The organism is Comamonas sp. MYb396 (assembly GCF_037479555.1).
In the GTDB taxonomy this organism is placed as follows: Bacteria; Pseudomonadota; Gammaproteobacteria; order Burkholderiales; family Burkholderiaceae_C; genus Comamonas.
The window spans coordinates 730,013-786,733 of sequence record NZ_JBBGYU010000001.1 but is presented as its reverse complement, the minus strand read 5'-3'; the positions used below and the strand labels follow the sequence as shown (position 1 = coordinate 786,733).

Below are 56,721 nucleotides of genomic sequence, written 5' to 3'. Positions count from 1 at the left end.
ATACCACTGGGCGTTGTCGCTGCCGCTCAGCTGCAGCTTTGGCGGCTGCGGAAAATTCTGCTGGCCCGCCAGCAGCTGGCCTTGCGCATCCATCACGCTCAGGTAGACATGGTCGCGCGCGGGCGACATGAACAGGCTGAGTGCCGAAGGCGGCACGCTGGCGCGCACATCGCCGTCTTCCCAGATCAGGCGGTCAGCCAGGATCTTGGCCGAGGACAGCAGGTCATGGTCCTGCACATAGTCGGCCGCATCTTCGGCATGCTCATGGGCAAACCAGCCGCACAGGCCCACCAGCACCGCCAGCGGCAGCAGCAGCCACAGGGCCAGGCGTGCGCGCAGGCTGTGCAGCATTCAGTCCCCGCCGGCCAGTTTTTGCTTGAGCAGGTAGCCCACGCCGCGCAAGGTCATGATGGTGGTGTCGCTGGCCTGCAGCTTCTTGCGCAGGCGGTGCACATACAGGTCCACCGCGTCGGCGCTGGCCTCTTCGTCCATGCCGTAGATCACATCCATCAACCGCTGCTTGGGCAGCGCGCTGCCGTTTTGCAGCATCAGCGCTTCGAGCACGCTGCGCTCGCGCGGGGGCAGGGCCAGCTCTTCGCCCGCCACGCTGAACAGGCGCGTGCGCAAGTCCAGCTGCAGGTTGCCGCAGCGCACCTGGTTCTCGCGCCCGGGCATCTGGCGCCGCGCAATGGCCTGCATGCGCGCCAGCAACTCGCGCACTTCCACCGGTTTGACCAGGTAGTCATCGGCGCCAATCTCCAGGCACAGCACCTTTTGGTCGAGCGAATCGCTGGCAGTCAGCACAATCACCGGCAGGCTGTCCCCCCGCTCACGCAGGCGGCGCAGCAAGGCTTTGCCGCTGAGCTGGGGCAGGTTCAGGTCCAGCAGCAGCAGGTCATAGTGCGATTGGCTCAGCAGCTGGTCGGCCGCATCGCCACGGTCCACATGGTCCACCACAAAAGCATGCTGGCGCAGCAGCTCGGCCAGGGACTGGGCCAGTTCCAGGTTGTCTTCGACCAGAAGGATCTTCATCGGAGGAGGTGGGGCGCCGGGCGCCCGCAAATAGATCAGGGATAACCACTAAAAATGCTGCAGTGCAGCGAAAGCGCACTGAAAGGGTGCGGTTTCTAGACTCTGTTCCTATCCGGTGCATTATGCGGTCGCCCAGCTCGGGGAGCCACCACTGCAGATGCCAGGACCACAACTTCAAGGAGACACTGCATGACCCCATTCCACGCTACCCGCCGCCATGCCCTGGCAGCCATCGCCGCTGCTGCTGTCTGCTGCATGGCCAGCACGGCTGCCCAGGCCGCAGACGACACCGTCACCATCATGGTAGGCGGCATCAACAAGATCATCTACCTGCCCGCCAAGCTGGCCGAGTCGCTGGGTTACTTCAAGGAAGAGGGCCTGAAGGTCGAGCTGCAGTCGCAGCCCGCCGGCGTGGATGCGGAAAACCAGCTGATCGCCGGTGCCGTGCAAGGCGTGGTGGGTTTTTACGACCACACCATCGACCTGCAGGCCAAGGGCAAGGAGATCCAGGCCATTGCGGTGTTCTGCAAGGTGCCCGGTGAGGTGGAACTGGTGTCCACCAAGGCGGCTGCAGGCGGCTTCAAATCGATGGCCGATGCCAAGGGCAAGACCCTGGGCGTGACCGGCCTGGGCTCGTCCACCGAGTTCCTCACCCGCTACCTGGTCGACAAGGAAGGCGTGGCCAGCAAGGACTACTCGCTGCTGCCCGTGGGCGCTGGCAACTCCTTCATCGCCGGCATGAAGCAGGACCGCATCCAGGCGGGCATGACCACCGAGCCGACCGTGTCGCAAATGCTCAAGACCGGGGACGCCAAGGTGCTCGTCGATATGCGCAGCGAAGAGGGCACCCAGGCGGCATTGGGTGGCCTCTACCCCGCTGCCAGCCTGTATGTGCGCAACGAATGGGCCGCCAGCCACAAGGACCAGGCGGCAAAGCTGGCCCGCGCCTTTGGCAAGACCATGCAGTACATCAGCAGCCACAGTGCCGAAGAGATTGCCGAGAAGATGCCCAAGGACTACTACGGCAATGACAAGGAGCTGTATGTGGCGGCGCTGAAGGCCTCGCTGCCGATGTACACCAAGGACGGCAAGATGCCCGAAGGCGGCCCAGAGACCGTGCTCAAGGTTTTGTCGGCCTACAAGCCCAATGTGAAGAGCGCGCACATTGACCTGGCCAAGACCTATTCCAACGCCTACCTGAGCGCCAAGTAAAAAGCGGCGCAAGCCGCCCAGCAGCGCGGCCAGGCCGTGCTGCCGCTTGCGCGCCATCCACACCCACAGGGGAGACCACCATGTCCTATGCCACCCAGGCGGTTGCCAGCCAGCAGCCGTCCAGCACCGTGCAGCCCAAAAATGCCGCTGCCTCTGCAACCCAGGCCGATGCGGCCATTGAATTCGACAAGGTGTCGCTGCGCTTTATTGCGCCAGATGGCACAGCCACATTGGCGCTGCGTAATTTTTCGATGTCGGTGGCCAGGGGCGAATTCATCGCCATCGTCGGCCCCACCGGCAGCGGCAAATCCACCACCTTGAACCTGATCACCAGCTTGCTGCAGCCGACGGTGGGCGAGGTGCGCGTGATGGGCAAGAAGGTCGAGCAGATTGATCCGCGCATCGGCTTTGTGTTCCAGGCCGATGCCGTCTTCCCCTGGAAATCGGTGCGTGACAACGTGGCCGCCGGCCCGATCTTTCGCGGCACGCCGCGTGCGCAGGCGCTCAAGCTGGCCGACGAGTGGATCCACCGCGTGGGCCTGGCCAGCTTTGGCAACCACTACCCGCACCAGCTCTCGGGCGGCATGCGCAAGCGCGTGGCGCTGGCGCAGACCTTTATCAACCAGCCAGAAATCCTGCTGATGGACGAGCCCTTCTCGGCGCTGGACATGCAGACCCGCACGCTGATGCAGGATGAGCTGCTGCGCCTGTGGTCGGCGTCCGGCGGCTCGGTGGTGTTTGTGACCCATGACCTGGAGGAAGCCATTGCGCTGGCCGACCGCGTGTTTGTGCTGACGGCCCGCCCCGCCACCTTGAAGCGCGTCTACGAGATCGACCTGCCACGCCCCCGCGTGATGAGCGAGGTGCGCTACGACCCGCAGTTCATCGACCTGTCCAAGCGCATCTGGGATGACCTGCGCGAAGAAGTCCATATCCAGTAAAAACAAGGCAAGGAACACACCATGTCTGAACTCACCCTGAACCCCAACGCCGCGCGCAGCCCGGCACCCGTGTCGGCTGCGGCAGACCACACCCCCGCTGCCGTGAGCGACGTCGCGCTCGCGCAGGAATCCATTGCCGCGCAGGCCGCCATCAAGCGCCGCAAGGCCGTCATCATCGGGCTGCGCCTCTTGGTGCTGGTGCTGGTGCTCGGCGGCTGGGAAGTCTCGGCCTGCATGCAGTGGATCGACCCCTTCTTCTACTCGATGCCCTCGATGATCTGGAACCAGATTGTGGAGTGGATGCGCGACGGCACATCACAAGGCCCGCTGTGGCAGCAGGTGCTGGTCACCCTGGAAGAAACGGTGATCGGCTTTCTGATCGGCTCCATCGCTGGCGTCATCTGCGGCATTGTGCTGGGCCGCAACAAGCTGCTGTCCGATGTGTTCTCCATCTACATCCAGATCGCCAACTCCATCCCCCGCGTGGTGCTGGGCTCGGTGTTCGTGATTGCGCTGGGCCTGGGCATGGCCTCCAAGGTGGCGCTTGCTGTCGTGATGGTCTTCTTTGTGGTGTTTGCCAACGCCTTCCAGGGCGTGCGTGAAGCCGACAAGTACATGATCGCCAATGCCCAGATCCTGGGTGCATCGCCGCGCCAGGTCACCCTGTCGGTGGTGATTCCATCGGCTATGTCCTGGATTCTGGCCAGCCTGCATGTGAGCTTTGGTTTTGCACTGGTCGGCGCCGTGGTGGGCGAGTTCCTCGGCGCCAAGGAAGGTATCGGCCTGTTGATCTCCACCGCGCAGGGCGCATTCAACGCCAGTGGCGTGTTCGCCGCGATGATCGTGCTGGCCGTGGTGGCCCTGGGCGCCGACTTCTTGCTGACCCGCCTGGAAAAACGCCTGCTCAAATGGCGCCCCGCCGCCTTCTGATGTTCTGACCTTTGATCCATACGCAAGCGAGCCCTGTGCCCGCTTGCCTGTCTCCTCGCCGGTGGACCAAGCGCTCTCTCGCTTACCGGCCTTCAGCCAGCTCCGCCAACCGAGCTGGCTTTTTTTGTGTATCAACCAGGTTTGGATAATTGACAATTTGGTTAAAAAATCTACTTTGCATGCGTCGTTCAAGAAGGTGTCTATCTCGTACAAAAGGTTGATTGTTATTGTTTTTATTGAAAAAAATGAATTGATATAGGTCAATTTTTGCCATAACTGTGCTGGGTCCGCTGTTAACATATTGGTTCCTAGTGCAACTGCATGTATCAGTATGTTCCCCACTTTTCGTTTGGCTTCTGCAGTACTTCTCAGCCTCGGCACGCTCCACGCAGCCCATGCCGCTCAACAGTGTTTTGTCAGTGGCAGCGGTGGCGCTACCACCTATGGCGCCGTCACCGCTACCGTGAGCGGAACCTGCCAAGACAACACGATCACTCAAGGGCCTTTTGAGCCAGGTACAGCCCAACTCACAGGCGGCGCACAGTCGTGCACCTACACCTTTGACAAACCGTTGCAGACCAGTACGGTAAGCATCAAGGCCCACGGAATCCGGACCCTGGGTTCGTCGCTGCGTGTGCGCCTCAACGGTGATCTGTACCAATCCGTTGCTGCAGACATTGGCGAGCCGCTGGCGGGCAGTAGCGCAATCAACCCGTTGGTGATCAAGGACACCGGATACACCGGAACGGCATCCCCCTTCTCGTCCGGTACTTTGACGCTGACCAACAATCCCCCGGCCACCGTCAACAGCATCACCGTGGCGATGAGCGGGGGCTGGCCGGGCTGGGTCCAGGTCTGTGCCGACGATGGTGCAGTGACCACACCGGTCGCTCCCACGGTATCGGTGCCCGTGCCCACGCTGTCCGAATGGAACCTGGTCCTGACCTCGGGCCTGCTCGCTGGTGTGGGCTTCTTTGCCTTTATGCGCAAAAAGCGCACTGGCCGCTCAGCCGCCTAAGCCTTTTCGCTGCCAGGACGAGGCCCGCGCATGCGGGCCTTTTTTGCGGCTGGGCGCAGCATGCAGTCTTTGCGGGAGATGGGCAGCTCGCTGCGCTTGCAACCCACTGCTTTATGCCTGCACCCCATGCCTCAAACCTGCGCCATGCCCCCATCGACAAACAGCTCGGTGCCGGCGATGAACTTGGCCTGCGGTGATGACAGGAACAGCACCGCATCCGCGATTTCATCGACTTCGCCGACGCGGCCGATCGGCACCTGGCTGGCCATATAGTCCAGCAGGCCTTGTTGCTGCGCGGCATCGTTGCCGGCCAGCTCGACCAGGCCAGGGGTGCGGATGGGGCCGGGGCTGACGACATTGACGCGGATGCCGCGCTCCTTCAGATCCAGGGTCCAGCTGCGGGCGAGATTGCGCACGGCGGCCTTGGAGGCGCTGTAGATGCTGAAGGCGGCGGTGCCGGTGGAGCCGACGACCGAGCCGGTCAGCACGACGGAGGCGCCATCGCGCAGCAGCGGCAAAGCCTTTTGCACGGTAAACACGAGGCCCTTCACATTCGTGCCAAAGGTGGCGTCGAAATGCTCCTCGGTGATGGCGCCCAGGGGTAGCATCGAGCCACCGCCGGCATTGGCGTACAGCACATCGATTTGCGCATGGCTTTGTTGCACGGCGTCGTAGAGGCGGTCAATGTCGGCCAGTTGGGACATGTCGGCCCGCACACCGGTAGCACGGGGGCCAATCGCCTGGACGGCCTTGTCCAGCTCTTGCTGGCGGCGGCCGGTGACAAACACATAGGCGCCTTCGCTGGCAAATTTCTTGGCGGTGGCCAGGCCAATACCGCTGGTGCCACCGGTGACTACGACGACCTTGTTGTCAAACTTGCGTTCCATTTTTCCTACTCCTTGAGGTGTGCGCCGAACCGTTCGTCGCAGTGGAGTAATGATGCAGGTGGAACAAAGTTTTGAGTAGACGGTCAAAATGGATATCATTGTTCCAATATTGAGACAAAAACCGGAAGCGAGGCCCATGCGAGATATCAACGACTACGCGCTGTTTGCCGAGGTGGTGCTGCACAGCGGCTTTGCCGCAGCGGGCCGTGTGCTGGGCATGCCCAAGTCCACCTTGAGCCGGCGCATTGCGGCGCTGGAGGCGCGGCTGGGTGTGCGCTTGATCGAGCGCTCCACCCGGCGCTATCGGGTGACCGAGGTCGGCCAGGCTTTTTACGAGCGCTGCCGCACCATCGTGCTCGATGTGCAGCAGGCCGATGCCGTCGTGTCCGATGCGCTGGGCGAACCCCATGGTGTCGTGCGCTGCAGCTGCCCCTTGGGGCTGATGGAAATCCTCTCTCCCACCCTGACCGATTTTTTGCAGACCTATCCCAAGGCGCAGCTGCAGATGGTGGCCGCGGACCGGCCCGTCAACCTGATCGACGAGCGCATCGATGTGGCCATCCGCGTGCGCACCAGCTTGACGACCGATGCCGCCCTGGTGATGCGCACGCTGGGCCATTCAAGCCGCATTCTGGTGGCTGCGCCCAGCCTGGCCAGGCAGTGCAAAAAGGGCGATCTGCAGCTGCTGGGCGAGCTGCCGACCCTGGCCAGCACCGAGCAGACTGGCCCCATCAGCTGGGAGTTTTGGAATGGCGATGGACAGCCCAGTGCCATCAGCCACACGCCCCGCATGACCTGTGCCGATTTTGGCGCGCTGCGCTCAGCGGCCTTGGCTGGCCTGGGCATTGCGCTGTTGCCCGAGCACTTTTGCAGCAAGGAGCTCGAGCGCGGCAGCCTCGTCCATGTGTTTCCGCAATGGCGCACGGAGACCGGCATTGTGCATATCGTGTTCACCACCAGGCGCGGCTTGCCGCCGGTGGTACGGGCATTTATCGAGCATCTGGCGGGGCGCTTCAAAGGCGAGCTGGCCGGTACCGCAACGGCCAACTAGCGGCGCTGCTGCAGCCCAGCCTTTCAGCGCTTTTGTGCAGAAGGCGCAAACTCCCCCAGCCGCGCACGCAGCTGCTCAGCCAGATGCTCGACCAGGGTTGCCACCCGCGCCGTGCCATGGTGCTTGCTCGGGTAGACCAGGGACAGCGGGCGGGGCGCGGGTGCGTGGCCGGGCAGGATGCGTACCAGCTCGCCGCGCGCAATCGCATCGAGCACCTGGTAGTGCAAAAAGCGGCCAAAGCCCTGGCCGGCGATGCATCCGGCGATATTGCCGCCGACGGTGTTGCAGCGCATGCGGCCCTTTACCTTGACGCGCTCGGGCCGGCCCTTGCTGACAAACTCCCAGAGGTTGGCATCGCCCACCCCGCCAAACTCGATGCAGGGCAGCGCAGCCAGGTCTTGCGGCTGCTGGGGCATGCCGCAGGCGGCGACCAGGGCAGGGCTGGCGGCGATCACCTGGTGGATGTCCACAACATGGCGCGCCACCAGGCTGGAATCGGGCAGCGGCGCAATGCGCACGGCCAGGTCCAGACCTTCTTCGACCAGATTGACCACGCGGTCGAGCAGCAAGAGCTGCACCTCCACCTGCGGGTAGCGCTGCAGGTAGCTGGCCACCAGCGGGGCCACATGCAGCTCGCCAAATTTGACGGACGCCGTCAGGCTGATGCTGCCCGAGGGCTCGGCCTGCGCCCGGCTCATCGCCTGTTCTGAATCGGCAACTGCAGCGCGGATGGCCAGCGCATGCTCGCGGTAGGCCCGGCCCTCATCGGTGATGGCCAGGCGCCGGGTGTTGCGGTTGAAAAGGCGCACGCCCAGGTGCTTCTCCAGCGCAGCCAGGGTGCGCACCACACTGGGCAGGGACAGCTCCAGCGCCTCGGCAGCGCGGGTCAGGCTGCCATGCTCGGCAATGGCCAGAAAGACATCAATGGCGTGGAGGCGGTCCATGGTGGGGGTAATTGCTGCAAAAAGTGGAAGAATCAAATCAATTCTCTGGTATTTATCACGTTTGAGTAAATAGATAAATTTACTTCCGAGACGGCAACTCCAGTTTTGTCACTACGCCGTCCTCGAAAGGTCTATTTATGAAAACCGTCATCGTTGTTTTTTCCGATCCCCAATCCGGCACGCAAGAAGCGCTGGGCCGTGTCGTGAACGCGCTGTTCCTGGCCTATGAGCTCAAGGAAAAGAACCGGGACTTTGACCTGGTGTTCCAAGGCACGGGCGTGCGCTGGCCTGCCGAGCTGGTCAAGCCAGAACACCCCGGCCATGCGCTGTATGAAGCGGTGCTGGACCACATCGTTGCCTGCGGCGGCTGCGCCGATGTGTTTGGTGCGGGCGCAGGCCTGGCACCCACTGGCATTGCGCTGGTGCGCGACAAGACCATCCCTGGCACCACCGGCGTGCTGGATCTGTCGCGCCACCTGGATGCAGGCCACACCTTGGTGACCTTTTAAGCCGCCTGGCTGACAGCTGTTGAGACCCTGTCGCCACCAAGGAGCCACTATGGACGACCACATCTTTCACACTGGCGAACGCCTGGTGCAGGAGCGCACGGGCGAGCGCGGCACCGCGCTCATCAACAGCCGCAGCATCAGCCCCGGCATTCCGGCGGCCGCACGCAACTTTGTCGGCCAGCAGCGCTGGTGCGTGCTGGGTGCGGCCGATGCGGAAGGCGCCATATGGGCTTGCCTGCTGAGTGGCGAGCCCGGCTTTGTGCAGGCCAGCGATGACCTGCGCAGCCTGCACGTGGCCAGCCGCGACCCGCAGGGCGTGCTGGCGAGCATGGCCCCCATCGCAGATCTGCAGCCCGCGCAATCCATCGCCGTGCTGCTGATCGAACTGCAGACCCGCAGGCGCCTGCGCATCAATGGCCGTGTCAGCCAGGTAACAGCGCAGGCATCGGCACAGGCGCTGGAGGTGGCGGTAGGCCAGGCCTTTCCGGTCTGCCCCCGCTATATCCAAAAGCGCGAACTGCTGCCGCTGGAGGCCGCACCTGCTGCCGACAACAGCAGCGGCACGGATGCCAGCTCAGGCACGCTGCTGGACGAGGCCACATCCGCCTGGATTGCCGGCGCCGACACCTTGTTCATTGCCAGCCTGGGCCCCAGCGAGGATGCTGATGTATCGCACCGGGGTGGCCGGCCTGGCTTTGTGCAACAACAGGGCCAGGTGCTGCGCATCCCTGATTTCAACGGCAACAGCATGTTCAACACCTTGGGCAATCTGGAGCTGGAGTCGCGCTGTGGCCTGGTCTTTCCGGACTTTGAAGGCGCGCGCCAGTTGCAGCTGACCGGCCATGCGCGTGCCCATTTTGGTGTCGAGGCCGACATCGACCAGACGGGAGGAACCGGGCGCTGGATCGAGTTCCGGGTGGACAGCTGGCGCAGCACGCCGTTGAACCTGCCCCAGCACTGGCGCCTGCTGGAAGCCTCGCCCTACAACCCTTGAGACTGTTATGGAACCCCTGACAAGCCTGGACCTGGTGGTCGCTGACAAGCAAGCCATCGCCGCCGACATTGTGCGCCTGGTGCTGCGCCACCCCGAAGGCCAGCTGCTGCCCGGTGCAGAACCCGGCGCCCACATCGCCCTGGACCTGGACGGCCGCGTGCGGCGCTACTCCTTGCTGCACACCGGCCCGGCACTGGACCACTACAGCATCGCCGTACTGCGCACCGCGCAGAGCCAGGGCGGATCGCATTTCATCCACGACCAGCTGGCCGTGGGGGACAGGCTGCGCGTGCTGGAGATGGCCCATGAATTCGCACTGCAGCCCGATGCACCGTACACGCTCTTGATCGGCGGCGGCATCGGCATCACGCCGTTGCTGAGCATGGCCGAGCATCTGCAGCAAGCAGGGCAAAGCTTTGCCTTGCACCAGATCGTGCACGACCTCGCCCGGCAGTGGCCGTTGGACCCAAGCCTGTCTGGTCAGACCCATATCGGCCGCAGCAGCCTGGACCTGCCCGGCTTGCTGGCCGCGCAAGTGCCCGGCAGCCAGGTCTATGTCTGCGGTCCTGCAGGTCTGGTGGCCGCCGTGCGCGCCGCTGCCGCACAGCTGGGCTGGGCGCCCGGGCGCATCCACAGCGAGAGCTTTGGCGCGGCTGCCGATGCCAACGATGGCCCTCTGCGGGTCACGCTGGTGCAGTCGGGCCAGCGCATCGATGTGGCGCCCGGCCAATCGCTGCTCGATGCCTTGCTGGCCGCAGGTGCCTGGACGGGCTATGAGTGCCGGCGCGGTGTCTGCGGCGCCTGTTTGACCGAAGTAGTCAGCGGCACCCCCATCCACCGCGACAGCATCGCGCCTGCATTGCGCGGTAATGCGATGTGTACCTGTGTGTCCTGGGCGGAGGGGCCGGAGTTGGCGTTGAATCTTTAACCGCCCACAGCGCAGCCAGGTGCAGTGCTGACAAGCTAGCCGGCCGAGGCTGCGTGGGTCTTCCTGGATGGGCGTTGCGCATGCAGCCAGGCGACTGCCTCGTCCAGCAAGGGGTGGTGGCGCTCCGCATTCCAGGCGGCCGCAGCGGTGACCACCATGGTTTTCTCGCGCAGCGGGCGGACGACCACATTCTCGGGCGCCAGGCGCCGCATGGAAGCAGGCACCAGGGCCACGCCCTGGCCGCAGCTCACATAGGCGATCTGTGAAGACACCGAGCGCACCTCATGCATCACGCGCGGTGCAAAGCCCTGGGCGCGGCACACCCCCACCAGCATGTCGAAATACACCGGGCTGACCTGGCGCGACGACATCACCATGGGCTCGTGGCTCAGCGACTTGAGGCGGACCTGGGATTGGCCCGCAAGGGGGTGGTCCTTGCGCAAGGCGACGGCCAGCCGGTCCTCCATCATCGGCAAGGTGGCAATGCCCTGGCCCACATCGCCCTCCAAGCGTACAAAAGCCAGGTCCAGATCGCCGGCTTGCAGCGCGGGTATGGCATCGGCGCTGTCGATCTCGCGCACAAAGACCGTCACATGGGGGTGCTGGCTGCGCATGTAGTCCTGCAATGGCGGTACCGTGTCCAGCATGGCGGAGGTGATGGCGCCGACATGCAGCACGCCGGATTGCCCGGCTGCAACCTCGCGCACCACGCGCTCGAGCTGCTCCACCTGCAGTGCGAACTGCCGCACTGCTGGCAGGATGGCCGCGCCCGCAGGACTGAGCTTGGTGCCACGCCTGGAGCGCTCGAACAGCTGCAACTTGAGCGAGTGCTCGAGCACCTTGATCTGCTCGGTTAACGGCGGCTGCGACATGGACAGGCGTGCAGCAGCCCGCCCAAAGTTCTGCTCCTCGGCCACGGCCAGGAACATCCACAGCTGGCGAATCAGGCGAAAGTCGATGTGGCTCATGGTGCTCTCCTTCGAGTGATATTTCTATTCTGATATTCGTATCAGAGAGATATTTGATAAGTATTTCACATATCAGATCGCGGACCGGATGATGCCAGCACTTCCCTGGAATGCACGCGATGACCCACTCAAATCTCCACCTTGAACGCCTCAGGGCGCTGGACACCAATACGGTCTCCGACGCGCTCGATTTTCTTGGCCTGCCCGGGGCCACGGTCGGCCTGCTGCCGCTGTGGAACTGCCCCAAGCTGGTTGGGCTTGCCAGCACCATACAGCTGGGCCGTAAGGGCGATGCCAAGCCTGCCGTGCACCTGATCTCTCCCGTCATCGATGCCGTGGTCTCGGATGACCGCGTGCTCGTGGTTGCCGGCGGGGTGGAGGGCATCTCCTGCTGGGGCGACATCCTGGCCAATGCCGCAGTTGCCAGGCAGGTGCGCGGCACCGTCATCGATGGTCTGAGCCGCGATATCGATGGCAGTGCAGACATTGGCTATCCCGTTTATGGCCGTGGACTGACCATGGTCAGCGCCCGCAACCGCGTGGTGCAGTTGCATGCGGCCCAGCCCGTGCAGATGGCTGGCGTCACCGTGCAGCAGGACGACTATGTGATTGCCGATCGCTGCGGCACGGTCTTCATACCAGCGGGCCGTATCGACGAAGTGCTGGACCTGGGCGAGCGCATTGCCCATCGCCAGGACGGCATGGTGGCCGCCGTGCGCGCGGGGCGCTCCGTGGCCGAGGTCATGCATGACCGGCAGTTTGAAGCGATTGCCGCGCAGCCGCAGTGATCACCGGGCGATGGCCCTTTTCTTTATCGAGCGATACACACCATGACCCATCCCCAAAAAATGAGCCCGGAAGACCAGGCACTGGTTGCCCTGTTTGAAGGACTGGATACGCCCGGCGTGTCCGATGCCATGGACAAGCTGGGCCTGCACGGCCAGGCACTGGGCATCATGCCCCTGGCGAACTACAGCAAAACGGTGGTCGGTCCGGCCTTTACCGTCAAATACGTGCCGGCCAGCAACCCGCCCGGCACGGTGGGTGATTTCATCGATGACGTCGCTCCAGGCGATGTGGTGGTGATCGACAACGATGGCCGCAGCGACTGCACGGTCTGGGGCGACATCATGACCCAGTACGCCGGCCTGCGCGGTATTGCGGCAACGGTGATCGATGGCGTGTGCCGCGATGTGGGCAAGGCGCTGGGCGATAACTACCCGATTTTCAGCGTGGGCCGCTTTATGCGCACCGGCAAGGACCGGGTCCAGGTCGAGTCGCTGAACACCACGGTGGCTGTCGGTACGGTGCGAGTCGCATCGCGCGACATCGTGGTGGCCGATGCCAATGGCGTGGTCATTGTGCCGCGCCACCGCGCCCGCGATGTGGCAGCAACGGCCCGCAAGATCGAGGAGAGCGAATCGCGCATCCGCGAGCAGATCGCACAAGGTACCTCCTTGGGCGAGGCGCGTGCTGCGCTGGGCTACCACCAACTGCAAACCAAGGACTGAGCATGACAACGTTTTACGGAGCCGAGCAGCTTGCCCAGGCCTGCAAGCTGGGAACCTCCACCTTGTTCGAGGCCTCTGGCCTGGCCACCAGTGCCGTCGATGCGGCCATCCGTCCGGTATGGGCGGGCGCATCAGTCGCCGGGCCTGCGTATCCGCTGGAATGCTCACCCGGCGACAACCTGTCCATCCATATTGCGATGGAGCGGGCGCCGCGTGGCAGCATCCTGGTGATCTCCACCGGTGGCTTTGTCGCTGGGTATTGGGGGGAGGTATTGACCGTGGCCGCAGAGGCCGCCGGTATTGCCGGCCTGGTCATTGATGGGGGCGTGCGCGATATTGCGGCCCTTACCGCACGGCGCTTTGCGGTGTTTTCGCGCGGCATCTCGATGCGTGGCACCATCAAGGCCAGTGCGCCGTCGGTGGGGCAGCCCATCAGCTTTACCGGCACGCCGGTGGCCGCTGGCGACCTGGTCGTGGCCGATGACGATGGTGTGCTGGTGATACCGGCTGCACAGGCCGAGCGCAGCCTGGCCCAGGGGCAGCTGCGTGCCGACAAGGAAGCCCGGATGATGCAGGCGTTGCAAAACGGCCAATCGACCTTGGAGCTGATGGGCCTCACCAGCTGGAGGACGCAGCAATGAATGCGCCTGCCCATGGTTTGAATCGCTTCCTGGCCCAGGCTAAACCATCGGCCACCTACCGGGTCATGGACCGCGTGGCAACGCGCCGGGCCGCCGGTGCGCAGGTCATATCCCTGTGCGCCGGTGAACCCGACTTCGACACGCCGGCCCATGTTTGCGAGGCCGGCATCGCCGCCATCCGCGCCGGCCACACCCGCTACACGCAGGTGGCTGGCCTGCGCGATCTGCGCGAAGCGGTGGCTGCCAAGTTCAAGCAAGAAAACGGGCTGGCCGTGGACTGGCGGCGCAACACCTTGGTATGCAGCGGTGGCAAGCAGGTGATCTTCAATGCGCTGGCTGCCAGCTTGAACGAGGGCGACGAGGTCATCGTGCCCGCACCCTACTGGGTCAGCTACCCCGAGATCGTGCAGCTCTGTGGCGGCAAAGCGGTAGCCGTGCCATGCACGGCGCAGACCGGTTTCAAGCTCAGCCCCGATGCGCTCGCGGCCGCCATCACCAGTCGCACCCGCTGCCTGATCCTGAACTCGCCCTCCAACCCCACCGGTGCGGTCTACAGCCGTGCTGAACTGCAGGCTTTGGCAGAGGTGCTGCTGGACCACCCGCAAGTGCTGGTGCTGGCCGACGATATCTACGAGCACCTGGTGTTTGACGGCATCGCCTTTCACACCATCGCCCAGGTGGAGCCCCGTTTGCGCGATCGGGTGCTGACGATGAACGGTGTATCCAAGGCCTATGCGATGACGGGTTGGCGCATCGGCTTTTGCACAGGCCCGGCCTGGCTGATCGAGGCCATGGAAAAGCTGCAAGGCCAGCAGACCTCTGGCGCTTGCAGCATTTCCCAGCATGCCGCGTTGGCCGCATTGACGGGGCCGCAGGACTTTGTGGTCAGCGCGCGGGCGGTGTTCCAAAGGCGCAGGGACTTGGTGGTGGAGATGCTGAGCCAGGCGCCGGGCCTGCAGTGCGATGTCCCACAGGGCGCCTTCTATGCCTTTGCATCCTGCGAGGAACTGATTGGCAAAACCACCCGGGCGGGCACGCTGCTGCGCAGCGATGAAGATGTTGTCAACGCGCTGCTGGATGAGGCCGGCGTGGCGACCGTGCATGGCAGTGCTTTTGGCATGGGGCCCTATATCCGTGTGGCCTATGCGCTCGATGATGCGGCCTTGCGGCAGGCGGGCGAGGCCATTGCCCAGTTTTGCCGGTCGCTCAGCAAGTAAGCCCCGGCGGCTAGCAGTTCGGAGCGCAGGCGGGCGGTCTTCAGGATCCGCGTCCATTCCACTGAACCAGGGTTATGCAGAGGATGTTTCACAGCGCTGCATAGGTGATGGTGCGTAGGTATTCAGCAAGCTTACGAGCGGGATTAATGCAGGCTAGGCCTAAAAATGGGGCGTTGATTCGGAGTGATATATAGCCGGTGCCGTTGCGAGGGCTGTCACTTTCTTTGGGGAATTTATAAACTGCTCATCTATACTGATTTGATAATCAAATAGGAGAGAGAGTGCGCCTTCCCATCCGTATCCAAGCCTTACGCACGGCCGTGCTTGCAGCAAGCCTTGCTTTTTCACATGTCTCCAGCTGGGCTGCGCGAGATTTCACGCCGCAAGCGGGTACCTGGATCATCAGCGAAGAGCTCGATGGCAAACCAGGGCGCGGCCTTGCCATTGATGTGCAGGGCAATACCTTTTTCATGCAGGTATTTGGCTATGAAAAAAATGGTGATGCCACTTTCTACATGGCCACTGGCCAGATGGATGGCAATACCATCACTGCGCCGCTGAACCGATACAGCGGTGGGCGCAGTTTTGGCAGTGCCGCAAGGGATGCCGTGGAGGATGGATCGCCCGGCAATGTCACTGTCAGCTTTGCCAATGGCCTGCAAGGCACGGTGCAGTTTCCCGGCGAGGAGGAGGTCGCCATACAGCGCTTTCATATGCAAAGTGCTGAATTTGAAGACCGCTATTGGGTCAAGGAACGGTCCCGCAAATTCATTGTTTCGGCGGTAGACGCCGAACGCCAGATGGCGTTTTTTGCGAATATATCCCTGAGTGCTTCTGCCACCCCGGGTCGTGGAATGCTGATGACCTTGAGCGACATACCCGGTGATTTGCGGCAGCGAATGGATTGCGAGCGGCTGGACGGTCGGGATGTGTATACCTGCAAACCCATGGATGGTGGAATCCCCACGGAGCAGGCAAATATACAGTCGCTGCGGCTGCATATTGCGGGCATCGATGTCTACGGCACGGTTGATATTCTGAGCAATGGTGCCATTCAACAACTGCCGCTTCAGGGCATCACGGTGGCTGGTGGCGGAGAGGTGTCCATCACTGGCTGTGGCTCCTTTATCGACGCATATGTTGGCTATCCGCGCAACTGCAACCCCATTACCAGCCCCAGCAGCGGAACCTGGGTGGTGGAGGAGGAACTGCTTGGTAAACCGGGGCGGGGTTTTGCCATTGATGTGCAAAACGGCATGGTGCTGGCCCAGGTATTCAATTACCTGCCAGATGGTGCACCGACGTTCCACATGGGAAGCGGTCTGTACCAAGGCATCAATGCCAGTATTCCACTCAACCGATACGCTGGTGGCCGCGCTTTGGGCGGACCGGCAGCGAGCGGACACCTGGTGGATTCAGCAGGTGAGCTGTCGATCCGCTTTTCCGAGAATGCGGTACGACAAGGCTACGATGACAACCGTTTGGTGGGTATTGCCTCCATTCCCGGTGAGGCGCCCAAGCGCATTGTGCGTATGTCGCTGGAGCCGGATGCTGCCAGCTTGCAAGGCCTGCTGGGCCAGTGGTGGATCGGCTTCTACGGTCAAAGCCTTCCGGCATTCAAGCTCGTGAAACTGACGACCTTGGAGGGTGACTCCCTGACCAGCGAAGACGGACAGGTCGTGTGCAACCGTATCGACGCCGAGTTTCCGTCGCTGAGGTGCCTGTGGACTCGCGATGGGGGGCTGATGACCGGCTATCTGAGTAGCGAACCCAACAATCGCTTTGGTGGACAACTCCAGGTCAGGGATCGCCACGGCCATGGAATGGGCTTGGGGAATGTTCCCTTGGATTGACACAAGCCTGCGCTGGCATTTGGCAAGCGCTGGCCTCTGCTTTGCCGTTTAAAAAGACAAGTTAGCGGCTAGCAGTTCAAATCATTGAAGCGCTTGCGCGCCTTGTACAGATCGACCTCGGCCTGGGCCAGGTCGCTGGCCGCTGCTGCTTGCACCGCTTGCTTGAGCCCGGGCAGGCGGTTGTCCAGCCGTGCGCATTCCAGCTTGTCGGCGGCGCTGAGCTTGAAGCGGCGCTGGTGCACCCGGTACTCATCGGCGTTCATCCCTGTCAGGGGCTGGATGGCTTCTGCGAAGGCAGCATTGTGTTCGGCACGCTGCACGTCCTGGCCTTTGCGGCTCTTGCCCGTCATCTTGTCCATGCCCTGGGTAGGCGTGGCGTCGATTTCCTGGGCCCCTACACAAGGCGCATCCGAGTAGCTCACGCGCCCGGCCGTCTCGCAGCGGTAGACTGGCTTTTGCGCAAAGGCAGGCGCGGCGCAGCAGACGAGGGCTAGCAACAGCAGCCACCGCGTTGATTGGCAACGGCTTGCATGGCGAGAGGTGGACAACAAGCGCATGGACAGACCTTCAAGCTTCCGTCACGCCGCCGCAAGCGTGCCACGGCAACCCGGGAAGGTCGAGCAGCCCCAAAAGGACTTGCCGGCATGGGCACCCTGGCGCGCGGTGCGCAGTTCCATTGCGGCGCTGCAGCGTGGGCAGCTGGGTTGGGCAGGGGCAGGGTTGGCTGCAACGGGGGCGGCAGCCGAGGCCGTCGCAACGTTGGTGCGCGCGGTTGCTGCAGCCGAGGTGCCGCTGGCTTGCGTAGCCTTGGGGCCATTCACCAGCGATTGCCGCGCACGCTGCACCATTGCAAACAGCTGGTGGCCATCGACCAGGCTGATATTGCGACCCCGTGCAAATTCCTGGGCGTCGCTGCTGAAGCGGCCGGAAGTGACCACAAAGCCGCCCGTCGCGCCCCTGGCGGCCATCACGCCATAGAGTTCGCGCACGATCGCAACACCGACTCTCTGGGCCTTCCACTGCTTGCATTGCACGAGGAATTTTTCGCTGCCCTTGAGCAGCACCAGATCCACGCCGCCGTCGGGCCCGTTGCCGCCCAGCTCAATGATGCGAAAGCCCTGCAGGCGGTAGGCCTCGCCCACCAGCAGCTCAAACTCGCGCCAGCTGATGTCGCCCAGCGCGGCCACATCTTGCGCCTGCGCCACCGTGCTGACCAGGGCCTTGCGCTGCTTTCTGCGCCAGGCCGACATGGCCGCGGCTATCAAGCACATCAAGGGCAGCAGGTATTGGCCGATGGAGGCCAGCCCAAAGATAAGCCCCTTCTGGACGACAGCTGCCATCATGTCGGCGGGGCGGCCTGCCAGCTCTGCCGTTGGGGGCACCACGGCCCAACGGTGCAGGAAGACATAGCTCGCTCCCGCCAGTGCCACGCAAATCCACCAGGGGAGCAGCGCCAGCAGATCCAGCATGTCTTCGAACCCGCTGCTTTTCTTGCGTCTTGCCATGGTCTCCCCCTGTCCTGGTTGGCTGATGGATGCCTGTCTTTGTGCGGCTGGCTGACGGCGGCGCAGTGCTGCTGGAAGCGCGGCGCACAGACCGTTTGCTGCTTTATATTACAAAATGTATCTGCATGATCTTACGCTTTGCTGACGGGCGTATTGGGGGCATCACCAGAGCGACAGGGGCGTTGCTGGGGTGTGCATGGCTGGCCACCAAAGCCGCAGGTTCTGCAGCCACCGCTGCTTGTTTTGCAGCCCGCTGCAGCCGTTTCTTGCCACCGCGAAAATTTTTCCCACTATTTTTCGCTTCAGGTGATCACTTTTTGGATCTCGTTCGGTGTACAGGGCAATGGCGCTATGCAGTGCCGCTCTTTTCTTTCCAGATCACCAGGACGACGAACCATGACTCTCTCTTCCCATCGCCGCAGCCGGCACCGCGAACGCTTTGCGCTGGCTTTGCTGCATGGCGCGATCCGTGCCACCTTGGTTGGGGGCAGTGCCGCAGGCCTGGCGCTGGCAGCACCTTGGGCCATGGCGGCCGAGCCGGCTGCCGGCGCCAAGAGCTATGCGATTGCCGCGGGCCCGCTCTCAGATGTGCTGGCGCAGTACGCGGCCACGGCGGGGGTGCAGCTGGTGTTTGAGCAGTCCACCTTGGCGGGGCTGCGCAGCAACGGCCTGCAAGGCAGCTATGGCGAGGCGGAGGGCTTTGCCCAGTTGCTGGGCGGCAGCGGTTTTGAAGTGGTCAAGCAAGGGGGCGCGACCTATGTGCTGCGCAAGCTGCCGGCGGCCAACCCTGCGGCAGCGGGCAGCGCGGCTGGGGCATCGGACATGACGTTGAACACGGTCACCGTGACGGCCGCGGCCCAGCGCAGCGGCACCACCGAGGGCAGTGGCAGCTATGCAGCGGCGCATTCGAGCACCAGCTCCAAGCTGAACCTGAGCCAGCGCGAAACGCCGCAGACCTTGACGGTGATCACCCGCCAGCAGATGGACGACGCCGGCATGACCTCGGTCGATGATGCGCTGCGCGCAGTGAGCGGCGTGTTTGCGGTCGATGGCGGCAGCATTGGCGCCAACTACTACAGCCGGGGCTTTAGCATGCAGGCCCAGGTCGATGGCATGGCCACGCCTTCGGGCATCGACAGCGGCAACCGCTCGCCCAAGTTCGACAGCGCCTTTGTCGACCGGGTCGAGGTGCTGCAAGGCGCGGCCGGCCTGATGGCCGGTGCTGGCAGCCCGGGCGGCACGGTCAACATGGTGCTCAAGCGCCCGACCGACACCTTCCAGGCCCAGGGCGAGGTGCAACTGGGCTCCTGGAAAGAGCGGCGCCTGGTCGGCGATGTGTCCGGCCCGCTGATCGACTCGGGCGTGATCCGGGGCCGCCTGGTGGCCGTGTCGGATAACAGCGAGTCGTTTACCGACTATGTCTACCGTGACCGCTATGCGGGCTACGGCATTGTCGAGGCTGACCTGGGGCCCACGACCACCTTGAGCGCCAGCGTGCAGCTGCAAAAGGACACGAGCCGGGGCCACTTTGGCGTGCCGCTGGCGGCCGATGGCAGCGATGCCGGGCTGCCCCGCTCGTCCTTCTGGGGCGATGCCGACCACCGTTCGGTGCGCGACTACAACATCTACACCGTGGGCCTGGCCCAGCAGCTGGCCGGCGCCTGGAGCCTGAAGGCCAACTACTCCTGGCAAAAGACCAACAACGATATCGAGAACTTCAGCAGCCTCTCGGGCAACCTGAACCCGGTGACCGGCGATGGCCTCTTCATCGGCAGCCGCCAGCGCAACTACACCTCGGTGATGCACGCCAATGTGGTCGATGTCTATGCCACGGGGCCGTTTGATTTTCTGGGCCGCCGCCATGAGCTGACCCTGGGCGTCAACGGCACCAGCTACCGTGATGAGAATGCCGGCACCGGTTACTCGTCCACCACGCCAATCAATGTCTACACCTTTGACCCCGAAGGCCTGGGCCCCATCCCTGATGGCCTGCGCGCATCGACCAGCAAGACCAAGACCAGCAATATGGGTGTCTATGGCGTCGCGCGCTGGAGCCTGACCGACGCGCTCAAGCTGATCACCGGCACCCGCATCAGCAACTACGAGCGCAAGAACAGCTTGACCGGTGTCGTGGCGCCCAAGGAGAAGGGCGTGGTCACGCCCTATGCCGGGCTGGTGTATGACATCAACGCCCAGTACTCGGCCTATGCCAGCTACTCGGACATCTTCAACCCCCAGACCAACCGCAGCCAGGATGGCAATGTGCTCGACCCGGTGGTGGGCGCCAACTACGAAGTGGGTATCAAGGGCGAGCTGCTGAACAAGCGCCTCAATGTCTCGGCCGCCGTGTTCCGCCTGGCGCAGTCCAACCTGGCGGTGCTCGATTCGTCCGTGCCCAACAACCCCAGCAATGCCTGCGGCGGCGCCTGCTATACCGCAGCGGGCAAGGTCGTCAGCCAGGGCTTTGACCTGGGCGTAAACGGCCAGGTGAGCCGCGAGCTGAACCTGGCTGCGGGCTACACCTATACCAGTGCCGAGTATGTGGCCGGCCCGCAAAAGGACCAGCGCTTCCGCACTGAGCAGCCGCGCCACAGCATGCGCCTGGCCGCCAACTACCAGCTGCCGGGCACGCAGTGGTCGCTGGGTGGCAATGTGGCTGCCACCAGCAAGGCCTATAAAAACGGCGGCTCGGGCGCCAATGCCTGGACCATCGAGCAGGGCGCGCTGGTGCTGGTGGGCCTGAACGCCAAGTACCGCATCACCCCCAAGACCCAGCTGAACCTGGTCGTCAGCAACCTGACGGACCGCAGCTACCGCCACCTGTATGGCCGCGAGTACGCGCCGTTTGGCGAGCCGCGCAAGTTCAGTGCTAACCTGCGCCATGATTTCTAAGCCACCCATGCGCTTGTCCACCCTCTACCCAAGCGCCTGCGCGGCGCTGCTGGCCGGCTTGCTGGCCACGGCGCCGCAGGCGGGGGCGCAAACCTCCCCGCAGGGCGCTGCAGCCGATGCACCCGCTACGGCCACGCCCAGCACCGCAGCCACCCCGGCCAGCCCCTATGTGATGCCCGCCACCCAGGTCTGGGACATGGCATCGGACAACGGCGAGATCTACCGCATCTTTGTTTCGGCACCCGACAAGGGCGAGCCCCCCAAGGGCGGCTACCCGGTGCTCTATGTGCTCGATGGCAATGCCTACTTTGGCTCCTTCGCGCAGGCGCGCTGGGTGCAGGACTACCTGCCCGTGGGCAAGGCCATCATCGTGGGCGTCGGCTACCCGGGCGACAAGGCCTGGGATGTGCGCCGCATGGCTGATTACACGGCCCAACTGCGTGAGCCGCTGTCGCCCGAGGTGCGTCCTTTTGCCAAGTACAAGAGCGGTGCGCGCGCGCCGTTTCTGGATTTTCTGACCGGCAAGCTGCGCGGCGAGATCGCCCAGCGCTACCCCGTCAACCTGGAGCGGCAGTCGCTGTTCGGCCATTCCTTTGGCGGGCTGTTTGCGCTTTATGCGCTGTACGAGCGCCCGCAGGCCTTTGAGGCGATAGTGGCCGCCAGCCCCTCGATGGAGTGGAACGGCCAGCATATTCTGGAGGAGGAGCGCGTGTTCCGCGACAAGGTGCAGGCCGGCAAAGTCGGCGCCACCAGCCGCCTGATGGTGGTCGTGGGCGACCGCGACGCCGATGGCGATCCGGAATCGGCCCGCATGCTGGCCGAGCGGCTGGAAGCGCTCTCCGGCTGGGGCCTGCGCGTGCGGCTGCAGCGCTACCCCAATGAGGTGCATGCCAGCGTGCCAGCGCAGGCGGCGAATGACACGCTGCGCTTTGCGTTCACGCTGCGTTAGCTTGTCTTGCCTTGGTGAATTGCCATGCCTGGCGTGGCCAGGCTGGTCGTCAAGATGCGGCCATAGGTGGAATCGGTGACAAACACCTGCTTGCGCTCTGCACCCCCAAAGGCCAGGTTGGTGGTGGAGCTGCCCTTGATGCCGCATAGCACCTGCACCGGCTCGGCCAGGTGGTTCAGCACCCAGACATAGCCCAGGCCCGGGTTGGCGACCAGCACATGGCCCTGGGCATCAACGGCCAGGCCATCGGGGCCGCTGGGTCCGTACGAGGTGAAGAACTGGCTCACCTTGGCGACGCTGCCATCGGGCAGCAGGGGCACACGCCAGACGCAGTTGCCCCGCGTCACCGCCAGATACAGCACGCGGCCATCGGGTGACAGCGCCACGCCATTGGGGCTGGGCACATTGCTGAGCAGCAGATCGAGCTGGCCATTAGGCCGCAGGCGGTAGAGGCGCCCGCTCGGGTCATGCAGGCCGCTCTGGCCCTGGTCCGTAAAGTACAGGTTGCCGCCCGCATCAAAAATCAGGTCGTTCACGCCCTTGAAGCTCTCGCTGTTGCGGCGCTCCAGATAAGGCGTCACTACCCCACTGGCCACATCCAGCTGCATCAAGCCGTTCTTGTAGTCGGTGATCAAGAGCTTGCCGGGGGCCAGAAACTTCAGGCCATTGGGCTCGCCGTCATATTCTGCGACCAGGCTCCACTGGCCTTGCGCATCGATGCGAAAAATGCGGCCCCAGGGGATATCGCTGACATAGAGGTTGCCGGCCTCGTCGAACACCGGGCCTTCCAGAAACGAATCTGTTATCGTGCCACCCCTGTTGGCATCAGCCCAGGCGCTGCGCTCACGGCGGCGAAAGGACTCGGGCATGGCGCTGAAGGTGTCCAGGGTGCGGACTTCAGGGGATTGCAGCAAAAACATGGGGCGGCCTTCTTGGCATCAAAAAACGGTTGGCGGGTTAGCAGGATCTTGCCAGGGTTCAGGGAGAAGTGAATCCGTAGAGCTTAGCGGGGTTGTCCACCAGAATGCGGTCCATTACCGCATCGCTCACCGACCAGGCCTGCAGCAGGTTGACCAGGTCGGTATCGTTGACGGTGCCTGGCCGCTCGGTGGTGTGCGGCCAGTCAGAGCCCCACACCAGACGCTCGGGCGCGGCCTGCACCAGGGCGCGGCCCAGCGGCACGGTATCGGCATAGCTGGGGCCATGTACCTGGGAGCGCATATAGGCGCCAGAGAGTTTGACCCAGCAACGGCCGCCATCGAGCAAACGGCGCAGCACGCCATAGGCCTGGGCCGACGCGCCTTCTGCCGGGTCCATGCGGCCCAGATGGTCGATCACCAAAGAGACCGGCAACTGCTGCAGCACCGGCTGCAATTCAATGATCTGCGCCGGCTCGGCAAACACCTGGATATGCCAGCCAGCGCAGTCCGGGTGGCGCGCCAGCTTATGCGCCAGGGTCTGCAGCATCTCGGGCGTGGTCGTGCCCCAGGATTGGGGCGAGACAAAGTTCACGCGCAGCCCGCACACGCGCCGCGCCGCGAGGCGCGCCAGCTTGGCATCGCTCACCGCCGCATCCACCACCGCCACGCCGCGCGCGCTGTCACCCAGTTCGTCAAGCGCATCCAAGGTGCAGGCATTGTCGGTGCCATAGGTGGATGGTGTGACCACCACCGTGCGCGAGGTGCCCAGGCGCTGCTGCAGCTGCCGGTAGGCTGCCACGGGTGCATGGGGTGGCGTGCGCGGCCAGTGTGCCGACGGCGCAAAGCGCGTGTCGAAGATATGCATATGGCTGTCGCAGGCCAGCGCAGGGAGGCTGCGCGTGGGGCGGTTCAGGCCGACCGAATGCGGGACAGGGGTCGTGAGATCAGGCAAGGTCATCGCAGTGTGGGCGTTTCAGGATCGCGGGGCTGGCCGCTGCAGCAGCGGCGGCCAGCGAGAAGGGATCAGTCCAGTTTGATATTGCCCTTCTTCACCACCTCGCCCCATTTGGCATCTTCCTTTTTCAAAAAGGCGCTGAACTCTGCCGGTGTCGAGCCCACGGGCTGCGCGCCCAGGTCCGACAGGCGCTGCTGCACTTCAGGCTCCTTGAGCACCTCGGCAATCGCCTGGTGCAGTTGCTGGGAGATAGCGTCTGGCGTACCAGCGGGCAACAGTACGCCATTCCACTCGTAGGCTTCGTAGCCGGGGATGACGGTCTCGGCCACCGTGGGCACCTCCGGCAGGCGTGCCGAGCGCTGGGGCGACGAGACGGCCAGCGCACGCAGCTTGCCACCGCTCACCAGCGGGTAGGAGGCAGCCACGGTGGCAAACATAAAGTCCACCTGCCCGCCCATCACATCGGCAATCGCCGGGCCACCGCTCTTGTAGGGCACATGCACCATGTCCAGGCCCAGCTTCTGGCGGAACAGCTCGGCCGCCAGGCGCTGCACCGTGCCGCTGCCGCCCGATGCAAAGTTGATCTTGCCCGGTTCGGCCTTGGCCTTGGCGATCAGGTCGTTCACATTCTTCAGCGGCGACTCTGCCTTGACCACCAGTGCATTGGGCGCCAGCAGCACCAGCGACAGGGGCTGCAGCGCGTTGGCTGCATAGGGCATCTTGGCAAACAGGTGCGGGTTGATCGAGTAGGGCGTCGCGTCGTAGAGCATGGTGTAGCCATCGGCCTTGGCCTTGGCCACAAAGCTCGCGCCAATGGTGCCGCTGGCGCCGGCCTTGTTCTCCACGATCACGCTGGTGCCCAGCTTGCTGCCCATGCGCGTGGCCAGCACGCGGGCCACGGCATCGGCCGCGCCGCCGGGGGCGTAGGGCACGACGATGGTGATGGGGCGCTCGGGGAAGGCGGCATGCGCGATGCTGGCGGCCAGTGCGCAGGCGGCGATCAGGGATTGGATAAAGCGGGGCATGGTGTCTCCTAATGGTTCGTGTCAATAGATAGCAGATGCGTTGCCAGAATCAATCGGCTTTGAGGTCCAGGTCGCGCGCAATCTGGGTATAGGTCGTCACCTCGCGCGCGACCTGGCTGCCAAAGGCCTGGCCGCAGGTCGAGTCGGCATCGAGGCCCAGGCTGTGCAGCTTGTCCACCGTGGCGGCGCTGTTGGCAAAATCGCGGGCGGCTTTTTCCAGCTGCTGCGCAATCGCGGCGGGCAGGCCAGCGGGCGCCATCACGCCATACCAGGCATCGGCCGAGTACTTGCCGCCACCGGCCTCGGCAAAGGTGGGCACATCGGGCAGCAGCGACGAGCGCTTGGGCGAGGCAACAGCCAGCGCGGTCAGCTTGCCGCTCTTGATCTGCGGCAGCACCGAGCCCAGGGTGGCAAACGAGCTGTCGAGCTGGCCGCCCATCAGATCGGTCACCACCGGGGCCGCGCCCTTGTAGGGCACATGGTTCAGCTGCAGGCCATTGGCGCGCGCAAACATTTCGGTCGCAAAGTGGCCGGAGCTGCCCATGCCAGCGGTGCCGGCCGTGGTGCGGCCGGGTTCCTTGCGGGCGCGGGCCATGTAATCGGCCAGGCTCTTGACCGGCAGGCCTGGCTGCACCACCAGCACCGTGGGGCTGGTTGCGACCGTGCACAGCGGCTGGAAGGACTTGAGCGCATCAAACTTGACCCGGCCGCTATAGAGGCCCGGAATCATCGTGTGGTTGGTGGCGGCAAACAGCAGGGTATAGCCATCGGCCGGTGCACTGGCCACCGCTTGCGCGGCCAGGATGGTGTTGGCGCCGGGCTTGTTGTCGACGACAAAAGGCTGGCCCAGGGTTCGGCCGGCGTAATCCGCAAAGGCGCGTGCCACCACATCGGTGGGGCCGCCGGCTGCAAAGCCTACGATGAGCCGCACCGGCTTGGCGGGGTAGGCGGGGGCCTGGGCAAAGCTGGCGCTGGCCGCCAGCGCTGCTGCTGCCACCAGCGTTTGCAGCGCCAGTGCTGGCAGATTTTTCTTCTTGAACATGTGCTTGTCTCTTTCTCAATCCATGCGAATGCCGCTGGCGCGGATCACGCCGGCCCATTTGGCGGTTTCGGCCTGCACAAAGCTGGAGAATGCCTGCGCGCTGGAGCCTACGCCTTGTACACCCAGTTCGGCAAAGCGCTTCTGCATCTCGGGGCTGGCCACGATGGCGCGGGTCTCCGCCTCCAGCCGCTGCAGCACCGGCGGGGGCGTGCCTGCCGGGGCGAACAGGCCATTCCACTCGTTGACCTCAAAACCGGCCAGGCCCGATTCGGCCATCGTCGGCAACTGCTCCCAGCCTTCGCTGCGCTGGGCGGAGGTGATCGCCAGCGCGCGCAGTTTGCCGCCTTTGACAAAGGGCCCGCTGGCCGTGGTGGCGCTGAACATCACATCCACCTGGCCGCCGATCAGATCGGTCAGCGCCGGTGCGCCACCGCGATAAGGGATATGCGTCATCTCCAGCTTGGCGCCTTGCTTGTACAGCTCCGCCGCCAGATGCTGCGCGCCGCCGTTGCCGGCCGAGGCATAGCTGAGCTTGCCAGGTGCGGCCTGCGCGGCCCGGCTCAGGTCGGCCACCGTATGCAGTGCCGAGCTGGCCGGCACCACCAGCAGCAAAGGCACCTGGTTGATCAGCGAGATCGGCGCAAAATCCTTGGCCGGCTGGTAGGGCAGTCTGGCAAACAGGCTGGGGTTGACGGTAAAGGCCGTGGCATCGAGCAGCAGGGTATAGCCATCGGGCGCAGACTTGGCCACCGCCGCCGCGCCAATGGTGCCGCTGCCGCCGGGGCGGTTGTCTACGATCACTTGCTGGCCCAGCCGGCTGCCCAGCTGGGTGGCCAGCAGGCGCGCGGTGTTGTCGGCATTGCCGCCGGGCGGGTAGGGCACAACGAGCTTGATGGGCTTGTCAGGCCAGTGGCTCTGCGCCTGGGCGGGCAGCGCGCCTGCCATGCCTGCTGCCAAGGCGATGCTGCCCAGCGCTTGGGCCGCAAGCGCTATCGGCCAGCGGCGGTTAAAAACCTGCTTCATCTTTGTCTCCTGTCTTTCAGGCGTTCCTTAACGGGCCGCATGCTTGCAGCCTCTTGGTGTTTGCTGGGGCCGGGTGCATGCCCGGCCCGTTGTTAGGCAAGGGCAAGCAACGCTGGCTTGCCCGCACGCCAGCCAGCGCTTCAGGCCGTGGCTGGCGCCTTGGCCAGCACGGCCAGCAGGTTCTGGGCCGCGCCCACGCCCATGTTCACGTAGGCATCGCTGGTCACGCCGCCGATGTGGGGGCTGAGGACAAAGTGCGGCTCGCGCTGGAAGGGGTGGCCGGCGGTCATCGGCTCCACTGCAAAGCTGTCCAGGCCCGCAGCCATCACCTGGCCTGCGCGCACGGCAGCCAGCAAGGCAGCCTCGTCGATCAACCCACCGCGTGCGGTGTTGACGACGATGACGCCACGCTTGCACTGCGCCAGGCTGCTGGCATTGAGCATGCCCCGGTTCTCTTCCGTCAGCGGGCAGTGCAGCGAGATCGCATCGGCCTCGCGCCAGAGGGTGTCCAGGTCCACGCTCTGCACATAGGCCGGCAGGTTCTTGGCAAAGGGGTCAAAGCCGATGACGCGCATGCCCAGCGCATCGGCCATCTTGGCAAAGCGCAGGCCGATGGCGCCCAGCCCTACCAGGCCAATGGTGCGGCCACCCAGCTCCAGGCTCTTGTGCGTAGCCTTGTCCCAGTGGCCGGCATGCATGCGTGCATCGAGCGCCACGACGGACTTGGCGCAGGCCAGCAGCAGCGCCAAGGCCTGCTCGGCCACGGCCGCAGCATTGGCGCCCACGGCGGCCACGACCTCGATGCCACGCGCCTTGGCCGCGACTTTGTCGATGGTGTCCGTGCCGCTGCCGTGCTTGGAGATGACCTTGAGCGACGGGGCCGCATCCATCACCGCCGCGCCGACCTTGCCGTAGCGCACGATGATGGCGACCGGGTCATGCTGCTTGGCCAGCGCCACCAGGTCATCCTCGGTCGGCGTCTTGCCGGCGTAGATGACTTCGTAGCCGCCAAGCAGGTCCAGCGCTTGCTGCGCCAGATCGGCGCCAGTCACAATGATGCGGGGGTTCACAGCGATTCTCCTTCCTGGAGCACGCCGGCCGCACGCAGTGCAGCAGGCAGCCATTTCGATGCCGTATCGCCCCGGGCAATGGCGTCGATGCGAGCGGCTTCATCGGCCACTTTCTTGTCGGCCAGGGCCAGCATCGCAGGCGCCTTGGCGCGCTCGATCACGACCACGCCATCGGCGTCGCCCACGACCAGGTCACCCGGGTTGACCGTGGTGCCACCGGCCGAGATCGGGTGGTTGATGCGGCCGGGCACAAACTTGGTCGGGCCGGCGGGGTTGAAGCCGGCGCTGAACACCGGGAAGTCCAGCTCCAGGATTTCCAGCTTGTCGCGGATCGCACCGTCGACGATCACCCCTGCCAGGCCCCGCTTCTTGCAGGCGCTCAGCATCAAGGTGCCCATCAGTGCTGCCGTCTGGTCGCCCTTGCCATCGATCACCAGCACATCGCCGGGCTTGGCCAGCGCAATGGCGGCATGGATCATCAGGTTGTCGCCGGGGCGCACTTCGACGGTGAAGGCCGGGCCTGCGACCTGCATGCTTTGGTGGACGGGTGCCACCCGTGCATGCATGGTGCCGCGGCGGCCGGCCACGTCGGCCAAAATGGCGGCCTGGAAGCCGCTGGCCTTGGCTACGACGTCGGCGCTGACGCGATCGATGTCACGGATGATGTCGGGAAGTTGGCTCATGGTGTTGGTCCGTTGGGAAGGATGAAAAAGAAGGGGGCATGGCTGGCGCTCCGCGCCGCATGGGTCTTTCCGTGATGGATGGCCTGCACACCGTTGGCGGAGCCGGCGCTTTGCAGCGCGCCCAGCGGTTGAGGGCAGGGTGCTGTGCTGCCCGCCGAGAAACGGATGGGCATAGCCAAGCTGGCGCAGTGCATGGCGCGGTCTCTCAGCGGGTCGGTTGGAAAGGGCGGTGGTGCGGGCCGGTGTGCTGCGGCCTTAGTTCAGGCTGGCGCCTGAATCCTTGACGATCTTGGCCCAGCGGGGCACTTCGGCATGCATCAGCTTGCCAAAGTCTTGCGCGCTGCCGCCCAGGATATCGCCGCCTTCGGAGCGCAGCTTCTCGACCACATCGGGCTCGGCCAGCGCGGCATTGATGGCTTTGTTGAGCTTTTGCACGATCGCCTCTGGCGTGCCTGCCGGGGCCAGGATGCCAAACCAGGTAATGGCCTCAAAGCCCTTGCTGCCGGACTCGGCCATCGTCGGGGTGGAGGGCAACTCGCCCGAGCGCTGCTTGGAGGTGACCATCAGCGGCTGGAGCTTGTCATTGCGCACCTGGCCGATGAGGGACGGAATCGATCCGACAAAGAGGTCGATCTGGCCGCCGGACAGGTCGGTGATCGCTTGCGCAATGCCCTTGTAGGGGACGTGGCGCAGCTTGACGCCGGTGGCCTGCTCAACCTGGGTGACGGCCAGGTGGGCGACGGTGCCATTGCCGGCATAGCCCACGGTGACGGTATCGGGCTTGGCTTTTGCAGCCTTCAAGACTTCGGCGATCGAATGCAGCGGGGTGCCCGAGCCGCTGACCATCAGGATCGGCGACGAGGAGACCAGCGCGACCGGGGTCAGGTTCTTGAGCGGGTCGTAGGGCAGCTTTTTGTACAGCGCCGGGTTGATGGCCAGGTTGCTGGTCTGGCCCATTACCAGGGTGTAGCCATCCGGGGCGGCCTTGGCAGCGGCATCCACGCCCAGGTTGCCGCCGGCGCCGGGGCGGTTGTCCACGACGATGTTCCAGCCATTTTTCTCGGTGATCTTTTGCGCGACGGCGCGGGCAATCATGTCGGTGCCGCCGCCGGGGGGAAAGGGCACAAACAAACGGATGGGCTTGGCCGGGTAGTTGCTTTGGGCGTAGGCACCGGTGGCTGCTGCGGCGAGTACCGCCGTGCCCAGCGCCAGGCGGCACAGGCGCGCCGAGATCGAAATCGCTCGTGTCGTGATCGTCATACGTTGTCTCCGTATCGTTTTGTTGGTGTGGCCTTTTGGTCTGCTGCCAATCGGTGCGCCACTTTAAAAAAAAGTTTCAAGGGATACAATGCCGTTTCAACCAATGAAACACATTGCACGATGAGCAACCCTTCTCAGCGCCCCAAAAGCCCCCGGTCCAAGGCCAAAACCGTGCCTGTTGCTGCGCCGCCGCCGGAGCCTGAAGCAGCCCCTGCCGAGGCGCTGCCAGAAGAGGGCGCATCGTCGACCAGCAGCGTCACTGCGGTGCTGCGGGCCATGCAATTGATCGATGCGTTTGCGTTGGGAGAATCCCATTTGCCGCTGGCCGAGCTGAGCCGGCGCTGCGGCCTGCACAAGACCACGGCGCTGCGCATTGCGCGCACCTTGGCGCAGTCGGGCTACCTGGTGCAGCGGGAAGATGGCGATTGGCGCCTGGGCCCGGCAGCGGGCTGGCTGGGCGCGCGTTACCAGGCCGGTTTTGATGTACAGAATGTGCTGGAGCCGGCGCTGCGCGCGCTGACGATGGCGAGTGGCGAAAGCGCCGCCTTCTATGTGCGCGAAGGCCATGTGCGCACCTGCCTGGTGCGGGTGGAAGGCCCCCAGGCCTTGCGCCACCATGCGCGCATGGGCGAGGGGCTGCCGCTGGACAAGGGCTCGCCAGGGCGGGTGATTCTGGCGTTTTCGGGCGAGCCGGGCGACTTGTACGAAGCCATCCGCCAGCGCGGTTTTCACTGGTCGATTGGCGAGCGCGAGCAGGGCGTGGCCACCATCTCCGCGCCGGTGTTTGGCAAGCACTGGCGGCTGCTGGGCTCCGTCTGCGTGTCAGGCCCCGCCTCGCGCCTGCCGCAGCAAAAGCTGGAGGAAATGTCCAAGACCGTCATCGCTGCGGCCAACCAGCTGTCCTATGCGTTGGCGGGCAATACCGGGCCGTCTGCGACCCTGGTGCGGGCCAGCCACTGGCACCCCTGAGTCTTGCGCGAATGTGGTTGCGGCGTCCCTCGCGCTGCACGTCGAACAAGGGACTGCCGCAGCGGCTTAGCGCAGCATGCAAGGGCGCTTGTTGTCAAAGCGCCAGCCCGGCACCAGGTACTGCATGGCGATCGCGTCATCGCGGGCGCCCAGGCCGTGCTGCAGGTAGAGCTGGTGGGCGCGCTCGACAGCATCCATGTCCAGCTCGATGCCCAGGCCGCCTTGTTGCGGCAGCTCGATATAGCCGCCCTTGATCTGCAGCGGCTGCTTGGTGAGGCCCTGGCCGTCCTGCCAGATCCAGTGCGTATCGATGGCCGTGACCTTACCCGGTGCGGCAGCGCCCACATGGGTGAACATGGCGAGCGACACATCGAAATGGTTGTTCGAATGCGAGCCCCAGGTCAGGCCAAAGGCCTGGCAGAGCTGGGCCACGCGGACCGAGCCCGAGAGGGTCCAGAAGTGCGGATCGGCCAGCGGAATATCGACCGATTGCAGCGACAGCGAATGGGCCATCTGGCGCCAGTCGGTGGCGACCATATTGGTCGCCGTGGGCAGCCCGGTCGCACGGCGGAACTCGGCCATCACTTCGCGGCCGGAGAAGCCTTCTTCGGCGCCGCAAGGGTCTTCCGCATAGGCAAGGATGCCGTGCAGATCGCGGGTGATGCGCACCGCATCCTTGAGCAACCAGCCGCCATTGGGGTCCAGGGTGATGCGGGCTTTCGGAAAGCGCTCGTGCAGCGCGCGGATCGCTTCGACCTCGTCCTCACCGCGCAGCACGCCGCCCTTGAGCTTGAAATCCTCAAAGCCATAGCGCGCATAGGCCGCTTCTGCCAGGCGCACGATGGCCTGCGGGTCCATCGCTTTTTCATGGCGCAGGCGCTTCCAGTCGTCGGCCTCGTCGGGAAAGCTTTGGTAGGGCAGGTCGGTCAGCGCGCGGTCGCCCACGTAGAAGAGGTAGCCCAGCATCTGCACCGAGGTGCGCTGCACGCCTTCGCCCAGCAGCGCAGCGACTGGCACGCCCAGGTGCTGGCCCAGCAGGTCCAGCAGGGCCGATTCTGCCGCCGTCACTGCATGGATGGTGGTGCGCAGGTCAAAGGTCTGCAGCCCACGGCCTGCGCTGTCGCGGCCCGCAAAGTTGCTGCGCATCGCGTTCAGCATGGCGTTGTAGTTGCCCACCGGCTGGCCCAGGATCAGCGCACGTGCATCTTCCAAGGTGTTGCGAATGCTCTCGCCACCGGGCACCTCGCCCACCCCCGTGCGGCCTGCGCTGTCGGTCAGGATCAGCAGATTGCGGGTGAAGAACGGCGCATGGGCGCCGCTGAGGTTGAGCAGCATGCTGTCATGCCCGGCTACCGGCACCACGCGGTAGCCGGTGATGCGGGGAGTGGAAGAGGGCGACGCGGATGTGGTGGCTTGCATGGTGGGCGGGGGTACAGAAGATAAGAAAAACAGGCTGGGCAGCGGGTGGTTCTGTCCCGCCGCCAGGCCCTGGGTGATTATTGTGCGGTGATGTTGCCCGTGGTGATGACCTGCTTCCAACGCGCAAACTCCTTGCGCTGGAACTCGGTAAAGACCTCGGGGCTGTTGCCGACCACTTCCAGGCCCATGTCGGTGAACTGCTTGCTGACGGCGGGGTCATGCAGGGCTTTGGCAATGCCGTCGTAGAGCTTGGCCTTGACATCGGCCGGCAGGTTCTTGGGGGCGGCAAAGGCTTGCCAGGCATAGACGTCCATGCCATCGATGCCTGCTTCTGCCATTGTCGGCACATCGGGCAGCACGGCCGAGCGCTTGTTGCCCGTGACCGCAATGGCCTTGAGCTTGCCCGACTTGATGTGGGGGAACACGCTGTTGACGTTCTGGAAGGACATGTCCACCTGGCTGCCCAGCAAATCAGCGGTGGCCGGCGCGCCGCCCTTGTAGGGCACATGCAGGCCCTTGGTGCCCGTCTTTTGCCAGAACAGCTCGGCAGTCAGGTGGTCCGACGAGCCCGCGCCCGATGTCGCAAAGCTGACCGTATCGGGCTTGGCCTTGAGCATCGCGATGACGTCCTGCACGTTGTTGACCTTGGGGGCGAGGCTGGGGTTGACCACCAGCACATTGGCTGTCTGTACCGCCACCGTGATGTAGCTGAAATCACGCGTCGGGTCATAGGGCAGGCCCTTGATCAGATGGGGTGCCACCACGAGCGGCGCCAGCGACGAGACCAGCAAGGTATAGCCATCGGCCGGGGCGCGCGCCACCTGGGCGGCGCCAATGCTGCCGGTGGCTCCTGCCTTGTTTTCCACCACCACCGTCTGGCCCCACTGCTGGCCCAGGTTGTTGCCAATCGCACGCGCCACCGTGTCGGTCGCGCCGCCCGCGGGGAAGGGCACGATGATCGTGACCGGCTTGTCCGGCCAGGCCCAGGCACTGGGGCTGGCGGCCAAGGCCGCAGCGCTGGCGCAGACGAGGGCCGCTATCTTTTTCCATCCTGGTTTTGGGGTGGTGCTCATGTTTGTCTCCTGCTTTTAAGGCGTTGCTGAAATCTGGCTGAGCGATGCTTCGCTTCGAATAGTTAACGTTAACATTGGAATTTGTCGTATTGTTAACGTTAACTTTGGCTGAGAAATCAGTAATTACCCGATATTGCCAGTGCGGCAGGGCTGGGAGTTTTGCGGGGGTGGCTGTTTAGCCGCTGCTACGCTGGGTGATGGAAAAGCCGATATCGACACGCTGCGCATCGATGGGCTGGTCCAGGGTGCGGGCCACAATCATGTCGGCTGCGAGCTGGCCAATGCGGGTGCCATCCAGCCGCACGGTGGTGAGGGGCGGGGCGGTGTCCTTGGCAAACTCCTGGTCGCCCAGGCCGACAACGGCCAACTGCTGCGGCACCTGCAAGCCCTGGTGCTGCGCCTCGACCAAGGCACCTAACGCCAAGGTATCGGAGCTGCAGAAAACGGCGGTTACCTCGGGCCGCTGGGCCAGGATCTCGGCCAGACCGCGCCGCCCGCCACCCAGGGTGCTGGGCGCCGGCGTGTAGGCCACCGTCACCTCGGGCAGGCCGGCAGCTTGCGCCGCCTGCGCATAAGCGGCCACGCGCACCCGGGCCCGCGCATCATCGCCGCTGACCATGCCCAGCTGCCGGTGCCCCTTGGCGATGAAATGCGCCGCTACCGCCTGGCCAATCGCGCTGTGCGAAAAGCCCACCAGCATGTCGATCGCCGTGTCGGTCAGATCCCAGGTCTCCACCACCGGAATGCGCGAGGCCTGCAGCAGCGCCCGGCCTTCCTCGGATGCCGCCATGCCGATCATCACAATGCCATCGGGCCGGCGCTGGATGATGGCGCGGATCAGGTCCGCTTCCTGCGCGGCGTCATAGCCGGTGCGGCCAATCATCAGCTGGTAGCCGTGCTGGTTGAGCGCATGGTCGAGCGACTGGATCAGCTCCTGGAACACGGGCCCCACCAAGGTCGGCAGCAGCGCCGCCACCAGCCGAGCCCGCGACAGCCGCAGGCCGCTGGCCAGCGCATTGGGCACATAGCGCATGCTGGCAATGGCATCGCGCACGCGCTGCAAGGTCTCCGGGTTGAGCCGCTCGGGGTGGTTGATGGCCCGCGACACCGTCATCGCAGACACGCCCGCAGCGCGGGCTACATCTTGGATTTTGGACGGTCGGTCAGTGGGTTGCACGGGCAGGTGGGGATGGTGGCTGAAAGTGCCGCTATCGTAGTCCATGCTAGGCGGTGCAGCGGGATTTGGGCGGTATTTGAGCCAGCTTTGGCGCGCGGTAGTCGCCCCCTGCCAACAAGACGCACTCAGAGGTTTAATGGCCGAGGACCCAGTCACTTGCACTCCACGATCTACCTATGAAGACTGCCACCATCCCATCCATCTGCGTCGAGCCCGCTTTCCTGGACGAGGTGAAGCGTGCCTTGGAGCCGAACGAAAGCCTGGCGTCTTTTGTCGAGACCGCTGTCCGCCGCGAGATCCAGCTGCGGCAAGCACAGGCCGGATTGCTGCAGCGGGGATTGGCCGCCACGCGGCACAACAGCACTGCTGCTGGGATCCCTGCAAAGGTGGTGATTGCCCGCCTGGAGGCCAAGCTGGCTGCGGCCAGGCAGCGCAGATGAACCTCTCAATGTCAGACAGCTGGATCTCAACCCACCCGCCCCACCTCCAACGCTTATACCGCCCCACGCGCAGGCCACAGCGCCACCAGCACCAGCAGCACCGCCACCAGCAAATAAGGCGCCCCGGGGTGCAGGTCATAGACCAGGGTGCCCACCAGGGGGCCCAGGATCATGCCCAGGCCATGGGCTGCGGCAACGGTGCCGGCGGTGGCGCCTTGCTCATGCGGGCCCACGGCATTGGCGGCCAGCGCCATGACGGAGGGAAAGACCCAGCCCATGCCGGCAGCGCCTAAAAGGTAGCCGGCCCACAGCGCCCAGGGCGTGCTGGCCAGCAGCAGCGATGCAAAGCCCAGCGCAGACAGGGCGCAGCCGGCGCGGATCAGGCGCTGCGGCGTCCAGCCCAGCTTGCGCACGGCCAGTTGCGCAAGGATCAGGCCCACACCGACAACGGCCAGCGCAATGCCGGCGGCGCGCGCAGCGGCGCTGGCTTCCAGCTGCAGCCGGTCCAGTGCGAAGAAGCCGACAACGACCTGGGCAATGGTCACGCTGAACATCGCGCAAAAGGCCACGGCCATGGGGCGGCGCAGGCGCGGGTCGCTGATCTGGAGGTGGCCGGTGGCCGCGCGGGCATGCTGCTCACTGCGCGGCAGCCAGCGCCACAGCACCAGCAGCGCAAGGGCCGGCAGCACGGCGGTGATCAGCAGCGGCAGCTCCAGGCTGTGCGCGGCCAGCAGGCCGGTAACACCGGGGCCGGCCACCATGCCGATACCGCTGGCGGCGCCCAAGGTGGCCATGGCAGCAGCGCGCTGCGGGCCGGGCACATGGTCGGCCACCAACGCGGCACCGGTGGCAGGCACGGCGGCATAAAAGCCCCCGGCCATGCCGCGCAGCAGCACCAGCCCGGCAAAGGCCAGCCACACCGGCGGCTGGCTGCGCAGCGCAAACACGATAAAGCTGCACAAGAGGGCATAGCAGACCACAAAGCCGCCCAGGCCCCGAAGCAGGATGGGGCGCCGGCCCCAGCGGTCACTGGCCGCCCCCCAGCGCCTGGCCAGCAGCACCCAGGCCAGGCCGCCCACGGTCACGGCCATGCCGGCCTGCCAGGGCGCCAGGCCCAGCAGCCGGGCGATGGGGCCGATCAGCGCCACAAAGGACATCATCGACAAGGTGCAGACAAAGTTCTCGAACATCAGCGGCCGCATGCTGAAGCTGCGCATGGGCGTGGTGGACGGGGTCGCATCGGATGGGCGGGCGGTGCTTGCCGAGGTAGACGGAACGGACATCAGACTCCTTCAATAACATGGTCTTTAAATGATAATCAATCTCATTCAATGATAGACTCGGTCCCTGTGATTTGCCCCTCTTGGGATGAACGTCATCCCGCCATGCGCGCCGTTTGCGGCGCTGCCAACGCCCCGGCGTTGTAGGGGCCAATGGGCAGCGGTGCTGAACTGTTCCGCTGCGTTTCTTCCATCCTTCGCGTGCAGTTGTCTGCATCTGCCTGACCACCTTCCAACCCGCCATGAGCGCCACCATGACCACTTTGCATGCCGCTACCAGCGCCCGCCGTACCTTGCAACTCCGCCGCCCAGCGGTGCCACAGCCGCAGGACGCCGCCGATACGCCCGCTGCCTGCGAGGCCGAGTCCCATGCTGGCGAGCCACTCACCATCGCGTTGCAGCCCCGGCCGCTGAACGATGCCAACCTGCAGGTGCGCAGCGTGGACAGTGCCAGCCTGCTGGCCGGCCACAAGACCGTGCAGATAGCGCATAACGGCTCGGTCTACACCTTGCAGGCCACCAAGCTGGGCAAGCTGATCCTGACGAAATAAAGCGCTCCATACCGCTGATAAAACACAGCCCGCTGGCATGTAGGTGCCAGCGGGCTGTGGTGTTTGTGGGCTCTAGCCATGGCCAGAGCCTTGGTGGTGATCAGAACGACACGGTGGCCGACAAGCGGTAGGTGCGCGGCGCGCCGGGCATCACAAAGCCATCGTTGAACATGCCGATCCAGTAGTTCTTGTTGGTCAGATTCTCCACACTGGCGTTGAAGCGAACAGGCGTCGATCCGAACTTGGTGGCGTAGCGGGCCATTGCGTCAATGCGGTTCCACGAAGGCACCTTCAGGCGGTTGCCCGAGTCCGCCCACTGCGAGCCGGTATGGAACAGGCGCCCGCCCACCGACAGGCCTTGCACGGGGGTGTCCCAATCGATGCCAATGCGGGTGCGCAGCTTGGGCACGCCATAGTTCTCCAGCCCGGTGTTGGTCTGCTTGGACTTGATGTACTCGACACCGCCCAGCAGCGCCACGCTCTCGCTCAGCTTGCCAAACGCGCTCCACTCCAGCCCGCGCAGGCGCTGCTCACCGTCGAGCACCTGGAAGTTGCCGCTATTGGTGATGATCGAGGGCTTTTTGATCTGGAAGGCGCTGATCGTGTGCGTGGTCTCGCCCGCTTGCAGCTTGACGCCCACTTCACTTTGCTTGGTTTGCATCGGCGCGAGGGTGTCGCCGGTATTGGCGTAGCCCACACCCACGGTGCGGCCAGGCTCCAGGCCTTCGGTGTAGTTGGCAAACAGCGCGATGTTCTCACCCCAGGGGCGTAGCACGCCGGCAACCATCGGTGATGTGCGGCTTTCGCTGTAGTTGGAGGCCACGCCATTGACCAGCGGCGTCTTCACCGTCTGGTGGCGCAGGCCCAGGGTCAGCAGCAGCTTTTCATCCCAAAAGCCCATGGTGTCGGCAATCGCCACCGAGCGGAATTCGTTCTCCGTCGTGTAGTCCTTGAAGGTGGGTGCTGCGGGGAAGGTCGGCTCGGTCGGCCGGTACATATTGGTGGTGTAGCAGTAGTTGCAGGCCGTGTTGACCGTGCCTTCCTTGTGCTTGAGGATGTTGAACGACAGCTGCAAGCGGTGCTGCACGCTGCCGGTGTCGAACTTGCCGATGACGCCCGCCTCGGCCGTGCGGCGCTCGGACTTGGTGTGCACGTTGTAGATCGCGCCGCGCGTGGTGCCGTCTGCGCCGGTCACAATGGCGCGCGTGCCAAACAGCAGGCCCTGGCCTTCGGCCTCCGACCCGCCCGCTGCCACATAGCCCTGCCAGTTCTGGTTGAAGTCAAACTCGGCCCGGGCCAGCAAGCCGCTGTTGTCGTACTTGCCGTGCGAGCCCTTGAACAGGTTCACATCGCCATCGGGCGGCGAGAGGAGATAACCCACACCGGGGATGGCCGCGCTGCCCAAGAAGCTGAACATGCCGGGGCTGCCGCCCTCGATCTTGTTGACGCTGTTGTACAGGTCCAGGTAGAGGCGGAAGTTGGCGCCCAGGTAATCGAGGCCCAGCGCGCCCACATTGCGCTTTTGCTTTTCGTCCTCAGCGCCCATGTCGCCCGAGCCATAGACGCCATTGAAGCGCAGGCCCAGGCGCTGCTCGGGCCCAAAGCGCTTGCCCACATCGGCATGCAGCTGGTAGTACGAATCGGAGACATAGGTGGCGGTCAGATCGGCAATGGGCTGGGCCAGCGCGCGCTTGGTCACCATATTGACCGAGCCGGCCACGCTGGCGAGCGGCGGCATGCCAGACAGCAGCACATTGGGGCCGCGCATTACCTCGACCCGCTCAAACATCTCGATGGGCACCGAGTTGGCTGGCGCAATGCCGTAGAGCCCATTGGTCGCTATGTCCATCGCCGTCACATCGAGCCCGCGCAGGTTGAAGTTCTGCAGCAAATGGCCCTTGTTGGTGGTAAAGACCACCGCCGCATCGTTTTCCAGCACATCCTGGAGCGACAGCGCCGACCAGTCCTCGGCCAGCTCACGGGTATAGGCATTGACGTGCACGGGCGCCTCCATGATCGAGGTCGCCCCCAGAATGCCCAGCCGTGCCCCCTTGGCCGCCTTGCGCCCGGGCGCGAGCGCGGGCAGGTCTTCGCGCTCATAGCGGTCGCGCACGGTGATCTGGGGCAGGTTGACGGGTGCGCTGGTGCTGGCCTCGGCCGTCGCGCCCGCGTTTTGGGCTGACTCGGTAGGCTGAGTCTGCTGGGCCGATACCCCGGCGCTGGCGGCTGCGGCCATCCAAGCCAGAACGATCAGGTTGGGTTGGTGTCTGCGCGTTTTTGAATGTGACATAAGAGTGATGCTATGGTTAAAAATAAACAAGAATCATTCTCAATCGTATTCATTCGTTATCGCATTTGCAACTTTTTGTTGTATTTCAGGGATTACCCTGTGTGGACGGGGAGGGGCATGCGCCTGCAGGAACCTGACGCGCCAGGGCGGCCGGGATGCGGCCCTGTTCGCCATTGATCACTCTGCCAAGCTGTCGTGCGTTCGGATTGAGCGCGAGTCAGCAACGCAGGTGGCTGCAGACTTGAACAGGTCCTCAAACTGACTTTTGATCCTGGCGGTGTTCAAGCCAGTCCGTGTGGCCTGCTGCAGCCAGATGCCGCTGGCGCAAAAGAAGAAACAGCGGCAATGCCAACGAGGGCCCCACCACCAGGCAGCATAGGGGTAGCCACAGCCGGGGCATTGCCAGCCTTCTGCCTTCGGCGACGATCCACACGGCAACCGTAATGCCCGAGACCAGAACATCCGACCACGCAAAAGCAGACAGCGGGCTGGACGTGGCCTGTTGCAAGAGCAGTGGCATATCCAGGCCATAAGCGGCAAGCCATGGAATAAATTGCGACAGCGGCAATACGGTGCCTGCGATACAGAGAAACAAGTAGAGGATTTGCACGATTTTTAATGGGGAGATTGAATCTTTGGATGGAGTAAGAGGTCTTGGTAATTCTAGTTTTAGATGGCCAATTTACTTGCATCTATACTGGTTCAAAACTCAGGAGATCAAGTGAAAAAGATAAATCGCATTTCAGCGTGGCGCCCTGCCATTGTGGCTTCCTTGTTGGCTGTTTCGTGTACCGCCACTTGGGCCGCGCGCAGTTTTACCCCCCAGGCAGGCACCTGGGTTATCAGCGAAGAGTTGGATGGCAAACCAGGCCGGGGCCTGGCGATTGATGTGCAAGGCAATACCTTTTTTATGCAGGTATTTGGCTACGAGCAGAATGGCGACGCCACTTTCTACACGGCCACCGGGCAACTGGATGCTGACTCCATCACCGTGCCGCTGATGCAATACCAAGGGGGGCGCAGCTTTGGCAGTGACGCGCGGGATGCGCAAGAGCTGGGATCGCCAGGCAATGTGACAGTCAGTTTTAGCAATGGGCTGCAGGGAACGGTGCAGTTTCCAGGGGAGCCCGCACGGGCGATTCAGCGCTTTGAGATGCGAAGCGAGGACTACCTATCCCGCTACTGGGAAAAGGGAAAGACACGTTATTTTCAGAGCACGATGCTGGATGCCAGCCAGAATCCACATTGGTTTGCAGGCATCAGTGTGGGCAAGCTGACGCAGGATAAGCAGTGGAAAGTCTGGGTTTCGGAGCTCAGAGATTATCCCGGGCAAACGCTCGATTGCACGCAGGTGACCGGCAAGGATGAATACCACTGCGCAAGTACTGAGACGCAGGCCCCATATGACCCGCATCCCTTTGTTCAATCAATGAGATTGCGCATTGCCAATGTGGATTTGGTGGGTGTGGCGGAGGTGATCAGTCAGGGCGTAAAGCAGACCTATTCGCTTAACGGGGCTGCAGTTGGGGGGGATGATCGCACGGGTATTGCAGCCTGCCCAAGCTGGCAGGATATATATGTTGGAGATATCTCCGGCTGCAGCGCAAAGCAGACCCCCAGCAGCGGCACCTGGCTGGTTCGGGACGAAGTGACGTTTAAGCCTGGGCGCGGTATTGCTATTGATGTTCAAAACGGGATGGCGCTTGCCCAGGTGTTCAACTACCTGCCCAACGGCGACGCCACTTTCCATATGGGAAGCGGTGAATTCCAGGGGGGAAAAACAAGCTTTGGCCTGAACCGATACCGGGGTGGCCGCCCATTGGGTGGACCATCGGCCAGTGCCGAATTGGCGCAGGCTGTTGGCGATCTGACGCTGGATTTTGTGGTTCTGGAATCGACTGCACAGTCGTCATCTCGGATTGAGGGCGGTATAGCGTTTCCAGACGAGGTGCGCAAGCCAATGTTGCGCATGGCCATGGAGCCAGGTGTACTGGATGCGCGAAGTCTGTTGGGTCAATGGTGGCTGCGATTCGACGCAGAAAGCGGCAACCAGCGGGTGATTGAAGCAATCACCTTGTCGCGTGTAGAAGGAAAGTACACCCTCAGTGCAGATGGGGCGGTGCGCTGTTGGCGGTCTAACCCACAGTTTCTCCCTCAAGGCGTTTGCGTGTGGAACCGCGGCGGCAAGGTCTACCGCGCGTCATTGTTTCAGCAAGCAGGCAACCGAGGGTCTTATGCGCTGCAAGTCCGCGACCGCCACGGCAACCTGATGGGACTGGGCGACGTTCCCTTGGAGTGATGCCTGCGAAGAGGGGCTGGGCAACCAGCCCCTCGCAGCCGATGCCGGGCGCTGGTCAAGACCTTAAGTGCGCTTCTTCCGCGTATCCGGTAAGAATGCCGTCGCCAGCCCCAGCAGCGGCAGGAACGAGGTCAGGCCATACACCCAGACGATGCCATGCGCATCGGCCAGCTCTCCCAGGCCAGCGGCACCGACGCCGCCAATGCCAAACATCAATCCAAACATCAAACCCGAGACCAGGCCCACGCGGCCGGGCACGGCCTCTTGCGCGTAGACCACCAGCGCGGCAAAGGCGGATGACATCACCAGGCCGATGACGATGGCGAGCACGGCAGTCCACACCAAGCCCACATAGGGCAGAGCCAGCGCAAACGGCGCAACGCCCAAAAACGAGATCCAGATGACGGCCTTGCGGCCGATGCGGTCACCGACCGGGCCGCCGGCAAAGGTGCCCGCTGCCACCGCGGCCAGGAACATGAAGAGAAACAGCTGGCTGCTTTGCACGCTCAGGTTAAAGCGCTCGATCAGGTAGAAGGTGAAGTAGTTGGTGAACGATGCGATGTAGACAAACTTGGCAAACATCAGAATGCAGATCACCGTGACGGCGCGGATGACGCCCGCGCGGTTCAGGCCTTCACCCGCATGGTTCTTGGCCAGGCTCTTGGCCTTGGCGCTGCCGTTGTGGCGCACCCAGATGGTCAGGCGGTACAGCACAAAGATGGCGACCAGCGCGACCACCATGAACCAGGCCACCGCTGGCTGGCCATGGGGGATGACGATGGCCGCCGTCAGCAGCGGGCCAATCGCAGAGCCGGTATTGCCGCCCACCTGGAAGGTGGACTGCGCCGTGCCAAAGCGGCCGCCCGATGCCAGGCGCGCAATGCGCGAGGCCTCGGGGTGGAAGGTGGCCGAGCCCACGCCCACCACGGCGGCGGCCACCAGCAGCATCTCATAGCTCTGCGCGGTGGCCAACAGGCCAATGCCGATCAAGGTCATGCCCATGCCCGAGGGCAGCAGATAGGGCTTGGGGTGCTTGTCGGTGTACATGCCAATCCATGGCTGCAACAGCGATGCGGTGACCTGGTAGACCAGCGCAATGACGCCAATCTGCCCAAAGCTGAGCGAGAAGCTCGCCTTGAGCATCGGAAAGATCGACGGCAGCATCGCCTGGATCATGTCGTTGAGCAGGTGGGCGAGCGCGGCGCCGCCCACAATCGGCAATAAAAAGCCGTGCTGCTGGGTGTCTGCAGCTGCGGCAGGTGCTGCAGCCAGTGCAGGCGAGGGGTTGAGGGTGGCGGTATCAGCGGTCATGGCGTCGGGCGGGCAAACCTGGGCAGGCAAAGAAATCGGGCAAGCGGCAAGCGTACGGGAAGATGCGCTGGCGCAATCGCGCAAGCAGGACAAGAAATGTCGAATTTTTGCCAGTTGAGCGAATGACAGTCATTCGCGGGCAAGGTAGATGCGTGGCCAGCTGCCGCTTATGATGGCCATTCACTCCAATGCAAGGACGGCCCCATGACCCAGATTGCCCATCTTCGTGACGCGATAGCAGCGAGCCAGCTTTTGAACGACGTGCAAGCCGACGACGGCTTTGTGGTGGGCAGTGTGCGGTTTCAGGCCGCTGAGGCCGATATCCATGTCAGTGTCGACCCGGAGCTGGCCGACAACCCGGACATGGATGTCGATGCCCTCATCGCCAATACCCAGCGCTTTTTGGCGATGCCGGCCAATCAGTGGACGGCGCTGGTCCACGACATTGCGCTGGAGGTAGAAGAAGCCGTTGAAGACGATGAGGTGCAAGAGCCCACCGATCTGCGCGATGACCTGCGCCTGCATTCGGTCGCCGTTTTTGCAGATGCGGTGCTGCTGTCATTTGTCGCACCCAAGCAGTTTCCGCAGTGCTGGGTGCGGGCCCAGCTGTGCGAGGAGCTGCTGCTGGAAGACATCTCCATTGACGAGAACGACGGTGTGGAGACCATCGAATTCAAGTCGCTCGATGACCTGCTGGACAACCTGAGCGCCAACCACGACAAGTAGCGCCCCGGCGGCCCGGCGGCCCGGCGGCCCGGCGCACCGGCGCACCGGCGCACCGTAGCCCTCGTCCCAGGGCTGTCTGTGGGTTACGTGTCGCGCATCAGGCGGCCGAAGGCGCCGGCCCAAAATATTCCGGCACCCGCTGGACCAGCTCCTCGGCCGCTTCCCAGAACTGCTCGTCCAGTTCTTCAATCCGCCCAGACAAGTCACCGGCCACTGCGCGGTACACATCATCGATGGTGTTGACCTCGTCCGACTGGGCAATGGGGCCCACCAGACGCCAGAATGCGGTAACTACCGCGAGCGTGGCGCTGGCCCGGATCTGGGCAAGCGCAGCCAGCGCCGCATCCATCTCGGCCATGCCCCAGTTGCCCAGAAACTGCAGCAGGCCGCCGTTGTAGCCATCGGCCACCAGGCGCCACAAGGCCACCAGCGCCCGGCTGCGGTGATTGAGCTGGTCCGCCTTCCAGTCCAAGGCCTTTAGCTCGGCCAACGCCGCTTCAAACAGCGCATCCTGCTCCAGTGTCCAGACATTGAGTGCGCCGTCAGCCGAGGTCTGACCGGCGCTGGGCCAGTTGACGCCGCGCCTATCCGCGGTGGCCACCCATTGCGACCGCTCTTGCGCGTTCATCGCCACCACCTTGGGTCCCACCCAGGACAGCGGAGCGGCCAGCTGGCGGCCATCGTCCAGCACCAGCAAAACGCGCTTTTCTTCAAAGATGACGTCGGTGATCGGAGATCCGACGACGGCCTGCCCGTCGTGCTTCATGCATGGCCTTTCCGGGGCGCGAACCTGCCCCAACAGCGGATGAGTTTAAGGGAGATCCCGTTTCGGCGAGGGTGCTGCCCGCGCCTTGTCTTGAGCGCCCTCCAGCCCATAAAAGGCCCATCTGTAAACAGCAGGTAAACCTGGTGGTTTCAAATCGTTGTTGCGTAACAGCTAAATCAAATTTTGGTATTTGTTTTAATCGAAACATCTTTGCTTAATGCAGAAATAAATATCATTTTTCATTTATATATTTCATTATTGCAAGTCGCTGATTGTAATTTTTAAAAGAGAATGTTTGTAGCGTCTCTCGTACTATATTTGCCGTAAATTTCTGCATCCCCGCCATCTGGCTTGCCGCTCGCCGTTGCCGACATGGGCACCGGTCTGCGCTGCTGGTTGGGCTGGCTACGCCAGGCTGCCTTCAGGATCCCCGTGCGGTTGCAAGCGCAGAAAAGTCCACGGAAACCTGGCGTCCGATATGGAAATGGTTCTGCGCGCAATATATGAATAATAGTGAGATTAAAGTCCCACATGTAATGATCGTTGATCGCGATCTACAGCAACTTCGTCTTCTGGTCACCGCGCTGCGCAGCCGCTCTTACACCGTCAGCGTCATTGACAATGAGAGCCAGGTCTACACCCGCATTCTTTTACAGCCTCCTGATCTGGTATTGATGGATGTGCGCTTGCCCGATCGCAGCAATATCAAGGCGGCAAGACTGCTTCAGGAGAATACATCGACCCGTAATATACCCATCCTGTTTATCTCTGCGCTGTCTGATAAAGAAGACCGGCTGCTTGGTCTTCGTGCCGGGGCTGTTGACTATATATTGAAGCCGTATTATGTAGATGAAGTGCTGGAGAGGGTTCGCATTCATATCGCGCTGGCGCGTAAAAGAACCGGATGGGGGCAGCGCAGGGAGGGTGCGGGGATCGTCATGGACACCCCTTCGGAAATCCTGCCGGCCAATATGAGCATCAAACAGGTGGCGACCGAATTCATAATCCATCACCTCAGTGATTCGACGCTAAAAGGCCGTGATGTGGCCGCCAGCCTGGGCCTGTCCACCCACCGCCTGAATATGGTCTTTGAGGCCACCGTCGGCATGACGGTCTTTGAATTTATCCGCAAAGAGCGGATGTCCAGGGCCGCAATGATGCTGGAGACCGGCCCACTGGGGGTTGCCGATATTGCGACCGAAGTCGGCTATGCGAACTCCGGCAACTTTTCCACCGAGTTCAAGAAGTTCTGGAAAAGGTCACCCAAGCAATACCGAATCGCATTCCAGGAGCAGGCGGCACTGGTGCCAAGCCAGCCTTCTGCAGATAAAGCGCTGGATTAGCGTGGGCAGGCGTGCAGCCCCGCTACCGCCAGCATGGCGGGGTGGGCGCGCCATGGCCGACCCCGGGGACCATGATCATCCAAGTAGCTTGCGCCGGGGGTGCCGCACGCAGGCGAGGGCTGCAATGCCGATGGCGAGCAGAGCGAGTGCATGCCACCCCAAGCCGGGAACCGGTGTGGCGCTGGAAGTGGGTACATTCGGGGTGGTGGTGACAATGGGGGTGATACGCGCCCAGCCATTGGCACCCGGCAGCCCCTGCAGATTCTCTCCGGGCGGAAAGCTTGGCAAGGACGCCGGATCCACCACCGCGCCAAGCGCGCCGACTGCCAGCTGCGTGTCGCTGATTGTGTAGGCCGCAGCGGCTGCGTAATAGCAGCTGCCGCCGCCGGTGGCGCTGCTGGGTTTGGTGGCATGCACCCACCACCAGTTGCCGTTGTCCGACATGGTTCCTGCGCCAGAGGCGCCCCCGGCCCCGGCACCGTTCATATAGCCACCGCCGCCGCCAGCGCCGGTGGCGATGGTGGAGCCCCCGCCTGACATCCCATCTGCCGAGGCCAGGCCCTGGCCCCCATCTGCCGGCGTGCTGCAGTCTGCGGTGTTGTTGAGTGCCAGAGGCGCGGCCAGGCCCGATACACCCACATCGCGCAGCGACTGGCCATAGGCCGCGCTGCTGCCACCCCCGCCGCCGCCGGCCCGCAGGTACAAGCGGCCCGGTATTTCCAGTGCAGACGCACCGCCACCACCGCCTGCGGTGTAAATGGGATCGATGGCGGGGCTTTGGCCGATGGCGCCATCAGCACTGCGCCCACCGCTGCCCGCGCCCTGGCCGCCCAGGCCGCCTTCTGCCGGATCCAGCATCGTCTGGCGGTCAACCCCCGCGCCGCCGCCTTGCGCCACGGTAATGCTTAGCACATCGCCGGGAGATACCGCCACCCGGGTGCTGAGCTGCGCGCCATTGCCGCCGCTGCCTCCTGGGAAGCTGCCGTCAAACCCAGCCATCCCCATGACCATCTCAATGCCGGTGCCACTGCCACCCCCGCCCCCCGCCAAGACCACATCGAGCGCATGCACGCCGGCGGGGACGGTATAGCTGTGCACCCCTGGTGCAGAAAAATCCACCGTCTGTGCCTCGGCCGATACGGCTGCAACGGAGAGTAGACCTGCTGCCAGCAGCGCCCCATGCATGCGGCCCAAGGAGCCAGTTTTTTGGGCGTAAAACATCTTCATAGCTTGTGCTTTCTTGGCGGTGGTGCCTTGGCAGCAAATGTATCTAAAAGATACGCGGGTATCAATAAGAGCTTACGCCGAGCCATGACCGTATTTTCTTGGTGCAATGCATGGACGCCTTGGCAGCGTCATTTGAGATCCTCACCGAACCACCTCCTATGCGATTGACGACGCTTCCCTACGGCAAACCCCGTGAGATACATCCCAACTCTGACGTGGAGAGTCTGCGCTTTTCATCCCAGGGGCTAAGCCTGCGCCTGGCGCTCGGGCTTGGCCCGCAAGACATGGTCGACGGTTTGGATATCTCCTTCGCCGATGTCTCCGCGTTCCGCTATCTCGATGAGCTGCACTTGCAGAGGTACTGGAGTTTGAATGGCTTGGTGCGCGGCTACCCGGTGCTGGAAGTGCAGCAGGGCGGCTGGTTGGATGAAGAAGTCGCACTGCAACAGCGACATTTCCACCAGCGCGAATGGCTGGTGGTAACGGGCAACGGCTGCGTCAGTGTGTTCGCGGCTTCCGCGCCCGAGGTCCTGCCAGTGCAGTGGCCTATTGGATAGGCATCGGGTACTGCCGATGCCTTCACCTGCTACAGCACCGTGTACAGGCTGTGTACCAGCCGAAGGCTGCAGACGGCCAGGCCTCCAGGCCTAACGGGTCAACCTTACACGCACTCCACCCAGCCCCTCTTCGCCGCGAGACCCCGCATACGAAAGTCTGGACAAGCACTACCGACACGGCCAAAAAAAATGCCAGTCAGCATGTCACTGACTGGCACCGGTCTGAAGGCCGATCAGCGATCAGGCACTGTGCTTGCGTGTACGCCCCATGCCGAGCATGGCCAGGCCTGCGGCAAGTACCAGCAGCGCCCAGGTGGACAGCGACGGAACCGCAGTGGGCACGGGGATCGCGCGAATCGTGATCTCGTGGCTCAGCTTGCTGTCAACGCCCGAAGCGCTGACGGCAGACGATCCCACTTCCGTTGGCTTGCCCTCGACCGCACAGGTGACCACAGCCCCTTCGGGGATGTTGGCGGGCGATGTCCAGCTGGTGGCTGCGGGGGCAGCGGGCGTGACGATGGTGCAAGCGCCAGGCCCTTGGGTGATGCCGGCAGGCAGGCCGGAGACGGCGCAGCTTGCGTCCGTCTGGTCTGCACTGCCCCGGTTGCTGCAGCTGTAGCTGCCTTGGTAGGGCGTGCCGACCGTTCCCGTCGATGGCAATCCGCTCAGATCGATCACAACATCCGCAGCGCCCACCACGGTGATGTCCCGCGTCGCCGTGTTGTTGCGCAGGTCGCGGTCTCCCGTCGTGCCGGTGCTGCCCGTCGTTGTCGTCGTCTTCTTCACATTGGCGGGCGTGCCGGCCACCTCACAAGTGACGACCGCGCCTTGCGCGATGGGGTTCCCTGCGGTCCAGGCCGCGCTGTCGGGGCTTACGGTGCAAGCCTGGATGCTGAGCCCTTCTGGCAGCGGGCCGGTGGTGCAAGCCGTCGCAGACAATGCATCGGCATCGCCCAGGTTGCTGCAGCGCAATTGCCCTTGGTAAGGCACGCCCACCGTCGCGGTGGGCGGCAGTCCGGACAGGTCGATGGCCAGATCGGGTGCCGTCACCGTCATCGTGACCACCGAGGTCGCGCACTTGGTCTGGTTGGGCGCTGGCAAGCAAACGTCGTAGCTAAAGGTATCGACGCCCACGAAGCCAATGGCAGGCGTGTAGATAAACTCCCCTGGACGAGCAGGATTGGCCGCAATCGTTCCGCCGTTGGCCGACGTGGTCTGCGCGGTGACCGAGCTGCCCTCCGGCACATGGGGATCGTTGTCCGTCAGATCCAATGAGCCCGAGGGCGTGTTGATCCGCGTAGTACCCGTATCGTTGGCCGTAGCTGGCGGATCCTCAAAAGTATTGGTGATCTTGGTGGGCACCCAGGTTTGGGGCAGCTCCGTTTCTGCAGGCAGTCCTGGCAGCTTCTCTTCGCGCACTGCGATGTTGTCCAGCTCAAAGCCGTCGCCCCAAAAGCGTATCTTCTTGATGGTGGTCGAGCCGAAAGCGGTAGTGTCCTTGAGCACATAGTTCAGGTACACATAGGGCTCAGCGTTGTTCCCCTCGATGAAGGGATTGCCGTTGTACTGCGCTCGGCTGTAGGTGATGTTCTGGTCCAAGGCCCTCATCGTGAGGTTGGAGGGCGAGTTCAAAAACGCCATCAGATCGTCGGTGGTCATCGCCGTCAGCACGTTGTCGTTCTCATCGAGCAACTCCACGTTGTTGCCGTTGGAGCCTGCAGACCACCAGAAGCCGACATAGCGCGCAGGGTTGGTCAAGGTCACCGTGACGCCAACCGGTGTGCCGGTTGTCCCTGCATTGAGAAAGTTGGAACCACCACTACCCATTACCGTGCCGGTGCCTGCGCCGCCATACACATTGGCAGCGGCCACATTGGTATTGCCTCCAGCGCCCACCTCGTACGTTCCGATGGCCCAGTTGCCGGACGTTTTAGTGCCCAGGGTCTCGCCGTTGAATGTTTCGATGGTGTACGACTGCTTGTAAGCGTCGGACCAAGGCAGAGCGCCTTCGGGCACCGCTGCATTGAGATCCGCATTGCGGACGGGTTCAGAGATATAAAGCGTCAGCTCACTGGCCTGGGCATTCCAGGCGCTCATTCCAGCCAGGCAGGCAAGGGCCAAAGCCGCAGAAGTTTTTGTCATAGACCTTGTGAATAATTTAGAAAGAAAAATCTTCGGTATGAATCGTCTTTGTCATTTTTCAGGACGAGTCATTTCCCTAGCACATCAAAAGGCGAGTCGCGGTGGTTCTGGCTTTAGATCCGTGGATACGCCCAGCTGGCAGGGAGCAGGGGGCGCTTGAGGAAATCCATGGCCCATAGATGGGCTTGCCGTCAGCGGGCGCTGCTGTGGAGCCCGAGGGAGATTCGAAGCGATGGATTGTAGAACAAAAAGAACATTTGTTGACAAAATTTACAATTGAGAGGGGTGGTGAAGAAGGTGCTACCCAGCGGCTATCTATCTGCCTTGCGCCACGGCAGCGCAGGGGGCAGACGCCGCCTACAGCAGCCCCTTCAACGGCGCGCCGATGCCTGGGGATTGCCTTGCATCCACACCACAAAGGCCTCCAAGCGCGCATTGAACCCTGCCGCAGATGTGCTGGGCGCATAGAACAGGTTCTCTGCTGCACAAAGAAATCGGCCTGGCTGGAGCCATAAAAAAAGCGGACACCCCCGCCGGGTGCCCGCTGCATGGACGGTTGCCTCTGGGCTGCTCAGCGCGCTTTGCGCGTTCTGCGCAGCGCAATGCCTGCAACCAGCACTGTTGCCATCCAGGCCCACAGCGGCCCGCCCAGCGGCACGGCTTTTACGCTGGCCGTGGCGGCTTCCACGGTGATGCGCAAGGTCGATGCGTCCGTGCCGCCGCGTGCATCGGCCACGGTGTAGCGCACTTCCGGAACCTCGCCTTTGAATAGTGCATCGGGCTGGAAGCTGAACTGGCCATCACTGGCCACCCGCAGCGTGCCGGTATTGGCAATGGTCGCGGTGTCGCCTGGCTGGTAGCTTTGGCCATTCACGGTAAAGCCGGTGATGCGCAGCGCATCGCCCTCGGCATCGCTGGCATTGGCCAGCAGATTGCCCGTCAGCGTCTGCCCCTGGCTGATGGTGAAGGCCTCATCGCCATCGCTGGGGTTGGTGTTGGGCACCACGGTGATATCGACGCGGTATTCGTTCGTGCCGCCAAAGCCATCGTTCACGACAAAGCTGAAGCTGTCCGGTCCGCTGTAGCCGTCGGTGGGGGTGTAGACAAAGTCGCCATTGGTCTGGATGGTGACGCTGCCATGCCCTGGCGCAGTCGTGCCCAGCGCATAGATTACCGTGTCGCCATCCACATCCGATGCAGCGGGCAAGGCCTGGGACAGCGGCGTGTTTTGCGGCGTGGTCACGCTGGCTGGGCTGGATACCGGTGGGGTGTTGAGACCCACGATATTCATCGTCACGGTGGCTTCGCCAAACAACGGTGTGCCGCTGGTGCGAGAGATGGTGACGCCGTCAATGGCCATTTCTGCCCAGCCCGCACTGGCATCGGGCACACCTCTGAGCTCCAGCAGCTGCGTGGTTGCGCTAGCCGTAAAACTCATGGTGATGAGCTGCCAAGCTGCTGCTGTTCCTACTGCAGGCGCGGTCAGTACGGGCGATGAGTAGACCTCACTGCCAAAGGTCACTTGAATGTGGCCAGGAACGGTGCCGATGCCGGCTAAGTTATGCGCTGAAATCGTCTGGTAGAACTGCAGCTCATAAGTCGTGCCTGCTACCAGCCCTGAAAGCGTCTGCTGGATGACGCCACTGGAGCCCAGCGGATCGTAGCCATTGCCTTGGAGCCTGAGGAAGTTGCCCCCGTCTGGAGATGGGTTGTACACCACGCCACTTTGTGTGTCTGATGCATCGGAGATGAAGGCGTTGTGAGGCGAATACCAGCCAGGCTGTGAAGGACCTACCAAGCTGTTGTTGAATGATCCATCGACCGCTTGTGCGCCCACCTCGTCGATCCTGTAGACAACGCTGTCTTGCAGTGATTGGGTGCGCGTCAATGCAGCCACGGCGGGATGGTTGGTGTCCAGCAGATAGGTGTAATTGCCATCAGGATTGAGGGTCCAGCTGCCATAGTTTCCAGGGTATGCCAAGGGCCCCGTCACGGGCATGCCTGCAAAGCGGCTGAGCACGAACGCATCTCCATTGGGGTCCTGGTCCACGCCGTTGCCATCGTCGTCGGTCAGTAGATTGCCTGTGACAGTGGCAGTGTGCGCCTTGTCTATGGTTTTTCCATTGTTGCTGGCGACAGGACTGGCATTGATCTCAATGGTGGCCGTTGCCGTGTTGGAGTCACTGGTGCCATCGTTCACCACGAAGGTGACGATGCGGTCGGTGATATCCAGTGGCGACGCTGTGGGCTCAAAGCTCAGCATTTGCAGCGCTGCAATATAGGCGGCGTTGGGTGCCGGCCCAGCCAACACCAGGCGCAAGCTGCCGCCACTGCCCGCAGTAACCGTATACGCAATGCCATTGGCCACGCCAGCGCTGCCGGCCACAAGCGCCTGGTTGTCCAAGCGCACCACATCACCGGCCAGGAGGTTGGTAAAGGTCACCGTCGCACTCTGCATGGTGCTGCTGTCCACATCATCGATGCTGGCCGCTGTTCCTACGATGGCGACGGGCGGGTCGCCTTCGTCAAACCTCAGGTTATTGCCTCGGCCCGGAGATGCATCGCGGTAGGCCTGGGCCACGACATTGTCAATGCACAGCGTATCGGTGCTGCTGGACTCCTCACCGGTGTAGCTAAATACCAGATTCGTGTCGTCCTGCACGTTGGTGGGCAGGTTCAGCACGAGGAGGGTGAACGATGGCGATGCTGCCAACAACGTCAAATTGCCGGAGGCTCCGTTTTGATAGGTAACGGTTGCCACCGTTCCAGTGGCCGCTGAGGTGGTAATGGTTGCGTAGGGAATGCTGCCCAGCTGCACCGTTAGAACGCTCTGTCCACTGGGAGCAGCACCGTCGGTCCAGCGTAGATCGACGCTCACGCGAGCACCCCCCAGTGCGCTTGGCCCATAGGCCCAACCAGCGATAGAGGGCGCATTCAAATCGTGCGGACCGGGGTTGGGTGTGCCAAAGGAATAGGAGGGGTTGGTGCAAGCCATGCCACTGTAGGCCCACTTGCTGGTGGCTGACCAGGTATTGGTCTGCGTGAAATCGCCGTTTTCCACCAGCGAGATCAAGGAGGGGCCAGAGTTCAGGTCGAGGATGGGGGCCTGCTGCGCCGATGCTTGGGTGCTTGCCAGCATTGCCGCGCTTCCCCACAACAGTACATGGCGCAGCCGGGCGGGCAGTGTGTGGCGTTGCATGGGTTATTCCTAATGCAAAAAGATACTAAAGAATAAATTTGTATAACTTACCAAACGCACTGTAGAGCAATTTAACAAATAAGTATAGTTTTAGCATTAAGTTACATTGGGGTTTGGGAAGAATGCCTTTTAATATCAACAACTTGCTTTCTGGTGTTTGTAGGTGCAAGGCCGATATGGGTGAGATGGGATGCAGTATTCATAGGCGGTGCTAGGTAATATAGTTTTTAGCTTGAATAAATGAGGCAAGCATAAAAAAAGCCACCTGAAGGTGGCGTGCGCAAGGGAGTATGGGCGCAGCGGGTGTGCTGGTCCGATGGTTTGTCAGCCGCGCCCAGCAACCATGGCTGCAATCGCCGCCCATTAGCTCGCCAACTCGGCGCTCCACTGGGCGAGCTGGCGCGCGGTAATGCCAACGCCGCCGCAGAGGATGACCACGACGGACTGGGCTTGCTGCAGCAGCGGCGATGCGCTGTGCAGCGCCGCCACCGATGCGCCGCAGGCGGGCTCCACCAGCATGCGATGTTCCAGCAGCAGCTCTTCGCAGGCGGCCACCGCGGCGGCATCGGGTACCACCACGCTCTCGATGCGGTGCTCCCGGGTCAGCGCCCATGCGCGGTCGCAGACCTGGCGTGCGCCCAGCGATGTGGCAATCGAGGTGATGCCGGGCAGCAAGGTGGGCGCGCCGGCTTGCATCGCCTGGGCCAATGAATCGGCGCCTGCAGTTTCGGCGGCAAGGACCGGCACGGCGCCCCAGCCATTGCGCTGCAGACCTTCGACCACACCGCATAGCAGGCCACCGCCCCCCACCGAGCAAACCACCAGATCGGGTCGCTCGCCTTGCCGCGCCAGCTCATCGATCATCGTGGCGTGGCCGGTCCAGAGCAAGGGGTCATCAAAGGGGTGCAAAAAGGCATCGCTGGCCGTCATCAGCTGCTGGGCATGGGCATGGGCCTCCATCCACGATGCGCCGTGCACGATCACCTCAGCCCCTTCGGAGCGGATCAGGTCCTGGGCGCGCTGCGATGTGGTCGCCGGCACCACCACAGTCACCGGCGTCTGCAGCATGCGGCCGGCATAGGCCACCGCATAGCCGGCATTGCCGCCCGACGAGGAGATAAAGCGCTTGGCGCCGCGCGACCGGTAGACCTCGCAGGCGTGGCCGATGCCACGCGTCTTGAACGAGCCGCTGGGCTGCAAGGTCTCGAGCTTCAGGCGCACGTGCTTGCCGGTGCGCAGCGACAGCGCGCGCGATGCGATGGTCGGGGTTTCGATATGGATGGCCATGGTTGATGTCCTTGCGTTCTGAATAGTGCCTGGGCGCTGCGTGCCGATGGGGCGGCCGAGCCGGTGCAATTGCCTCAGCCACCTTAGCCGCCTCATCGCATAGCGCGGGCGCGGCCAAGTAGTCGGTAATGGAGATGCCAGTGGCGCGGAATTGGGCGGGCAACAAGGCCGCAACCGCACAGCCAGCCTCGGCAGCAGGCCCACAGTGTAGGCGGCAAATCAGCGCATGGTGGCCAAGCGCTCGATGGTGGGCGACAAGGGCATGGTGCGGCGCAGTGCTCAGAAAAACAGCGGGCTGCGGATGAGGGGAGGGCGATCTCTTGCGCCCCAGGTTGCCGTTAGCGCCTGGCCGCTGCCGCACACCACCACCTGCCCCGCCAAAGCAAACGCCACCCGAAGGTGGCGTGTGGCTTGTGGGGAGGCGGGCGATCAGCTGATCAGGCCGTTCTTCAATGCGTAGTAGGTCAGGTCGCTGTTGGAGCTCAAGGTCATCTTCTCCATCAAGCGAGTGCGGTAGGTGCTCACCGTCTTGACGCTCAGCGACAGCTGCTCGGCCACATTGCTGGCGGTTTCGCCCTGGGCGAGTTTGAGGAACACCTGGAACTCGCGCTCGGACAGGTGCTCGTGCGGCGGGGCATCGTCCTTGCGGCCCAGCTGCTGGGCCAGCAGGTTGGCGACCATAGGAGTCAGGTAGCGCTTGCCCAGCGAGATGGTGCGAATCGCTTCCACAATCTCGCTCGGGTCGCATTCCTTGTTCAGGTAGCCGTTCACCCCTTGGCGGATCAGGTTGATCGCATAGTGCTCGGCCGGGTAGCCGCTCAGGATCAGGATGCCCATATCGGGCTCCTTGGCGCGCAGCATGGTCAGCGCATCGATACCGCTTTGGCCGGGCATCGACAGGTCCATCACCAGCACGTCAATCGATTCATTGCGCACCAGGTCAATGGCTTCGCGGCCATTGGAGGCTTCTCCCACGACGCGGATATCTACAAAATCCGCGAGAAATTGCTTCAGGCCGGAGCGAACGATGGCGTGGTCATCGACAAGTCCTACGTTGATCATTGGTCTTCCTTGGTAGCGGCAGTGCAGCTCTGGCTGACTGGCTCGCGGTCTTTTTTGAAACTGCACAACCGGATCGGATAACCACAGGTCACGGCACAAGCGGCCATGATTATCAAAATCATGCAGACCATAAATATATTATTCGCTGCGATAATATCCAGAGCCGTATTGCTAAATTATAAATTTGATACTTGGTATTGACCTGCCTCAATGGTCGGTTTAATACCTTTTTCAACAGCCTCAATGGCTAGAGCCTTAGTTTAACCATGGTCTGCAAATGCCTTGTGGGTGCGCGCAAACGGACACTGTCAGTGTAGGACTACAAAACGCTGAAACCGATTTTTTGACCTCGCCATCTAGCATGGGAATTTCCCCCGCTGGCACCATGTGGTATATTCCATCGGCATAAAAAGAAAATGTCCTACAAGGATAAATTCCTTGGTGCAAATCTCAGGTTGCAATAGTTTTATTGCAATAATCTTTTATTATTGGATTTGCAATGAAAATAGTCTATATAGAAGACAATGCAGAGCTGCGCGAGACCATCGGCTGCCTCATGGAAGGGCCGGGCCGCAGCATCACCTGCTGCGCCAATGCCGAAGATGCGCTGCAGCTCGATGCCCAGGCGCCGTTTGACCTTGTGGTGACCGATGTCAGCCTGCCGGGGCAATCGGGCACCGACCTGGCCCAGGCGCTGCTCAAGCAAGCGCCGCTGCGCTGGATTGTGCTGTGCACCGGCTACGACCTGGGCCACTACCCGGCGCAGTGGGGCCCCAATGTGCGCACCTTGCTCAAGCCTTTTGAGATTGAAGAGCTCGAAAACCTGCTCGGCCAGATCGAGGCACAGCGCGCCAGCGCCACGCTGCAATAAGCACTTCAGCACCCCCAGTGCCCTCGTGCGCTGATGCAAAAAAGGACGGCTTTGCCGTCCTTTTGCTTATGGGCTGGCGCAGCCGCCGGCCAGTCCGATCCATAAAAACTATAGCGCGCAGCAGCGCAGCGCTGGGGTGGATGAGCCGGTCAGTAAACCTTGAACAGGTCCTTACAGCACCGCCTGCCGGCCCTGCGCCAGCGGCTGGCGCGGCAGCCGGATCTCAAAGCGGGTCTGGCCCTCGGCCGATTGCACCTGAATGGACCCACCATGCGCCTGGGCAATCTGCTGGGCAATATAGAGCCCCAGGCCCAGGCCTTCGCTTTGCCCGGGCTGGCGCTCGCCGCCCCGAAAGGGCTTGAACAGATCGGGCAGCAAGGCCGGCGGAATGGTCCCGGCGTTTTCGATGGCCAGCAGCACTTCGGCCGGCTGGCTGCCATCCAGCGTCACGCGGATCGGCGCATCGACCGCGCCGTGCTTGACGGCATTGCCCAGGATATTGCTCACCACCTGGGCCAGGCGCTCGCTGTCCCAGCGGCCCTGGGTGTCGCCCTGGGCCTGGTAGTGCAGCACGCGCTCGGTGCTGCACTGGCGCGCGTCTTCCACCGCTGCCGCGCACAGCGGGGCCAGGTCCATCTCGGCCAGGCTCAGGCGCAGGCCGCCGGCCTGGCGGATGCGGGTCACATCGAGCAAATCCTCGACCATGCGGGCCATGCGCTGGCTGTTGCCCAGCAGGCGCTCGGCCAGCTCTTCGTTCTTGCTCGCATCGGTC

At 63.2% G+C, this 56,721-nt stretch carries 53 protein-coding genes (2 of these 53 only partly in view); 23 read left to right on the top strand and 30 right to left on the bottom strand.

Translation table 11 applies throughout. The features are described 5' to 3' along the window. Positions 1-351: the start of a sensor histidine kinase gene (locus WH265_RS03665; protein ID WP_339557355.1), read on the bottom strand. It extends 1,137 nt beyond the left edge of the window; the window shows 351 of its 1,488 coding nt (coding positions 1-351); the start codon lies at positions 349-351; its stop codon lies off the left edge, out of view. Beyond that, positions 352-1,032, bottom strand: coding sequence for a response regulator transcription factor (locus WH265_RS03660; protein ID WP_021026369.1), 681 nt, complete (start codon positions 1,030-1,032; stop codon positions 352-354). A gap of 255 nt (positions 1,033-1,287) precedes the next feature. Here WH265_RS03660 and WH265_RS03655 point away from each other — a divergent pair, with 255 nt between their 5' ends. From WH265_RS03655 to WH265_RS03645, 3 genes are all read left to right on the top strand, one after another. Further along, positions 1,288-2,244: an ABC transporter substrate-binding protein gene (locus WH265_RS03655; RefSeq protein WP_339519355.1), complete on the top strand. Its 957-nt coding sequence runs from the start codon at positions 1,288-1,290 to the stop codon at positions 2,242-2,244. Between the two features lie 80 nt (positions 2,245-2,324). Continuing rightward, complete coding sequence (locus tag WH265_RS03650) at positions 2,325-3,185, top strand: ABC transporter ATP-binding protein (RefSeq protein WP_339536829.1); 861 nt, start codon at positions 2,325-2,327, stop codon at positions 3,183-3,185. Positions 3,186-3,206: 21 nt separating this feature from the next. After that, positions 3,207-4,115, top strand: coding sequence for an ABC transporter permease (locus WH265_RS03645; RefSeq protein ID WP_339557354.1), 909 nt, complete (start codon positions 3,207-3,209; stop codon positions 4,113-4,115). A gap of 82 nt (positions 4,116-4,197) precedes the next feature. Here WH265_RS03645 and WH265_RS03640 read toward each other — a convergent pair whose 3' ends face one another. Next, positions 4,198-4,614: a hypothetical protein gene (locus WH265_RS03640; RefSeq protein ID WP_339557353.1), complete on the bottom strand. Its 417-nt coding sequence runs from the start codon at positions 4,612-4,614 to the stop codon at positions 4,198-4,200. A 72-nt stretch (positions 4,615-4,686) separates the two neighbouring features. Between WH265_RS03640 and WH265_RS03635 the strand changes: the two genes are divergently transcribed. Next, positions 4,687-5,133, top strand: coding sequence for an IPTL-CTERM sorting domain-containing protein (locus WH265_RS03635; RefSeq protein WP_339557352.1), 447 nt, complete (start codon positions 4,687-4,689; stop codon positions 5,131-5,133). A 131-nt stretch (positions 5,134-5,264) separates the two neighbouring features. Here the strand turns inward: WH265_RS03635 and WH265_RS03630 are convergent, their stop codons facing one another. Next, on the bottom strand, positions 5,265-6,020 hold the full coding sequence (locus WH265_RS03630) for an SDR family oxidoreductase (RefSeq protein ID WP_021026374.1): 756 nt from the start codon (positions 6,018-6,020) through the stop codon (positions 5,265-5,267). A 136-nt stretch (positions 6,021-6,156) separates the two neighbouring features. Here WH265_RS03630 and WH265_RS03625 point away from each other — a divergent pair, with 136 nt between their 5' ends. Then, the gene (locus WH265_RS03625) at positions 6,157-7,071 is read left to right on the top strand and encodes a LysR family transcriptional regulator (protein ID WP_339557351.1); all 915 of its coding nucleotides are present in this window, start codon (positions 6,157-6,159) and stop codon (positions 7,069-7,071) included. Positions 7,072-7,094: 23 nt separating this feature from the next. Here the strand turns inward: WH265_RS03625 and WH265_RS03620 are convergent, their stop codons facing one another. After that, positions 7,095-8,015: a LysR family transcriptional regulator gene (locus WH265_RS03620; RefSeq protein ID WP_339557350.1), complete on the bottom strand. Its 921-nt coding sequence runs from the start codon at positions 8,013-8,015 to the stop codon at positions 7,095-7,097. Between the two features lie 137 nt (positions 8,016-8,152). Between WH265_RS03620 and WH265_RS03615 the strand changes: the two genes are divergently transcribed. From WH265_RS03615 to WH265_RS03605, 3 genes are read left to right on the top strand one after another with little or no spacing between them, the layout of a single operon-like run. Then, positions 8,153-8,524, top strand: a complete 372-nt coding sequence (locus tag WH265_RS03615; protein ID WP_021026377.1) for a DsrE family protein — start codon at positions 8,153-8,155, stop codon at positions 8,522-8,524. A gap of 49 nt (positions 8,525-8,573) precedes the next feature. Then, positions 8,574-9,518, top strand: a complete 945-nt coding sequence (locus tag WH265_RS03610) for a pyridoxamine 5'-phosphate oxidase family protein (protein WP_339557349.1) — start codon at positions 8,574-8,576, stop codon at positions 9,516-9,518. Positions 9,519-9,525: 7 nt separating this feature from the next. Then, positions 9,526-10,446: a PDR/VanB family oxidoreductase gene (locus WH265_RS03605; RefSeq protein WP_339557348.1), complete on the top strand. Its 921-nt coding sequence runs from the start codon at positions 9,526-9,528 to the stop codon at positions 10,444-10,446. A gap of 35 nt (positions 10,447-10,481) precedes the next feature. On the opposite strand, the gene WH265_RS03600 is transcribed toward WH265_RS03605, so the two are convergent. Beyond that, a complete protein-coding gene (locus WH265_RS03600) occupies positions 10,482-11,414 on the bottom strand; it encodes a LysR family transcriptional regulator (RefSeq protein ID WP_339536821.1) in 933 nt (310 codons plus the stop codon). 119 nt (positions 11,415-11,533) lie between these two features. Between WH265_RS03600 and WH265_RS03595 the strand changes: the two genes are divergently transcribed. The 5 genes from WH265_RS03595 to WH265_RS03575 all read left to right on the top strand — a co-directional run bounded on the left by WH265_RS03595 (position 11,534) and on the right by WH265_RS03575 (position 16,636). Next, entirely contained in the window at positions 11,534-12,202 is a 669-nt protein-coding gene (locus tag WH265_RS03595) for an RraA family protein (RefSeq protein WP_021026381.1), read from the top strand. A 60-nt stretch (positions 12,203-12,262) separates the two neighbouring features. Beyond that, positions 12,263-12,925 (top strand): RraA family protein, encoded by a 663-nt coding sequence (locus WH265_RS03590; protein WP_339557414.1) that lies wholly within the window; start codon positions 12,263-12,265, stop codon positions 12,923-12,925. Between the two features lie 2 nt (positions 12,926-12,927). After that, entirely contained in the window at positions 12,928-13,566 is a 639-nt protein-coding gene (locus tag WH265_RS03585) for an RraA family protein (RefSeq protein WP_339519274.1), read from the top strand. Further along, positions 13,563-14,783 (top strand): pyridoxal phosphate-dependent aminotransferase, encoded by a 1,221-nt coding sequence (locus tag WH265_RS03580; protein WP_339557347.1) that lies wholly within the window; start codon positions 13,563-13,565, stop codon positions 14,781-14,783. The genes WH265_RS03585 and WH265_RS03580 overlap by 4 nt, the downstream gene beginning before the upstream one ends. 281 nt (positions 14,784-15,064) lie before the next feature. Further along, entirely contained in the window at positions 15,065-16,636 is a 1,572-nt protein-coding gene (locus tag WH265_RS03575) for a hypothetical protein (RefSeq protein ID WP_339557346.1), read from the top strand. A gap of 68 nt (positions 16,637-16,704) precedes the next feature. Here WH265_RS03575 and WH265_RS03570 read toward each other — a convergent pair whose 3' ends face one another. Then, positions 16,705-17,133 carry a DUF4124 domain-containing protein gene (locus WH265_RS03570; protein WP_339557345.1) on the bottom strand — a complete coding sequence of 143 codons (429 nt, stop codon included), beginning with the start codon at positions 17,131-17,133 and terminating at the stop codon, positions 16,705-16,707. Between the two features lie 81 nt (positions 17,134-17,214). Then, positions 17,215-18,141: a restriction endonuclease gene (locus WH265_RS03565; RefSeq protein WP_339557344.1), complete on the bottom strand. Its 927-nt coding sequence runs from the start codon at positions 18,139-18,141 to the stop codon at positions 17,215-17,217. Positions 18,142-18,537: 396 nt separating this feature from the next. Between WH265_RS03565 and WH265_RS03560 the strand changes: the two genes are divergently transcribed. After that, complete coding sequence (locus WH265_RS03560) at positions 18,538-21,033, top strand: TonB-dependent siderophore receptor (protein WP_339557343.1); 2,496 nt, start codon at positions 18,538-18,540, stop codon at positions 21,031-21,033. 7 nt (positions 21,034-21,040) lie between these two features. After that, positions 21,041-21,982, top strand: a complete 942-nt coding sequence (locus WH265_RS03555; protein ID WP_339557342.1) for an alpha/beta hydrolase — start codon at positions 21,041-21,043, stop codon at positions 21,980-21,982. Here WH265_RS03555 and WH265_RS03550 read toward each other — a convergent pair. The 8 genes from WH265_RS03550 to WH265_RS03515 all read right to left on the bottom strand — a co-directional run bounded on the left by WH265_RS03550 (position 21,979) and on the right by WH265_RS03515 (position 29,960). Continuing rightward, positions 21,979-22,902, bottom strand: coding sequence for an SMP-30/gluconolactonase/LRE family protein (locus WH265_RS03550; protein WP_339557341.1), 924 nt, complete (start codon positions 22,900-22,902; stop codon positions 21,979-21,981). The two genes, WH265_RS03555 and WH265_RS03550, sit on opposite strands and share 4 nt — an antisense overlap. A 58-nt stretch (positions 22,903-22,960) precedes the next feature. Then, positions 22,961-23,860, bottom strand: coding sequence for an amidohydrolase family protein (locus WH265_RS03545; RefSeq protein WP_339557340.1), 900 nt, complete (start codon positions 23,858-23,860; stop codon positions 22,961-22,963). 65 nt (positions 23,861-23,925) lie between these two features. Next, complete coding sequence (locus WH265_RS03540) at positions 23,926-24,882, bottom strand: tripartite tricarboxylate transporter substrate binding protein (protein ID WP_339536811.1); 957 nt, start codon at positions 24,880-24,882, stop codon at positions 23,926-23,928. Between the two features lie 49 nt (positions 24,883-24,931). Continuing rightward, entirely contained in the window at positions 24,932-25,924 is a 993-nt protein-coding gene (locus WH265_RS03535; protein ID WP_339536810.1) for a tripartite tricarboxylate transporter substrate binding protein, read from the bottom strand. A gap of 15 nt (positions 25,925-25,939) precedes the next feature. After that, complete coding sequence (locus WH265_RS03530) at positions 25,940-26,947, bottom strand: tripartite tricarboxylate transporter substrate binding protein (RefSeq protein WP_339557339.1); 1,008 nt, start codon at positions 26,945-26,947, stop codon at positions 25,940-25,942. Between the two features lie 140 nt (positions 26,948-27,087). Continuing rightward, entirely contained in the window at positions 27,088-28,017 is a 930-nt protein-coding gene (locus tag WH265_RS03525; protein WP_339557338.1) for an NAD(P)-dependent oxidoreductase, read from the bottom strand. After that, positions 28,014-28,700, bottom strand: coding sequence for a diguanylate cyclase (locus tag WH265_RS03520; RefSeq protein ID WP_021026396.1), 687 nt, complete (start codon positions 28,698-28,700; stop codon positions 28,014-28,016). Before WH265_RS03520 ends, WH265_RS03525 begins: the two co-directional genes overlap by 4 nt. Before the next feature lie 255 nt (positions 28,701-28,955). Beyond that, the gene (locus WH265_RS03515; protein ID WP_021026397.1) at positions 28,956-29,960 is read right to left on the bottom strand and encodes a tripartite tricarboxylate transporter substrate binding protein; all 1,005 of its coding nucleotides are present in this window, start codon (positions 29,958-29,960) and stop codon (positions 28,956-28,958) included. 120 nt (positions 29,961-30,080) lie between these two features. On the opposite strand from WH265_RS03515, the gene WH265_RS03510 reads away from it, so the two are divergent. Then, complete coding sequence (locus WH265_RS03510) at positions 30,081-30,929, top strand: IclR family transcriptional regulator (RefSeq protein ID WP_339557337.1); 849 nt, start codon at positions 30,081-30,083, stop codon at positions 30,927-30,929. A gap of 66 nt (positions 30,930-30,995) precedes the next feature. On the opposite strand, the gene gudD is transcribed toward WH265_RS03510, so the two are convergent. From gudD to WH265_RS03495, 3 genes are all read right to left on the bottom strand, one after another. Next, the gene (gene gudD, locus WH265_RS03505; protein WP_339557336.1) at positions 30,996-32,348 is read right to left on the bottom strand and encodes a glucarate dehydratase; all 1,353 of its coding nucleotides are present in this window, start codon (positions 32,346-32,348) and stop codon (positions 30,996-30,998) included. Positions 32,349-32,425: 77 nt separating this feature from the next. Then, on the bottom strand, positions 32,426-33,421 hold the full coding sequence (locus WH265_RS03500) for a Bug family tripartite tricarboxylate transporter substrate binding protein (RefSeq protein ID WP_339557335.1): 996 nt from the start codon (positions 33,419-33,421) through the stop codon (positions 32,426-32,428). Between the two features lie 175 nt (positions 33,422-33,596). After that, a complete protein-coding gene (locus tag WH265_RS03495) occupies positions 33,597-34,643 on the bottom strand; it encodes a LacI family DNA-binding transcriptional regulator (RefSeq protein ID WP_339557334.1) in 1,047 nt (348 codons plus the stop codon). A 131-nt stretch (positions 34,644-34,774) separates the two neighbouring features. Between WH265_RS03495 and WH265_RS03490 the strand changes: the two genes are divergently transcribed. Then, a complete protein-coding gene (locus tag WH265_RS03490) occupies positions 34,775-35,038 on the top strand; it encodes a YlcI/YnfO family protein (protein ID WP_339557333.1) in 264 nt (87 codons plus the stop codon). Positions 35,039-35,091: 53 nt separating this feature from the next. On the opposite strand, the gene WH265_RS03485 is transcribed toward WH265_RS03490, so the two are convergent. Next, complete coding sequence (locus tag WH265_RS03485; RefSeq protein ID WP_339557332.1) at positions 35,092-36,321, bottom strand: MFS transporter; 1,230 nt, start codon at positions 36,319-36,321, stop codon at positions 35,092-35,094. Positions 36,322-36,572: 251 nt separating this feature from the next. Here WH265_RS03485 and WH265_RS03480 point away from each other — a divergent pair, with 251 nt between their 5' ends. After that, on the top strand, positions 36,573-36,869 hold the full coding sequence (locus WH265_RS03480; protein WP_232539382.1) for a hemin uptake protein HemP: 297 nt from the start codon (positions 36,573-36,575) through the stop codon (positions 36,867-36,869). A 100-nt stretch (positions 36,870-36,969) separates the two neighbouring features. On the opposite strand, the gene WH265_RS03475 is transcribed toward WH265_RS03480, so the two are convergent. Then, on the bottom strand, positions 36,970-39,159 hold the full coding sequence (locus tag WH265_RS03475) for a TonB-dependent receptor (RefSeq protein ID WP_339557331.1): 2,190 nt from the start codon (positions 39,157-39,159) through the stop codon (positions 36,970-36,972). A gap of 253 nt (positions 39,160-39,412) precedes the next feature. Then, positions 39,413-39,769 carry a DUF2834 domain-containing protein gene (locus WH265_RS03470; RefSeq protein WP_339557330.1) on the bottom strand — a complete coding sequence of 119 codons (357 nt, stop codon included), beginning with the start codon at positions 39,767-39,769 and terminating at the stop codon, positions 39,413-39,415. Between the two features lie 111 nt (positions 39,770-39,880). Between WH265_RS03470 and WH265_RS03465 the strand changes: the two genes are divergently transcribed. Further along, complete coding sequence (locus WH265_RS03465) at positions 39,881-41,458, top strand: hypothetical protein (protein ID WP_339557329.1); 1,578 nt, start codon at positions 39,881-39,883, stop codon at positions 41,456-41,458. 63 nt (positions 41,459-41,521) lie between these two features. Here the strand turns inward: WH265_RS03465 and WH265_RS03460 are convergent, their stop codons facing one another. Continuing rightward, a complete protein-coding gene (locus WH265_RS03460; protein WP_312989212.1) occupies positions 41,522-42,769 on the bottom strand; it encodes an MFS transporter in 1,248 nt (415 codons plus the stop codon). Between the two features lie 204 nt (positions 42,770-42,973). On the opposite strand from WH265_RS03460, the gene WH265_RS03455 reads away from it, so the two are divergent. Further along, positions 42,974-43,495 carry a hypothetical protein gene (locus tag WH265_RS03455; RefSeq protein WP_339557328.1) on the top strand — a complete coding sequence of 174 codons (522 nt, stop codon included), beginning with the start codon at positions 42,974-42,976 and terminating at the stop codon, positions 43,493-43,495. 97 nt (positions 43,496-43,592) lie between these two features. On the opposite strand, the gene WH265_RS03450 is transcribed toward WH265_RS03455, so the two are convergent. Next, positions 43,593-44,261 carry a DMP19 family protein gene (locus tag WH265_RS03450; protein ID WP_339557327.1) on the bottom strand — a complete coding sequence of 223 codons (669 nt, stop codon included), beginning with the start codon at positions 44,259-44,261 and terminating at the stop codon, positions 43,593-43,595. 536 nt (positions 44,262-44,797) lie between these two features. Here WH265_RS03450 and WH265_RS03445 point away from each other — a divergent pair. Next, complete coding sequence (locus tag WH265_RS03445) at positions 44,798-45,604, top strand: response regulator transcription factor (protein ID WP_339557326.1); 807 nt, start codon at positions 44,798-44,800, stop codon at positions 45,602-45,604. A 75-nt stretch (positions 45,605-45,679) separates the two neighbouring features. On the opposite strand, the gene WH265_RS03440 is transcribed toward WH265_RS03445, so the two are convergent. After that, entirely contained in the window at positions 45,680-46,831 is a 1,152-nt protein-coding gene (locus tag WH265_RS03440) for a hypothetical protein (protein WP_339557325.1), read from the bottom strand. A 110-nt stretch (positions 46,832-46,941) separates the two neighbouring features. Between WH265_RS03440 and WH265_RS03435 the strand changes: the two genes are divergently transcribed. Next, complete coding sequence (locus WH265_RS03435; protein WP_339557324.1) at positions 46,942-47,388, top strand: hypothetical protein; 447 nt, start codon at positions 46,942-46,944, stop codon at positions 47,386-47,388. A 240-nt stretch (positions 47,389-47,628) separates the two neighbouring features. Here WH265_RS03435 and WH265_RS03430 read toward each other — a convergent pair whose 3' ends face one another. The 4 genes from WH265_RS03430 to WH265_RS03415 all read right to left on the bottom strand — a co-directional run bounded on the left by WH265_RS03430 (position 47,629) and on the right by WH265_RS03415 (position 55,078). Then, positions 47,629-49,485: an Ig-like domain-containing protein gene (locus tag WH265_RS03430; protein ID WP_339557323.1), complete on the bottom strand. Its 1,857-nt coding sequence runs from the start codon at positions 49,483-49,485 to the stop codon at positions 47,629-47,631. A 616-nt stretch (positions 49,486-50,101) separates the two neighbouring features. Next, positions 50,102-52,729, bottom strand: coding sequence for an Ig-like domain-containing protein (locus tag WH265_RS03425; protein ID WP_339557322.1), 2,628 nt, complete (start codon positions 52,727-52,729; stop codon positions 50,102-50,104). Positions 52,730-53,092: 363 nt separating this feature from the next. Beyond that, a complete protein-coding gene (locus WH265_RS03420) occupies positions 53,093-54,016 on the bottom strand; it encodes a pyridoxal-phosphate dependent enzyme (RefSeq protein WP_339557321.1) in 924 nt (307 codons plus the stop codon). Positions 54,017-54,445: 429 nt separating this feature from the next. Then, positions 54,446-55,078, bottom strand: a complete 633-nt coding sequence (locus tag WH265_RS03415) for a response regulator (protein WP_182323988.1) — start codon at positions 55,076-55,078, stop codon at positions 54,446-54,448. 499 nt (positions 55,079-55,577) lie between these two features. Between WH265_RS03415 and WH265_RS03410 the strand changes: the two genes are divergently transcribed. Continuing rightward, the gene (locus tag WH265_RS03410) at positions 55,578-55,949 is read left to right on the top strand and encodes a response regulator (RefSeq protein WP_021027374.1); all 372 of its coding nucleotides are present in this window, start codon (positions 55,578-55,580) and stop codon (positions 55,947-55,949) included. 171 nt (positions 55,950-56,120) lie between these two features. Here WH265_RS03410 and WH265_RS03405 read toward each other — a convergent pair whose 3' ends face one another. Further along, positions 56,121-56,721 carry the 3' portion of a hybrid sensor histidine kinase/response regulator gene (locus tag WH265_RS03405; RefSeq protein WP_027011009.1) on the bottom strand. The gene runs 530 nt beyond the window's last position, so only the last 601 of its 1,131 coding nucleotides appear in the window; its start codon lies beyond the right edge, outside the window — the gene reads right to left on this strand; it ends in the stop codon at positions 56,121-56,123.

Coding starts and splice junctions, on each gene's coding strand:
- WH265_RS03585 (WP_339519274.1), top strand. CDS start 12,928: ATGACAACGTTTTACGGAGCCGAGCAGCTTGCCCAGGCCTGCAAGCTG.
- WH265_RS03490 (WP_339557333.1), top strand. CDS start 34,775: ATGAAGACTGCCACCATCCCATCCATCTGCGTCGAGCCCGCTTTCCTG.
- WH265_RS03625 (WP_339557351.1), top strand. CDS start 6,157: ATGCGAGATATCAACGACTACGCGCTGTTTGCCGAGGTGGTGCTGCAC.
- WH265_RS03555 (WP_339557342.1), top strand. CDS start 21,041: ATGCGCTTGTCCACCCTCTACCCAAGCGCCTGCGCGGCGCTGCTGGCC.
- WH265_RS03600 (WP_339536821.1), bottom strand. CDS start 11,414: ATGAGCCACATCGACTTTCGCCTGATTCGCCAGCTGTGGATGTTCCTG.
- WH265_RS03650 (WP_339536829.1), top strand. CDS start 2,325: ATGTCCTATGCCACCCAGGCGGTTGCCAGCCAGCAGCCGTCCAGCACC.
- WH265_RS03535 (WP_339536810.1), bottom strand. CDS start 25,924: ATGTTCAAGAAGAAAAATCTGCCAGCACTGGCGCTGCAAACGCTGGTG.
- WH265_RS03515 (WP_021026397.1), bottom strand. CDS start 29,960: ATGACGATCACGACACGAGCGATTTCGATCTCGGCGCGCCTGTGCCGC.
- gudD (WP_339557336.1), bottom strand. CDS start 32,348: ATGCAAGCCACCACATCCGCGTCGCCCTCTTCCACTCCCCGCATCACC.
- WH265_RS03545 (WP_339557340.1), bottom strand. CDS start 23,860: ATGACCTTGCCTGATCTCACGACCCCTGTCCCGCATTCGGTCGGCCTG.
- WH265_RS03425 (WP_339557322.1), bottom strand. CDS start 52,729: ATGCAACGCCACACACTGCCCGCCCGGCTGCGCCATGTACTGTTGTGG.
- WH265_RS03415 (WP_182323988.1), bottom strand. CDS start 55,078: ATGATCAACGTAGGACTTGTCGATGACCACGCCATCGTTCGCTCCGGC.
- WH265_RS03660 (WP_021026369.1), bottom strand. CDS start 1,032: ATGAAGATCCTTCTGGTCGAAGACAACCTGGAACTGGCCCAGTCCCTG.
- WH265_RS03595 (WP_021026381.1), top strand. CDS start 11,534: ATGACCCACTCAAATCTCCACCTTGAACGCCTCAGGGCGCTGGACACC.
- WH265_RS03500 (WP_339557335.1), bottom strand. CDS start 33,421: ATGAGCACCACCCCAAAACCAGGATGGAAAAAGATAGCGGCCCTCGTC.
- WH265_RS03430 (WP_339557323.1), bottom strand. CDS start 49,485: ATGAGCGCCTGGAATGCCCAGGCCAGTGAGCTGACGCTTTATATCTCT.
- WH265_RS03610 (WP_339557349.1), top strand. CDS start 8,574: ATGGACGACCACATCTTTCACACTGGCGAACGCCTGGTGCAGGAGCGC.
- WH265_RS03590 (WP_339557414.1), top strand. CDS start 12,263: ATGAGCCCGGAAGACCAGGCACTGGTTGCCCTGTTTGAAGGACTGGAT.
- WH265_RS03495 (WP_339557334.1), bottom strand. CDS start 34,643: ATGGACTACGATAGCGGCACTTTCAGCCACCATCCCCACCTGCCCGTG.
- WH265_RS03565 (WP_339557344.1), bottom strand. CDS start 18,141: ATGGCAAGACGCAAGAAAAGCAGCGGGTTCGAAGACATGCTGGATCTG.
- WH265_RS03450 (WP_339557327.1), bottom strand. CDS start 44,261: ATGAAGCACGACGGGCAGGCCGTCGTCGGATCTCCGATCACCGACGTC.
- WH265_RS03475 (WP_339557331.1), bottom strand. CDS start 39,159: ATGTCACATTCAAAAACGCGCAGACACCAACCCAACCTGATCGTTCTG.
- WH265_RS03530 (WP_339557339.1), bottom strand. CDS start 26,947: ATGAAGCAGGTTTTTAACCGCCGCTGGCCGATAGCGCTTGCGGCCCAA.
- WH265_RS03510 (WP_339557337.1), top strand. CDS start 30,081: ATGAGCAACCCTTCTCAGCGCCCCAAAAGCCCCCGGTCCAAGGCCAAA.
- WH265_RS03605 (WP_339557348.1), top strand. CDS start 9,526: ATGGAACCCCTGACAAGCCTGGACCTGGTGGTCGCTGACAAGCAAGCC.
- WH265_RS03420 (WP_339557321.1), bottom strand. CDS start 54,016: ATGGCCATCCATATCGAAACCCCGACCATCGCATCGCGCGCGCTGTCG.
- WH265_RS03520 (WP_021026396.1), bottom strand. CDS start 28,700: ATGAGCCAACTTCCCGACATCATCCGTGACATCGATCGCGTCAGCGCC.
- WH265_RS03455 (WP_339557328.1), top strand. CDS start 42,974: ATGACCCAGATTGCCCATCTTCGTGACGCGATAGCAGCGAGCCAGCTT.
- WH265_RS03445 (WP_339557326.1), top strand. CDS start 44,798: ATGATCGTTGATCGCGATCTACAGCAACTTCGTCTTCTGGTCACCGCG.
- WH265_RS03560 (WP_339557343.1), top strand. CDS start 18,538: ATGACTCTCTCTTCCCATCGCCGCAGCCGGCACCGCGAACGCTTTGCG.
- WH265_RS03440 (WP_339557325.1), bottom strand. CDS start 46,831: ATGAAGATGTTTTACGCCCAAAAAACTGGCTCCTTGGGCCGCATGCAT.
- WH265_RS03480 (WP_232539382.1), top strand. CDS start 36,573: ATGACCACTTTGCATGCCGCTACCAGCGCCCGCCGTACCTTGCAACTC.
- WH265_RS03615 (WP_021026377.1), top strand. CDS start 8,153: ATGAAAACCGTCATCGTTGTTTTTTCCGATCCCCAATCCGGCACGCAA.
- WH265_RS03645 (WP_339557354.1), top strand. CDS start 3,207: ATGTCTGAACTCACCCTGAACCCCAACGCCGCGCGCAGCCCGGCACCC.
- WH265_RS03620 (WP_339557350.1), bottom strand. CDS start 8,015: ATGGACCGCCTCCACGCCATTGATGTCTTTCTGGCCATTGCCGAGCAT.
- WH265_RS03630 (WP_021026374.1), bottom strand. CDS start 6,020: ATGGAACGCAAGTTTGACAACAAGGTCGTCGTAGTCACCGGTGGCACC.
- WH265_RS03435 (WP_339557324.1), top strand. CDS start 46,942: ATGGACGCCTTGGCAGCGTCATTTGAGATCCTCACCGAACCACCTCCT.
- WH265_RS03655 (WP_339519355.1), top strand. CDS start 1,288: ATGGCCAGCACGGCTGCCCAGGCCGCAGACGACACCGTCACCATCATG.
- WH265_RS03550 (WP_339557341.1), bottom strand. CDS start 22,902: ATGTTTTTGCTGCAATCCCCTGAAGTCCGCACCCTGGACACCTTCAGC.
- WH265_RS03410 (WP_021027374.1), top strand. CDS start 55,578: ATGAAAATAGTCTATATAGAAGACAATGCAGAGCTGCGCGAGACCATC.
- WH265_RS03580 (WP_339557347.1), top strand. CDS start 13,563: ATGAATGCGCCTGCCCATGGTTTGAATCGCTTCCTGGCCCAGGCTAAA.
- WH265_RS03485 (WP_339557332.1), bottom strand. CDS start 36,321: ATGTCCGTTCCGTCTACCTCGGCAAGCACCGCCCGCCCATCCGATGCG.
- WH265_RS03540 (WP_339536811.1), bottom strand. CDS start 24,882: ATGCCCCGCTTTATCCAATCCCTGATCGCCGCCTGCGCACTGGCCGCC.
- WH265_RS03460 (WP_312989212.1), bottom strand. CDS start 42,769: ATGACCGCTGATACCGCCACCCTCAACCCCTCGCCTGCACTGGCTGCA.